The organism is Paenibacillus motobuensis (assembly GCF_039521865.1).
GTDB classification, from domain to species: domain Bacteria; phylum Bacillota; class Bacilli; order Paenibacillales; family Paenibacillaceae; genus Fontibacillus; species Fontibacillus motobuensis.
In genome coordinates this window covers 339,630-397,300 of sequence record NZ_BAAACX010000009.1, presented here as the reverse complement: position 1 = coordinate 397,300, position 57,671 = coordinate 339,630, and the positions used below count along the sequence as shown (strand labels likewise).

Below are 57,671 nucleotides of genomic sequence, written 5' to 3'. Positions count from 1 at the left end.
CCGTACTGCAGCTTGGAGCCATCGGCATGAGGGAGAGCGGGTATATCAGCGATCATGATCTTCTGATCGCGAAGAAGCTGGCGCATGTGCTCTCTGGTGGAGATGTGCCCGCGGGCACCCTGGTCAGTGAACGGTATATGCTTGATCTGGAGCGAGAAGCATTCTTGAGCCTGTGCGGTGAGGTAAAGACAAGGCAGCGCATGAAGCATATGCTGACGACGGGCAAGCCGCTGCGGAATTAGCTGGGAGGGAAGAGATAATGAGGGAAGCAGTCATTGTATCGTTGGCGCGGACAGCGGTTGGCAAGGCGAAAAAAGGCGGCCTCGTTCAAACCCGTGCCGACGAGTTAGGCAAGGCCGTGCTTGAAGCGGCTGTAGAGCGGGCCAAGGGCCTGCAGAAAGAAGATGTCGAAGATATTATCATCGGCTGTGCGATGCCGGAAGGGGAACAAGGACTGAATTTTGCCCGTATTATGGCGCTGTATGCGGGGTTCCCAGTGACAGTTCCGGCGCTTACAGTGAATCGTTTTTGTTCTTCGGGGCTGCAGTCGATCGCTTTTGCTGCGGAACGGATCATGCTGGGGCATGCGGACGTTATTATCGCTGGAGGGGTAGAAAGCATGAGCCATGTGCCAATGACCGGCTTTAAGGTGTCGCCGAACCCGCGGATCGTGGAGCAGTATCCAGAGGTATACATCGGAATGGGGCATACGGCGGAGCGAGTGGCGGAGAAGTTCGGGATCAGCCGCGAGGATCAGGATGCCTTTGCCCTGCGCTCGCATCAGCGGGCTGCGGCGGCGATTGCCGCTGGAAAGTATGCTGAGGAAATCGTTCCAATCCAGACGGAGTTCAGGGATGTCGAAGATTCAGGAAAGGTGAGATCGAGGGTCAAGATCTTTGATACGGATGAAGGCGTGCGCGAAGATACGACGCTTGGTGCGCTCTCCAAGCTGGCGCCTAGCTTCAAGGCCGGGGGTACGGTAACCGCTGGAAATGCATCGCAAATGAGTGACGGCGCTGCCGCGCTGGTCGTTATGAGCAGAGAAAAGGCTGAGCAACTGCAGCTCGAACCTCTGGCGACATTCCGTTCCTTCGCGGTATCCGGCGTTGAACCGGAGTTGATGGGCGTTGGACCGGTCAAAGCGATTCCCAAGGCGCTGGCAATGGCCGGAATTACGGCCGAGGATGTAGCCTTGTACGAAATCAATGAAGCCTTTGCTTCGCAATGCCTTCATATTATTCGCGAGCTCGAGCTGGATGAGGAGAAAGTGAATGTGAACGGGGGCGCGATTGCGCTCGGCCATCCGCTCGGCTGTACGGGAGCGAAGCTAAGTGCCTCGCTGATCTCCGAGCTGCGCAGGCGCGGCGGCGGCTATGGCGTCGTCTCGATGTGCATCGGCGGCGGCATGGGCGCGGCCGGAGTGTTTGAGGTGCATGGGTAGAGTTGCCGGGGCAGGACAGAGAGACATTGGAACGGTGCTGAGGGAAAGCTTGTTCGTTCCCTGGGGCTCTGAAACAACCCTTTGATGTAACTTAGGTAGCACACAAATCATGACGTAGGAGCCAACGGACCGGTGCAGCTATTCGAGCAAAGGTAGCTTCGGTACGCATTAGAAACCGCCTACTAACGGAATTAGTAGCTATCGGAACAAAGGTGGCCGCCAGAAATTCTAACGAAACGTGGTACCGCTATTTGGCCAAAAACAGGCCTCTAGAAATTCTAACGAAACAGGGTATCGTTATTTGGCCCTAATGGAAGCTTTAAGCCTGAATTTAGCTCAAATAACGATATGTAGTTTCGTTAGATCTGAAAATCAGCTGTTTTCGCGGTAATAGCGATCTGTAGTTTCGTTAGAGCAACGGGATTCAAATGGATCAATTCAAAGGAGAGGATCGGATGAATCAGCAAGCGATGAAGAAAGTGCGTGGTGGAAGCTTCGTGATCGAAGACGGGGATTTTCAGAATATGGTTACGCCCGAGGATTTCACGGAAGAGCAGCGGATGATCGCCAACATGACGAAGCAATTTGTGCAAGGGGAAATTGCCCCGCATGACGAGCAACTGGAGAATCTGGATTATGATCTGACGGTAAAATTGCTCCGAGAAGCCGGCGAATTAGGCTTGTTAGGAGCGGATGTACCGGAGGCATACGGCGGAATGGGACTGGATAAGGTTAGCACCACGCTGATCAATGAGAAGCTGACCAAGGCATCCTCCTTCGCTCTGTCGTTCGGAGCGCATGTTGGGATCGGGACGCTGCCGATCGTCTACTTCGGAACGGAGGAACAGAAGCAGAAGTACTTGCCGGGTCTGGCTAGCGGGGAGAAGATCGCCGCTTATTGCTTGACAGAGCCTTCGTCCGGCTCGGATGCGCTGGGCGCCAAGGCAACAGCCCAATTATCTGAGGATGGAAGCCATTATGTACTCAATGGCACCAAGCAGTTTATTACAAATGCTGGATTTGCAGACATATTCATCGTCTATGCCAAGGTAGATGGCACACAGTTCAGCACCTTTATCGTGGAACGTACAATGGAGGGCGTCAGCATCGGTCCAGAGGAGAAGAAGATGGGCATCAAGGCATCGTCCACCTGTCCGCTTATCCTTGAGGATGTCAAGGTTCCGGCAGAGAACCTGCTCTGGGAAGTTGGCAAAGGGCATCTGATCGCTTTTAATATTCTGAACATCGGCCGATTCAAATTGGCCGCAGGCTGTGTCGGAGCGGCCAAGGACGCGCTTGAGCTTGCGGCTCATTATGCGAACGAGCGGACCCAATTCGGCCAGAAAATCTCCTCCTTCCCGCTGATTGGCCAGAAGCTAGCCGACATGAACATCCGCACATATGTGCTGGAGAGTATGGTTTACCGGACGGCAGGACTATTTGATACCGGGTTAGCGGAAGTTGATCTTAGCGCAGCAGATGTCGGCTACCGTTCCGCCAAGGCGATCGCTGAGTATCAACTGGAATGCTCGATCAATAAGGTGTTTGGCTCAGAGACGCTGGATTTTGTGGCCGATGAAGGGGTACAGATTCATGGTGGTTACGGATATACAAAGGAGTACCGGATTGAACGGATTTACCGTGATTCGCGGATTAACCGTATTTTTGAGGGAACGAATGAGATTAACCGGCTGCTGATCCCCGGTACTCTGATGAAGCGGGCGCTTAAGGGAGAATTGCCGTTGCTGCAAAAAGCGATGGAGCTGCAGGCCGAGATGATGGAGCGGGTAAGTCCTCCGGAGGGAGATAGTGTTCTCGAGCAGGAAGCCCATTTGCTGAAGATGGCTAAGAAGATATTTCTGCTCGTAGGCGCAGGTGCGGTGCAGACCTATCAAGCCAAGCTTGAGCAGGAGCAGGAGGTACTCAGCTACCTTGCCGACATTATGATCTCGATATTTGCGATGGAGAGCGCATTGCTGCGGACGCAGAAACGGATCAACCAGACCTCTGCAGAGAAGGCGAAGCTGGCGATTTTACTGACAACGGCTTACATTCAGGACGAATTCGGGCGTATAGAGAACTGGGCCAAAGAAGTGCTGAGTGCGATCGCTTCTGGCGATATGCTGCGGACACAGCTCTCCGTCTTGAAGAAGTGGTCCAAACGAACTCCGCTCAATCTGGTGACATTAAAGCGGGAGATTGCGGCCCAGGTGATTCAGTCGGAAAGCTACGTCTCATAATGACCATTTGAAACGGAGGTGGAAGGGATGAATGCAAAACCTTGGCTGCAACATTATCCCGCAGAAGTACCACCGACCTATGATTATCCGCAGCAGCATTTGGCACAATTTCTACTGGATTCAGCGCAGCAATATCCCGAGCAGATTGCGCTTGATTTCATGGGGGCGACGACATCCTATCGGGCTTTGCTGGATAAAACCTATCGCTTCGCGAACGCACTTCGCAATCTTGGCGTGCAGCAGGGAGATCGTGTGGCGATTATGCTGCCGAACTGTCCACAGGCCGTTATCGCCTATTATGGCGTGCTATTAATCGGCGGAGTGGTCGTGATGACCAATCCGCTGTATATGCCGCGTGAGTTGGAGTATCAGCTTAACGACTCCGGAGCAAAGGTTATCGTTACGCTCGACATTCTTGTGGAGCGGGTGAGCAAGGCGATGGAGCAGCACCCGCTTGATTATATTCTCGTCGCCAGAGTGCAGGATGAGCTGTCTTTTCCCAAAAACATGCTGTATCCGTTAAAGGCCAGAAAAGATGGCACCGCGGTAAAGGTCAACTATAACGAGCAGATTGTATCATTTAAGGAGCTGCTTAAAAATTCGCAGCCTGTTCCGTATTTAGCTCCGATTGATACCGAGAATGAACTGGCGCTTATTCAGTACACCGGGGGAACGACAGGCTTCGCCAAAGGGGTTATGTTGACGCATCGCAATCTGGTCGCCAATACGATTCAGACGCAGCTGTGGTTCTATCGCTCTCGGGCCGGTAAAGAGACCTATTTGGCAGCGCTTCCTTTTTTCCACGTGTTTGGGATGACGGTGCTGCTGAACCAGGCTGTCTCCCTTGGATGTACATTAACTCTGATGCCGCGGTTTGAGATCGAGCAGGTGTTGAAGGCGATTGACCGCAAGCGGCCTACCGTATTCCCCGGTGCGCCAACCATGTATGTAGCGATCATCAATCATCCGGATGTCCGCAGGTACGATTTGTCCTCGATTCAGGTCTGTATTAGCGGCGCGGCCTCGCTGCCTCAGGAAGTGCAGACCCGATTTGAGCAGTTGTCCGGCGGGAAGCTGATTGAAGGATACGGCCTGACAGAGGCATCGCCGGTGACGCATGCGAACAACATTTGGGAGAAGCGGAAGACGGGCTCCATCGGTATCCCTTTTCCGGATACAGAGGCAATGATCGTGAAGCCAGATACGTTGGAGGAAGTCCCTCTTGGTGAGATTGGGGAACTAGCGGTCAAAGGGCCGCAAGTGATGAAAGGGTATTGGAACAAGCCGGAAGAGACTTACAAGTGTCTGCGTGATGGATGGTTGCTTACCGGTGATCTCGGCAAAATGGATGAGGATGGTTTCTTCTACATTTTGGACCGTCGCAAAGACATTATTATCGCAGGCGGGTACAACATATACCCCCGCGAGGTTGAGGAGATCTTGTTCGAATATCCTGGTGTAGAGGAAGCGATTGTGGCCGGAATTTATGATCCTTACCGCGGAGAAACTGTGAAGGCTTATATCGTGCCGAAGAGTGGTGCCCGGCTGGATGAAGCGGAGTTGAAGAAGTTCTGTAAAGAAAGGCTGGCTGCATATAAAGTCCCGAAGGTCTATGAATTCCGGGATAGTCTGCCAAAGACAATGGCGGGCAAGGTGTTGCGCCGCAGGCTGATCGAAGAGGAACAATCCAAATTGAACAACGATCAGAAATAATGTGCAGTTCTATATATGTTGAACTAATGACCTACGGATGAAGGCAGCCGGGTTCAACATCTATAAAGAAAGGAGGAGTAGAAGTGGAAGCGGAAGATCGTCATAAGGATGCCCATATGCAGGAATTGGCGCGCCTTGCGAAGGGAACTTTCTGGGATTATCTCGGCTCCCAGGTGGAGACGGTCAATGAGCGTCAGGTTGTCGTTACTCTGGAAATTCAGCCACATCATCATAATATGATCGGGATCGTACACGGCGGGGTTCATGCTACACTGCTAGATTCGGCGATGGGGCTCCTTGCGATGGTGAACAGGCCGAATTGTAATGTCGTGACCACGAATTTGAATATGAATTATGTGGCTAAATCAAGCACCGGCAAGATGATCGTTACCGCCGAGCTAATCCATTCCAGTCGTACAATGATCACAGCTCATGCCTTCGCCAGAATGGATAACGGCGATCTGTGCGCGTTCGGTACAGGAACGTTCCGGGTAAGCCAGTAGGGAAGGCGTCGGGTGATTTAATGTTGGATAGCAATTAGACTTACGAGCAAGTAAGGAGCAGTGCGAGAGATCGACTCCAGCGCTGCTCTTTCATTTTGCTTGTTAACAGCAAACATGTTGATTAAACTGGTAGTAATTGCTTTGATTGATAGACTTGTGGAATTGAATTATAAAGAAGAAGTATCATATCCAGAGCGGAGAGGGGAGAAGTAAAATGCAGGAACAGAGTCTACAGAATAAGAAGGCTTGGGAGCATCGGGCATATGAATTTTGGCACAAAAGGGACGGTACCCCGCAAGAGAAAGCAAGCCAAATTGTAGCAAACCCTATCGCATGTTTAAAAAAGCACAGTACCTACTTTGAAAATGTTGCGGGGAAAAGAGTTGCCAATCTTTGTGGATCTAATGGAAGAAAGGCTGTACCCATCGCTTTATTAGGGGCAGAAGTGACTGTGTTCGACATCTCCGAGGAGAATAGAAGGTACGCTTTGGAATTGGCCGAGAGTGCGAATACAACAATCGAATATATCGTTACGGATATCTATGAGATTGACCTGCAGAAATACGAAGGATATTTTGACATGCTTTATTTGGAAGGCGGGATACTGCACTATTTTAGTGATATCGATAGATTTATGTCTATTCTGTTTGGATTATTGAAGCATGAAGGAACTTTGATTCTTAGTGACTTCCATCCTTTAAGAAAATGCATTATTAGCCAAGGTGACGTTGACTATTTTGATAGGGAACTAAGAAGCGGGAGTGTAGCTTAAAAGGACTTTTTTGCTGAAGAGGAGCAGTCGGAGTTCCCTGATGTCTCCATCCGATTATATACGTTGAGTGAAATTATCAATTCCATGCTGTCCGCAGGTTTCCAATTGCAGAGATTCGAGGAGCACCGTCGCTGGCAGAAAGAAAACATCCATTGGGAGTTTACGATTGTGGCGGCATAATAAGGACTTGAGGTAGCAATCATCATTCTAACGAAACGTTGTATCGTTATTTGCGCTAAATTAGGCTGCTAAAAATTCTAACGAAACAGGGTATCGCTATTGACTCAAAATAGAGGCTTAGTGCTTTCTTTTTTCACAAATAACGTTTCCTGATGCAATCCATGCACGAAGGAAGAGGAGGGCTTAATTTGGATATTGCAAAAGCAGAAAGTTCAGATTTGCCTAGCATCCTGAAACTCCAGTATGAAGCCTATCAGAGTGAGGCTGAGATTTATGGGGAGATGATTCCTCCGCTTAAGCAGACTATAGGCGAGTTAGAAGAAGAGTTTAAAGAAGGGATTATTTTAAAGGCGGTTGTTCACGGGGAAATTATCGGTTCTGTACGGGCGAAAATCCAAGCTGAAGTTTGCTTGATAGGGAAGCTTATCGTTAAGCCTCAGTATCAGAATCAAGGAATCGGCCAAAGATTAATGAAAGCAATAGAGGAAGCGCATGGTCATGTAAAGAAAATAGAGCTATTCACCGGGCATAAAAGCACAAGAAACCTGGCCCTTTATCGCAAATTAGGGTATCGGATATATAAGGAAGAAGAGGTGAATGAGGACCTGACGATGGTATATATGTATAAGGAGGTCTAAGAGGAGAGCGATGAAGAAAATTGTTGTATTGGCCATGGTCTTCATGGTACTGGTCGGCTGTAATCAAGGCGCTTCTCAATTTGAGGGGGAAGGATATATTCTGGAAGTAGCTGATCAACGCATTTTAGTGGTCGAGAAGGATTTCCCCGGGAAGAGCTGGAAGGATATTATGAATGAATATAGCGGTGGCGCCGTTTGGCTCAGTACAAAGAAAAAAGGCTTGAGGCCAGGTCAGAAGGTTCAGTATCAAATTAGAGGTGGGATCGACGAGTCTTACCCTGCGCAGGCAGAAGCAAAAGATATCAGAATTATAAATGAGGGAAAAAAATGAACGACACAATTCGCATCACAAAACTATCGACTACAGAAGAAGCTCAAATATTAAATGCAGCATTTGCTGAACGCTATCCTTGGTACACTGAAGGAGAGTATTACTTCAATTGTCTTGAGGAGAACCGGGAGGGCCAACGGATCACATTAATAGCCTATTATAATGAGTATTTGGCTGGGTGCTGCCATTTGCTATATGAATCGAAGTATCCCTATTTTCGAGATCATCAAATTCCTGAGATCAACGATCTGAACGTCTTTCCAGAGTATAGGAGAATGGGTATCGCCAGTCGATTATTCGACGAATTCGAGCGAATCGCCAGCGATACCTCACGGTACATCGGGTTAGGCGTTGGATTATATAAGGACTACGGAAACGCGCAGAGAATGTATATGTCCCGTGGTTATATTGCGGACGGCAATGGTATAACATATGAGAATGTGCCTGTTGTACCAGGCAAGTCTATCGTCGTAGATGATGAACTATTAATCTACCTAGTTAAAGATCTGCAAAAGTGACATATAGGCATATAAGTGTGTTCTAAGTTATGGCACATTCCTTGCAAAATCAGGAGGTTATATATGAAGCCGAGGATTACTGTAATCACAATAGGTGTAGATGATCTGGAAAGAGCACTGCAATTTTATCGCGATGGACTTGGTTTGCCGACGGATGGCATTATAGGAACTGAATTCGAGCATGGTGCTGTTGCATTCTTTGATTTGCAAGCTGGATTAAGGCTCGCTATTTGGAAACGTACAGACATTGCATACGACACGAAGCTGAGTACAGCCAAGCCTAGTCCAACTGAATTCACACTCGGACATAATGTAGGTTCGCGAGAAGAAGTGGATTTGATCATGGAGCAAGCTCAGAAAGCGGGAGCTACGATAACGGTTTCGGCCCACGATACTTTCTGGGGTGGTTATTCAGGTTATTTTCAAGATCCAGACGGGCATCTATGGGAAGTTGTATGGAATCCGGAGTGGGAAGCGTAAGAAAAAGTCCTGGACAATCCATCCAGGACTTATGTCGCTTTATTGTCGGACAGCTTCAAACGTAAATGTCTGATTGCTATGCGTTGGGTCTTGGTTGTACATATAATCGGCCGAGCATACAATGTCTGTGAAGCCGATTTGTTCTAACACAAGTTTGAATTCTTCAATTCCGTACCAGTGCAGCGCCAAACGCTGCAGCTCGGATTGAATAAGCTTCCCTTCGCGCCACTTCTCATACTTTAGGTAGGAGACCGTGAAATTGTGGAGCAAATTAACTTCAACCAGCTTGTCCTCCAAGGTAATCGCATCACCGGACGGGAGGGCATAGGTGGAGGTACTAATCTTCCCTGCTTCAATCGTCTCAGGCAGGATCAAGTCGATGATAATTCGTCCCCCAGGAATAAGATGATCGTAGAAGCATTGCAGAGCATTTAGCGAGTCTTGGCGATCTTCAACCAGACAAAAGGACCCCGTGGGAATAATGATCGCTTCATACTTATGAGGCAGTGAGAAACTTTGCAGTTTTCCTTCATATAATAACGGATTCAAGCCTCTCCCTTCACAACGCTTACGGCAAGATGCCAGCATTTCAGGAGAATAATCGATTCCATCGACCAGCAGTCCAGCCTGTAAAAGCGGAATGAGCATACGACCGGAGCCTACGGCTGCTTCCAGAATTCGACCTTTACAGGATTTGAGTCTATCTAGATAGTACTCGATATCGCCACCGATGGATTGCCCGACAGGCTTGGTAAGATCATAAACTTCCGTACAAAGGTTACTGTAATAACTGAACATTTCTTTTTCTCCTCCGTTTTATGGATACGGAAGATAGGATTTGTAATATGGGGTTAACCGATATTAAGCCTTCCGTACCTCTAATTTAGTGGTGAGTTGGAAAGAGCTGACTGTCATTTAAATCGCCTACTTTCATTAAAGTTACCCCAAATGTTACCATAGAAGAGGTTGCCAGGCAATTTAAAATACAATTTTACCATTGATTTAAGAGGATCTATTTATACGGTAATATGTTTTATGATCTCTATGGTCTCATTAATTCTTGGGATCATATTGAAGGTCATAACTAGAGAAGTGTAATGAGGAAATGAAGCTGCTTGAGAAACGGTTAAATGGTACTAAACAGACTTTGAAATTGTCTTTGAAAGAAAATGTTCTGGAGGATGATGAAGATGAAATCAAAAAAGTACTTCTTACTCGTTGCCATGTTGCTTGCTCTAATGGTACTTCTATCAGGATGCGTACCTGGCGATGGAACGTATACCGCACAAAATCAGGCTGGCTTCTTCTGGGGAATTTGGCATGGCTGGGTCGCTCCGATCTCTCTAGTTATCGGCCTGTTTAACCATGACATCAGAATATATGAAATCAACAATTCGGGATGGTGGTATGACCTGGGGTACTACTTGGCTGTAATCAGCGGCTTTGGCGGGATCTCCTTATTCCGTAAGAAAAAGTAAGCATCAACAACGGATCTTGTTATTTGGCGCTATTTAAATCTTTATAATAAATGCATATTGTATTATCTAAAATCCCCTCAAATGCTGCAAATCGAGCAGCGTCTGAGGGGATTTGACGTTCAAGATCAGAAAGGCGATACATTGACCGGGTGCAGTACACCGCTTATTGCGAATGAAGCCTGTCCGGTCTCTTCGGATACGACGAGGACCAGGGCATCACAGCGTTCGGTCAGGCCGATCGCTGCGCGATGCCTTGTTCCCAGTTTCTTGTCTGTGACATGAATACTCGATAAGGGAAGAACGTTAGCCGCTGAAACAACGGTATCGGAGCGAATCAGTACAGCGCCGTCATGAAGAGGATTACCAGGATAGAAGATGGACTCAGCAAAGCATGGGTTAACGTTCCGCCAATGGGGATGTTAGACGAAATCAGCGGGTCCAGCGAGTCCTTCCGTTCCACGACAATGAGTGCGCCATGCTTCCGTTCGGATAAATTCCGCATACATATCGTTAATTCTCTATATTTCGCTGTATAGGGGGATAGGTAGCAGTTTAAGTAAAAGGACGCCGCAGTCGTCACAATATCCGTCATGACACTTCTCATATTTTCAAACTCCGTGATGAGACATACATTCTCATCCTCCAGTAGCTCTATATTTTGTTGGGCTAATGAAGATATCTCTTCAAGACGCTTCCCTAAATGCTCCTTAAGTGGGTAGGCATTGCAATTGTTGTCAGGCATATCAAAAACCTCGATTCTGGGAATCATACGCAATTCGTTGTTACTTTGCCCAAAAGCAGAACGTATATCCACCTCGCCCGGCAATTCCTTTCAAGCATTCGCATTATAGTTCATGTGACTCAAAGTATCCCCTATATGAAAAAGCTAACTAAATTTAATTTTTATTATATTATCCGTATGGATATCTTCATGTTAGCATATGGATACGGATGCGATTTGGGAAGAGGTGAATAGATGTCGACCAAGGCGGATCTTAAATAACAAGATTGCAGGTGATACTCATGAAGCTGCGAGGAGGAAAGTCCGCAATTCTGTATGGAATGAGCCTTGTCACCCTAATGCTTATGCTGACAGGTTGCGAGGCGAATATGAACTCCTTGTTATCTACTGGGGAGCAACAGGCAACTCAAGGGGAGAACCAAGAAATGAACAAGTTGAACCGTGATTTATTACAAGCTGTGACAGAAGGTGATCAGGAAGCGGTAAAAAAACAGCTTGCTGAGGGAGCCGATATTGATGCTGCAGATCGGGAAGGCCGGACGTCGGCTATGATTGCGGTGCACACCGATCAATTTGAAATGTTTGAACTTCTCGTTGAGCATGGAGCGAATATGAATATCCGGGATGATCGGCTGGACAATCCGTTGCTCTACTCGGGAGCGGAAGGGAAGATGGATTTCCTGAAAGCGGCCATCGCTGCAGGAGCTGATACGACGATTACGAATCGGTTTGGAGGGACGGCACTCATTCCGGCTGCTGATCGCGGGCATGTCGAGATCGTTCGTGAACTGCTTGCAAATTCGGATGTTGATGTGAATCACGTCAACAATCTTGGCTGGACCGCTCTTTTGGAGGCTATCATTCTTGGCGACGGCGGCAAAGATCATCAACAGATCGTGGATCTACTGATTGCGGGTGGAGCCGATGTGAATCTGGCCGATAACAAAGGAGTGACACCTCTGCAGCATGCCAAGAACCGTGGATACCGTGAGATGGTTACTGCTTTAACAAACGCTGGTGCTTCTTAATTTAAGAAGGCTTCAGAATGGACAAAATGCTCTCCGAGTTCCGTGGTGGATCGGAGAGCGTTTTTTTGTAATGGAAGAACATTTCTAATACTTGAAACTATACAGTAGTGTCGGTTATAATATATAAAACCGACATAATTGTATATTTTTTTTGGAGGTGTTTATTTATGGCTCCGAAAGTGAGTGAGGATTACAAGCAGGAACGGAAGCAAGAGCTGCTGAAGGCGGCTAAGAGGGTTTTTATCAGGAAAGGATTCGTCCATACTTCGATGCAGGATATTATGGATGAAGCAGGGGTTTCACGCGGTACCTTCTACGCCTATTTTGACAATATCGACCATGTATTTATGGAGGTTCTGAAATTTGATGATCAACAGATCATACAGTTCTTTGCCCCTCCGGTCGAAGGTTCAGTATGGATGCACATCAAGCACTGGGTAGAGGAGCAGCAAGCTTTTATTGAATCGCTTCATGATACACTTTTGCTGGCGAAGGCGGAATTTTTCCTCTCTTCTCAATATGTGAAGAATAAAGCTGCCTTTCCCTACATTACCGAGCGCTATAGCGAAACCGCTGCAGCTATTGAGCGAGTTATTCAAGCAGGGGTGTATTGTGGAGAATTTAGGCCGCAGCTACAGCCTGATGTGATAGCCAGATTTCTTGTTTCCTTCATGAACGGCTTAATGCTGGATACCTATCAATTAGGTCATGAGAGAACCAAGGTTAAGGAGCAACTTGCAGCTCTATTGTTCTCAATGGAACAAATGCTAAGTCCGAATCATGAATTAGGATCATAGTTTGATGAAAGAAGAGGATTGATAGACATGATACTATTCGAATCAGCACGTGTTAAGTTACGGAAAATGACCAAAGACGATACAGTTTTGTACCATACTTGGAGAAATGATCAGGAGATTATGCGATCGACGAATCCTAGTTTAGATGTATACTCCCCCCAGGATACCCAAGCTTTTGTTGAGCATGTCATTTTGGGTTCCGCGTCCTCTAAAAGCTATATTTTGCTTGAAAAGGAAAATGAGACTCCGATTGGAGTTCTGGGCCTAATTAATATCGATTACAAGAACCAGAATGCGGAGTGTATCATTGATATCGGGGAGAAGAAGTATTGGGGCCAGGGCTACGGTTCCGAGGGGATGAAGCTGCTGCTGGGGTATTGCTTCAATGAGATGAATATGCACCGCCTGTCACTTAGAGTGTTCTCGTTCAATGAGCGGGCAATCCGTCTGTATAAGAGCTTAGGCTTTCAACAGGAGGGCTTAAGCAAGGAGGCATTATTCAGAGAAGGGAAATGGCATGATATAGTCCATATGGGTCTACTTCAGCGTGATTATATCGAGATGCAGCAACGATTAGAATAGTGATCTACTAGGGCGATCTATCCGATTGATTCATCGGGGATCGTCTTTTTCGGCTGACTTGCAGGGGATAAATGAATATAATGGAAAGGTATTGATTGGAAGATTGTTTATGTGCCAGGCAGAAGGAGGATAAGTTAGGAGGTTCGCGGTTGAAGTATGTTAAAGCTCAAGGTATTGAGGAACAAGAATATTATTATTTTGAAGTCGATGCTGAAATGATAGCCTATCGGCAAGTTACCGTAATGAATGATTGTTATAGGATCTCTATCGCCCCGGATTTCTATTTAGCGGAAAAAGAGATTGAACTCTTTGAAGGTGATGAAGAGATTACTCAGGAGCAGTTCAATGAAATTTGGTACAAGGCGGTTGCCCCTTATAGGGTGGGCTGGGAGCAGGTCAAGCTGGACTATGCACGCGGTACCCTTGTTAACGGTTCTATCAGGATGTTCTATCCACAAGGAGTGATAATACAGCTAAGCGATACAGTCTATGCTATTGCTGATACTGAAGAGCTAAGAACCCATACGAAGCCGAAACTGATGTATCCAGGCTATCAGGTACAGGGAACCGTTACAGGATATGATGACAACAATTTCTGGCTCACGCTGGATCATTGCACTGTATCTGATGAGAGAGTGAAGGGGAGCTAGGCTGCGAACATGGACGTAGAATAGTTGCAATAAATGAATGATATAAGGAGATGAATGATATGAATGAAATGACTGATATGAATGAAATGCTGAATGAAGAGAACGATTTTGGCTTCGCACGTGTCTATGCTGTTGAACTGAAGTACAAGCAGGAGCCGAAGCTGGACCGGGATTTACTTTATAAGAAAATGGAGCTCTACACAGGCAGGACAAGCATGCCGGAAGAGGAAGAATCCGCGGCTGAGGAGCTTGCTGTGTGGGAGGCTAATGAAGAATATGAGGGAACAATGCTGCACTTCTTCCATCTTAACTATATGCTTCAATATACGGAAGGAGAGCTCCCGGCCCAGACCAGCTTGATGAATATTGAGCATCGCCCGACTGAGAATTACAACACAGCGCTGCAGCAGTCCTGGCATTGGCAGGAAGCCGCTGAAACCTTGGAACAATGCAATCATACTCTGCTATTGGTAGACATGATGGCTGCGGGACTTACGCCACAATCACGACTACAGCTGTTTAGCGGTGCGCTTCGTGCAGTTCTGGAGGCCTGTCCTTGTGACGCGATATACTTCCGTGAGAGCGATAAGTTGCTTGAGCCTAACGAATACCTGTCTGCTGTAGAGCAAGGGAACCTACTATACGGTGCGTTAAATATACGGTTCTATAATGTGGAAGGGACTGGCAGCGGAAGAGCAGAGGGACTCATGGATTCGGTGGGACTGGCCGCGCTGGGGATTCCCGACGTGCAATGTCATTATTTTGATCTGGAACCCAATGAGGTTGCTGAGCAACTGGGGAATATCGCTTACTATCTATATAATCAGGGCGATATCATTAAGGACGGAGAGACGATTGGGATTAGCGAAGATATGCGTTGGCGGTGCGAGCATCAATACTCCCTGGTAGAACCTCGCCGTGTCGTGATCGATCTTGATCCAGGAGAGCCTTATTATGCTGGAAGACAGGGCAGCCATGAGGGATAATTATTTGGCTTGAATGAAAGCGTTTTTTTATATAAACTGGATATGATTACTGTGTGGGAGCGCGTTCACGGACAAGCTCTCTGATATCGATAGATTAGGGGAGGAGTTACCGATGAAATACCGGCAATTGGGCAATACCGATTTGGAAGTCAGTGAAGTAAGCTTCGGAACCTGGGGAATTGGAGGAGACTGGGGAAGTTCCAATGATTCGGATGCTCTCCGCGGCTTGGAGACAGCGATGGAGCAAGGAGTCAATTTCTTCGATACCGCAGACGTATACGGCGGTGGACATGCTGAAGAACTGCTTGCCAAAGCGACGAAGGGCAAAGAAGATAAGATTCATATTGCGACGAAATTTTGCCGTGCTGGTGATATTCATGACCTGAACACTTATTCAGAGGCATCGATCCGTAGCTTCTGTGAGAATAGTCTGAAGCGGCTGCAGCGGGAGCGGATTGATCTGTATCAAATTCACTGCCCTCCATTTGCGATTCTTAAAGATGGACGAGTCTTCGAAGTGTTGGACAAGCTTAAAGCTGAAGGCAAAATCAGACACTACGGCGTCAGTGTAGAGACTGTTGGAGAGGGACTCTACTGTGTAGACGTTCCTGGCGTGTCCGCCTTGCAGGTCATCTTTAATCTTTTCCGTCAAAAACCTGCAGAAGAACTGTTCTCAGCAGCCCATAAAGCCGGAGTTGGACTGCTTGTTCGCCTTCCACTGGCAAGCGGATTGTTGACTGGAAAATTCAAGGCAGATACGACATTCAGCTCTAATGACCATCGCAATTTCAACGCGAATGGCGAGGCTTTTAACGTTGGCGAGACCTTCGCTGGCTTACCATTCGCAAAAGGGGTAGAGCTTGCGGATGGCCTATCCTGGATTGCTGAAGGACGGGGGGACATGGCCCGTGCTTCCATGCGCTGGATTCTTGATCACCAAGAAGTCAGCTGCGTGATTCCTGGCTTCAAGAATGTGAAGCAGGTTGAAGATAATTTGGGCACTTTGAATGTGCAATCATTCAGCCCGGAGGAACTGGAACGTCTGCGTAGGTATTACGAGAACGAAGTAGCAGAGCATATTCGCGGAGTGTATTAATAAATTGTTTGTTAAGGCCGTATCCTACTGATGAAGGATGCGGCCTTTTTTTGGAATTTGACACGAAACCTATTGGTTTCGTATAATGCCAATTAGAAACCAAACAGTTTCCTAATTTGAAAGGAGTTATAGATTTTATATGGACAACAATATGGATCAGAAATTGCCGGATATTCGCCATTCCGTTTTGGTAAATGCCCCGATCAACAAAGTATGGAGCGCCGTTTCTACAGCAGACGGGCTGTCTGCCTGGTTCATGCCTAATGATCTTGAAGCGGTCGTAGGGCATGAGTTCCAATTGAACGCAGGACCGTTCGGACTTTCACCTTGCAAAGTGACTTTAGTAGAGGAGCCGAATCGTCTATCCTTCAATTGGGGCAAGGATTGGACACTGACTTTTGAATTGGCGGACAGAGAAGAGCAGACGGAAGTAACGGTGATTCATAGTGGCTGGAGTGCGGACCAGGTAACAGAATTCGGACAGCCACATACCGTGATTCGCGGCAATATGGACGGTGGCTGGAGCGGTCTGGTTATCAAGCTGAAGACGCATCTTGAGGCGTAATGATGGAAGCGGCCAGGAATAAGCAGGATGTCTTTCAGGCCATCGCTGATCCGACTCGCCGCGAATTACTTAGCATCTTGGGGGATCAAGAGCTGCCCTTGAAAGAACTGACCGGGCACTTTGCGATGAGCCGTACAGCAGTCTCCAAACATCTTCATGTTTTGGCTGATGCGGGGCTGGTTCAGGAACGGAAGGTCGGCCGAGAGACTCGCTACCGCTTGAATACAGACCCGTTATTTGAGTTGAAGCGTTGGCTATCGTACTTCGACCGCTTCTGGGATAACAAGCTGTCCCAATTGAAATATTATGTAGAATCGGACTCGAGTGACGAACAATAATGAGACCGATATCGGGAGTTTAAGCCCCGTCGCTTTTTTGTAAAGCGACGGGGTTTTTGAATTATTTTCCTGAACATAACTTCCATTGACAAGGAATAGTTGTTTATCATATAGTTGTTATAACAATTAAATGATTGAATATGAGGTGACCGGGATGCCAACAAAGGCCGGGCAGGAGATTATTCCTACCTTAGGTTTCACGATGGGCGTGACTTATCGCAAATTGTCGATGTACTTGCAGCATCGCTTGAAGCCATTCGATATCACTCCAGAGCAGTGGTCGGTACTGCTCGAGGTTGATAGCGCTGAAGGGCTGATACAGAAGGAGATTGCCGAACGGACGAGCAAGGACCATCCTACGACGACACGTATTCTGGATCAACTGGAGAGCAAGGGGCTTGTTTACAAGCAAAAGGGCAAGCAAGATCGACGTTCCTATCTGGTGTTCAGCACAGACAAGGCTAAGCCAATCATTGAGGCTGGCAAAGGCTATGAACAAGAAATGAGAAGTGAACTTCTGGAATGTGTAACTGAACAGGAGTACGAGGTGATGATGGAGCTTCTTCATCGTATTGATCATCACTTCAGCGGAGTTAACAAGGATTTTTAAATAGAGAAAGTGGGAGAGATCATGCTACTGGAAGACCAGGAACGATTGTGGACGAAATCCTTTATTTCGTTAACGATTTGTTCTTTTTTAATGTTCTTGAATTTGCAGATGTTGTTGTCTACTTTTCCGGCATACGTGAAAAATGAATTTCATGCGGGTGATTTTCAAGTCAGTCTGGTGACAAGCGTATTCGCTGCATCAGCGATTATAGCGAGGTTTCTGACGGCTGGGCTCATCAAAAGTGTGCCACGCGATAAGCTGCTCTACGTTGGACTCATTATCGCAACGATAACGACCGGCATTTATTCGCTGGCTGAAAGCGTTGGCGGCTTGCTAACGATGCGCGTAGGCTTTGGTCTGGGCTTCGGGATATCTAGTACGATATTACCAACCCTAGCATCGCAGATCATCCCGGTCAGTCGTATGGGAGAGGGCATCGGGTATTTTGGTTTATCGAGCAGTTTAGCTATGTCATTCGGGCCGATGGTAGGATTGAACGTTATGAGTGCATACGGATTTAGTAAGTTAACGATCGTAGCTACACTTACCGTCGTCTTGATCCTGCCCATTTTACTGTTCTCCCGTGCAGTATCAAAACCGTCTGTGCACGGCCAGAATAAGGCCGCCAAGCAGCCCAGTGGCAAGCATGTCAAACCGAAGTTCAATCATAAAATGTGGTTTCCCGCTCTACTGAATGCAATTCTATGCATTACCTATAGCGGTCTGCTTGGATTCATCGCATTGTTCGGTCAGTTTATTCATCTGGAACAGGTCGGTTTGTTCTTCCTGTTCAACGTGATTACCATCGTCATTGTTCGCCCTATATCGGGTCGGCTCTTTGACCGTAGAGGGCATGCGGCAGTTCTCGTTCCAGCAGCGATCTTTGTCGTGGCTAGTATGATGGTACTGTCTTATACAAGGTCATTGCCGCTATTGATCGTATCCGCTCTGTTATACGGGCTCGGCTTCGGCGCGATTCAACCGACGCTTCAGGCTTGGATGATCCGCACCTCTACACCGGAGCAATATGGAACAGCCAATAGCATGTTCTATAATTCAACGGATTTTGGGGTCGCCATTGGCTCAATTATTCTGGGCCTTATCGCTTCATTTAGCAACTATTCCGTAATGTATCGCTATTCAGCCGGATTTATGATCTTGTTCTTATTGTTGTACTGCGTTATTCAGTTTGGGCTAAGATCGAAGAAGCGCGTGCGATCGGCGAACCTAGAAGGCTAAGGCTAACATTGAATGCTCCCTATAATCTTTGTTATATTTAAGTAGCCACGATGAAGCCCTATTCGTCGTATTACTTCAATTAGGGAGCGATTCAAAGACAGGATGACTATCGTAATTGTAGCCATTATTGTATTATTATTGATCCTATTTACCATTACCAGCTTCTATTTCTATCGTGTTGCAATTGCACGGACGACGAAGGAATTCATGAACGATAGTCCGGACTTGCAGCCGAGTGTTCTATCAGAAGCCGCCAACGAGTTCCTGAATGAGGATCGGGAATGGTGGAAGAATCAGAGGTTCGAGGTCTGGGAAATGGATTCGGTTGACGGGATTCACCTTCATGCTTATTATTTGGCGGCTCGCGAGCATTCAACCAAGACGGCGATCATCGCGCATGGCTATTCAGGGAGTGCTATGGAGATGAGCGGCTTCGCCAAGCTGTACTATGAGCGGCTGGGTTATAATATCCTGCTTCCAGATGGCAGAGCTCATGGGCAGAGCGGGGGCAATTATATTGGCTTTGGCTGGCCGGAGCGCAAGGATTATCTGAAGTGGATTCAGCGCGCTATCGACGTAAATGGAGCGGATACACAGATCGTCCTGCATGGTGTATCGATGGGTGGGGCTACAGTGATGATGACGAGCGGGGAGAAGCTGCCCGCTAATGTGAAGGCGGTTGTGGAGGATTGCGGTTATACGTCGGTGAAGGATGAGCTGTCTTTCCAATTGAAGCGGATGTATCATCTGCCCGCATTCCCGATACTGCACGCCACTAGCCTGTTAACAAAGCTGCGAGCCGGATACTTCTTCGGAGAGGCGTCTGCCTTGAAGCAAGTGAGGAAGTCGCAGACCCCAACACTGTTCATTCATGGCGATAATGACACGTTTGTTCCAACGGACATGGTACATACCGTTTATAAGAACAGTCCGGTGGAGAAAGAACTGTACATCGTTCCGGGAGCGGGACATGCTGAAGCATACCGCGTGAATCCGGAGCAATATGAGAAAGTAGTGGCCCGCTTTATCGGGCGTTTTGTGAACTGAAATAATAAATAAGCTCAGGTCTGCAAGTGGACTTGAGCTTTTTTTATAGAGATCAGGCTTCAATAAATGCATGAGTCAAGTTCGCGCCCAAATCAGATGAATCATACCACCCCAATGACGCTCTATTCGTTCGATTTGAAGCCCGGAATCCTTGACCATTTGTACGATGTCGCGATTCCAGTGGCAGCCGGAAATTTTGCGAGCAATTGGATTGACAACGTGCTGGGCCGATTGCAATAAGATATTGCTTCCAAGCCCATGTTCCATCAGGCGAATCTGTCCGTCAGGCCGGCACCATCGCTTAATATTGCGGAGGACTTTTAACGGATCATCATAGCCACATAAGGAGAGGGTAGATACAATGCCATCGAAGGATTGCTCAGGAAACTGCAATTTTTCTATATCGCTCTCAATGAAATTGACCTGCATTTGCAGTTCATCTGCGATTCCGGATGCACGCTTAAGCATCATTGGGCTGAAGTCCGCCGCGGTCAGACGAATGCTAGTCATATCATAATACGGAAAGTTAGCCCCTGTGCCGACGGCGATCTCCAGCACGTCTCCATAGACACCCTCAATAAGCTGCTGCCGCCACTCTTTAAGCATCCGTTTGCGCGTATTTTCCTCATATAATGCCGACTGTTTATCAAATTTTCGGATCAGCTTCTGCTTATTCATCGCGACTTACCTCCGATCAGTAACTTGCTTGGAATCTTTAACCACACCTGCAGCATATAGAGGACCAAGAGCGGACAGCTTGAATATAATTGACGCGATTTCCTGCGGCGACTCCTGGCGCCCTTGCATCAACCATTCCTGAATAATGCCGAAGTGAGCAGAGGCAATATAAGAGACCAGATAATTTATCGGAACCAACGCATTTTCTTTGCGAATGAATGGAACCACATTTTTCTCGAATAAATGCTCGGACATCATTTTTCTAAGTAGTGCATGGAAAGAAGGGTCTCCCTTGGGACCGAGAATCGTCTTCAGGAAGTCGGCATGCTCGCCTAAATATTCAAATACTCTCACAATTTGCGGCAGAACTTGCTCGATATCTATCACAGGCTGCATCGTACTTAGGATCCCGATCAGGCCCTGGATCAGTTCTTGCTCATTTTGCTCCAGAAGATCATATTTATCGCGGTAATGCAGATAGAAGGTCCCACGATTAATCTCCGCTCGGGTCGTAATATCCTTCACGGTCAGCGCATCAAAGCCTTTCTCTTCGATTAAATTGGTGAATGCGGTGCGAATAATGGCCTTTGTCCGGATAACCCGCCGGTCTCTTGATGATTCCATGATTCATTCCTCCAGTTCTAATTAACATTTATTCATAAATGCGGGATAATGATCACTTCCAGGAATTCTGTTTATTGTAGTTGAAATATGCATTGATTATAATTAAATCGCAGAAGATAATCAACGCAGTGTTCATTTGTTTAGGAGGCAGAAAAGATGGAGGCTACCGTCAAAGTGCAGCAGGTCAGCAAGAGCTTCGGCTCAAAGACCGTGCTGAACAAAGTGGATCTTCAGATGAAAAAGGGTCAAATATACGGGTTGATCGGCCCTTCCGGTGCTGGCAAGACGACGCTTGTTAAAATGATGGTCGGTATGGAACTACCGGATGAAGGAGAAGTTCGAGTACTGGAGACGAGCATGCCCAGTCTCTCAATGCTTCAGCAGATCGGTTATATGGCGCAATCGGATGCTTTATATGGTGAACTTACAGCGGAGGAGAATCTGAGGTTTTTCGCTTCCATGTTCAAAATGACTCGGGCTGAACAGAAGCAGCGAATCGCCTATGCAGCGGATCTGGTGGGTCTCACGGATGAATTAGGGAGAAAAGTGGCCGTCTATTCCGGAGGGATGAAACGTAGATTATCGCTGGCGATTGCATTACTGCATGATCCTTCCGTGCTGATCCTGGATGAACCAACGGTTGGTATTGATCCGGAGCTGAGGCAGTCGATCTGGAAGGAGCTTGTCCGCCTGAAGACTTCTGAACACAAGACAATCATTGTGACGACACATGTGATGGACGAAGCGGATAAGTGTGATCAGCTGGCGATGGTTCGCGAAGGAACCATACTGGCTAACGGTACGCCAGAGCAACTCAAGCAGCAGTATGATGTGGCAAACTTAGAGGAAGTATTCTTGCGGGCAGGGGGCGGTACAGCATGAGAATCAAGGCGCTGATCAGAAGAATCTGCGAACAGATGCTGCGGGATAAGAGGACGTTGGCCTTGCTGTTCTTGGCACCACTGCTAGTCCTGACGCTAATGCATTATTTATTCAATCACACGGGCAATGCGGCTGATGCAAACATTGGCGCCGTCGGTCTTCCTTCACAATGGACTGCGGTTCTCGAGCAGCAGGGACTTGAGATTACGACCTATGACACAGCAAATCGGGATACCGTAGTCCGAGATAAGCTGGATGCGATCCTTGAATTTCAAAATGGACAGATTCATCTTATTCTGGGAAATAGCGATCCATCCCAATCCAAAGCGCTGCAAATGAAGATCGGCCAAGCGATGGAAGCTTTTACCGCAGCGGTTCAGCAAGGCGGAGGAGCTCCAATGGCTAAGCCTGAACTCACGATAGAGTATGTATATGGCAGCGCGGATACGACCTTTTTTGATACACTAAGTCCCATTCTGATCGGCTTCTTTGTCTTCTTCTTCGTGTTCTTAATTTCCGGGATTGGCCTCCTGCGTGAACGAACGACAGGAACTTTGGAACGATTAATGTCTACTCCGGTGCGAAGGGGAGAAGTAATAACCGGGTATCTGGCAGGTTACGGGATCTTCGCTTTTGTCCAAACGGTAATTGTCGTTCTATACTCAACGATGGTTCTTGGCATGAATATGGCCGGATCGATCTGGTATGTACTGTTGACCAACCTGCTGCTGGCCTTTGTGGCATTGTCGCTGGGGATTCTGTTGTCCACCTTCGCTGCCTCGGAGTTCCAAATGGTACAGTTCATCCCGCTTGTCATCATTCCACAGATCTTCTTTGCTGGTATTTTTCCGTTGGAGCATATGGATGCCTGGGTACAGGCGCTCGCTAGAATTATGCCACTGTATTACGGGGCTGACGCCTTGAAGAGCGTGATGTACAAAGGTTTGGGGTTCGCAGACATTGCAGTGGATCTAGCGGTACTTGTGCTGTTCGCAGCTCTGTTTATTGTTTTAAATATTATAGCTTTGAAAAAATACCGCAAACTATAGCCAAGTGGAATCTATGGTGTCTATTTGTGGATATTTTACGGGACTTCGGCAACAATAATGGCGAAAATGCCGAATTAGACCAAGGAGGAAAATCTGATGCCATTAGTGCCATATGAACCGTTCCGTCATTTGGATAACATACGCCGCGAGATGGATCAATTCTTTACCCATGATTTCCCGTCTATGAAGGGGATGCCACAGCATTTTGGCCAGATGAATGTGGACGTTTACGAGAAAGGCGATGAAGTCATTGCTGCTTGCGACATTCCCGGATTGGAGAAGAAAGAAGATGTAACGATTGAAGTGGATCGGAACGTTCTGTCCATTAGCGGTTCTGTGAACAAGACGAATGAAGTCAAGGAGGAGCATATGCATCGGCGAGAACGTTATTCCGGGCGGTTCCACCGTCTGGTTACACTGCCGGCTAATGTAGCCCCTGAGAATGTCAAAGCCAGCTACAAGAACGGAGTATTGGAAGTGCGGATGCACAAGATTGATGGAGATCATCGGAAAAGGGTCGATGTAGAGTTCCATTAGGTGATGTTATCGAGAGGATTGTAAAGCATATAAAGACGGGTCCTTTCCGGATGAACCGGGAGTACCCGTCTTTTTAGTCTCTGTTTGTAGCTCTATTGTTTATGAAGATGCTTCTTCGGATTTATTTCGGCCGTACTTGCGGTAGAGTACGAGACCGAACAGCATTCCGATAAGCGACAGCGCGGAGATCGTCAGGTACATCGTATGACCGCCGAGAGCTTGGTATAGCGCCCCACCAGCGAAGGAGGCAATGATGCCGGATACACCGAAGAAGAGCAGTGCCAGTACGGTCTGGCCTGTCGCCCTCCACTCTACAGGCACGATGCTGTATAAATATTGAATCGCCGCGGTGTAGAATATAGGGAACGTGAATATCTGCAGAAGCTGGATATATGCGAGCCAATTGGGGTCCTTGATCCAGGCCGAGATGAAGAAGCGAATGAAATAGAACGCCCCGGCTAAAGCGATGAGGGCCAGTTCCTTATTCTTGCGCAGCCACCAGGAGCTTAACGAGAATACCAGAATTTCGCTTCCCGCCGCCAGGAACCATGCCAGCCCAAGCAAGTCGGGTTTTCCACCTAGATCTTTAATGTACAGCCCCAGATAGGTGTCATTCATCCGAGCTGGGATGGAACTTATAAACACGAGAATAAGGAAGAGAAGCGTCTCCTTGTTGCTCAGGAAATTTTTCAGGCTCTTGATCGTCAGCGGCTTGCCCGACACCGGAGCATCTGGCATCAAGAAGGCAACAACCAGGCTGATGAGTCCAAGCGCTGCGAATGTGATGCCCAGACTACGTGAACCGTATTCTGTCATCAGGAATCCTGCGGCGAGCGACATCACCGCATAGCCTAATGCACCATAAGTTCGTAATGAACCATAGCTGATTCCTTCGGATTCAGCCACGCGGAAATTCAAGCTTTCCGTCAGTGGATCAATCGGCATCAGAAAGAAATAAGTCAGCATGACAAATAACAGGATCAGAGGGTAGCTATCTGTACTGTATAGGGAATAGCCAGTTACCGTACAACAGATTACAAGAAGCAACAGGACTTTACGGATGGTGCGTAGTCGATCGCTGATCATGCCCCACAGCGGTTGGGCAATCAGGGTGATGAAGCCGCCGATGCCGATAATGGTGCCGATCTGCGTCTCGCTCAGCCCTCGGTCGCTGAAATAGAGAGGCAGGAACGGTATGAACATGGACAATAGAGCAAAAAAAAGAAAATTAAATGATTTCACGGTGTAAGCAGATTTCATAAGTTTTATCCTATCCTTTTGAGGTCTGTTTGATATCTATGCTCAGTTTTTGATAATCAAATCCTGGGCCGATGATATTAAGCTCAGTTTATTATACAGGCAGCATCTGTTCAATAGAAGTTTTCCTAAAACGGGAGCCAATGCACGATATGAATTGTAATAGGATAGATTAGGAAGAGAAGGTATAATGGTAATGATTGGATGTATTATATTAGGTTCATACATTTGATGGGTTAGGCTAATCGTACCCAAGAGGAGAGACGAACGGATGCAAATGACGAAGAGATCATTACCGAGGGCTACGCCGGAACAAGTGGGAATAGTGGCGAAGCAAGTCATTGCTTTTCTGGATGATGTGAGGAAGCATGAGAGCGAACTGCACAGCTTCATGCTGCTGCGACATGGTCAGGTAGCTGCAGAAGGCTGGTGGGCTCCCTATACGCCAGAGCTGCCTCATATGCTATTCTCATTGAGTAAAAGCTTCACCTCGACGGCAATTGGTATGGCCGTTCACGAAGGTATCATAACGTTGGATGACACGGTTGTTTCATTTTTCCCTGATGATCTGCCGGGGGACGTTTCTGAACATCTCGCCGCGATGCAAATCCGCCATCTGCTAATGATGGGAACAGGACATGATCAAGATACGATGGATGCTCTGATTGCAGCAGAGGATGGCAATTGGGTCAGAGCTTTTCTTGAACTGCCTGTACCGCATGAGCCGGGGACTCATTTTCTGTATAATACCGGGGCTACATATATGCTGTCTGCAATTCTGCAGAAGGTCTCGGGACGAACTCTGATTGATTACTTAACCCCTCGGTTGTTCGAACCGCTTTGTATTGAGAATCCGACATGGGATATTTGCCCACGAGGGATAAATACGGGTGGTTTTGGACTAAATGTTACGACGGAAGATATCGCTAAATTCGGCCAATTATATTTGCAGAAGGGGCTCTGGAACGGTGTGCGGATCATTGATGAGGAGTGGGTCAATGAGGCGACCAGCAAGCAAATCTCCAATGGCGACGGCGGTGACAGCGACTGGGCGCAAGGCTACGGATATCAATTCTGGCGCTGCCGCCATGAGATCTATCGCGGAGACGGCGCCTTTGGCCAGTTCTGTATCGTCATGCCGGAGCAGGATGCTGTTATTGCCATCACGGCAGGTACAGGTGACATGCAGGTCATATTGAACAGCGTCTGGGATCATCTATTGCCTGGCTTCCTGCCTGATCCAGTTGTGACAGATGAGAGCTCGGTCGCGCTGAGCGAATATCTTGCCAAGTTGCAACTTGAGGTTCCACAGCTCAGAAGCGAATCGATGCTGGAAGCCCAAGTCAGTGGGAAAAGATACGAAATCGAACAGGATCAGATGGAGCAAGCTCCGTTCCCGTTGAAGGACTTCTGTATCGAATTCGATACAGATTCTGCACGGCTGACGTTGAAGCTGGAATGTGAAGATAGCATCATATTGGGACGGGAGCATTGGCTATCCGAATCGACGATAACTATAGAAGGTAAAGATACTCGCATCGCTGGCAGCTTCACTTGGAAATCGGAAGCCGAGCTTGTATTGACGCTGCAGGCGATTGAGACTCCTTTCCGTGTCACACTAGAGGTTCACTTTATTGATGATGCCGTAACTATTCATTCGAGATATAATGTCGGCTGGGATAAGGTTAATACTGTGCATGGAAGAGCAGTAGATTAATTTTACACGCTGAGCCCGCTGGATGCTGATAAGGCTTCTTGTGGGCTTTCATTTATATGGGAGCGGAACTAAAAGACAGGATCATTCAGTTATTTGTCGCCCCAGAAAATTTAATACAAGTTTATAGAACGTGTGTTCTAGCGTCGATAAAAATGTTATGATCATATCAGAGAGTTTTGAGACGAGAACAAAATGGGATGAATGGTGATGGGAGTTCCATGGATTCATATAACAAATCATTAGACTTTGCGGAAATAGATATAAGTGAAGCTCAAGAGCAGAGCGGCTCATTGCAGCAAATGATCATACCTGAACGGAAGGATCAACCTGTTCAAGGGGCCTCTCTGTCTGTGCAAGAGCTTACGAGAGAACGTAGATTTGTGAAGCAAGCTAAGGAATGGGAACAGCGGGAAGGAGAGCCGTCTCTCTATATGCCGTTCATGAGCTATTGGCCTACCTTCGAGCAGATGGATGAAGCTCAGCAGAGCTGGTATTTTTACTGGCGCAGCGAGTTGAGGCAGGGACGGTATCCATTTACGGACCTATCCTATATTTTTGTCTATCTATATGAACTGATTCAGGGCGTTGGCTGGGAGGATCCGGAACAAGGCTATAATCAGCTCATGGAATTATGGAACGCTTACCAATCGATGTTCCCGAAGCTAAGCAACTATATAGCGGAATGGGTCTGTGATTTTGTGCTATTGCATAAGCTAGACCTGCCATTAATGGATATTGTTATGCGATCCTCTAGTGCGAAATCCGGGGAGCTGTACGATCTGGAATTAAAGAGAATTTTGGAGAATGAGCCTTCCAAGCTGCAGTTGGAGCACATATTAACGTTCTCGGATTATGACTTGCAGCGCAGTAAGTTTTACATAAGCGGGGGACGCGCACTTATGGAGGATTATGTGCCGAAGGTGGTGGCACTGGTCGATTCCTATTTGCGGAAGACAACCGGTAAAAATCTAATCGATACCTTCTATAAAGGAAATGGAAAGACGATCGAGCGTTATTTGTTCCGCAGTGCCGTTTATGATGCTGAGTTATATGGGAGAACACTGCCACTTCGTATTTTCCAATTGCGGAAATGTCCGCCGCTTCGTTATTACATCACCCAATTGATCCGATGTACCGAAAATAAACTGCGCGAGCTCCACCACTTCAAAGGGCGACTGCGTGGTATTTCACTGCTGAAGGAGACGCAGATGTTGATCGAGCGTTTCCTGGAGAAGGAATATATAGAAGCAATCAAGCCTACTCGTCCTGTGATCTCTATCGATCCCGAACGACTGGCTACACTGCAGAAGGATAGTGAAGAAGTGCGAAGCATGCTGACCGTCGAGGATGAACTGATGGTAGAGGATGTAGCACAGAATATGGAGTCCGAAGTGGAAGAAGCGCTAGAGCAGGAACAGGTGGATGTGCAAGATATTGCATCCTATACAGACTCCGATCGGGAGATCGTCTGGGACACTTCCGGCCTGGATGAAGATTGGCTGCTGTTCGTGGGGCAGCTTGGACAGGCCCATCTCGAAGCATTGTATGCGATACAAGAGAGAAGCGGACGGCTGAATGAAATTGCCGAAAAATATGGAACCATGCCAGCGCTGCTGCTCGATGAAATTAACGAGCTGGCGATGGAGACGATCGGAGATTTGGTGGTGGACGGTGAATCTATCGTTGAAGATTATATAGATTATTTTGCATTATTACGGCAAAATGGACGAGGTGGAGTGGAATGACAGATATCAAAATACCGAAGCGGCTGACAACCGCGCTGATTAATTCATTGACTGCGGGTGTAGTACCGAGAATCGGCTTAGAGCATATCGCGGTGGGGCGGAAGGCTGAGGTCGAAGCTATTTTGCGCGACATGGACAACATCGGCGCTGGCGGAGCGGCCATGAGATTGATCACCGGGCGCTATGGCAGCGGCAAGAGCTTCCTGCTGCAAACAATCCGCAATTATGCGCTCGACCGCGACTTCGTAACGGCCGACGCCGATTTATCGCCCGAACGCCGTCTGGTCGGTACGAAAGGGCAAGGCTTAGCCACCTACCGTGAGCTGATGACGCATCTTTCGACGCGTACGCGACCGGACGGGGGAGCGTTGGAATCCGTCCTGCAGAAGTGGATTACTACGATTCAGCAGGAGGCTATGAAAGACGAAGGCTTGCGCCCTGGCGATCCGGCATTAACCGAGGCCGTGGAGCAGCGGATTTTCACAGTTACGGCGCAAATGCAGAACCTGGTGCACGGCTTTGATTTCGCCCGCGTACTGGCGGCCTATTGGAACGGGCATAAGCTCGGGGAGGACGGGCAGAAGCAGGCAGCTCTGCGCTGGCTGCGCGGCGAGTTCCCGACGAAGACCGAAGCGCGAAAAGAGCTGGATGTGAGCGTCATTATCGATGATGACAACTGGTATGACTATATCAAGCTGTGGTCGGAATTTGTGGCGGCGATTGGATACCAGGGACTGCTGCTGTTTATCGACGAGGGCGTGAATTTATATAAGATTTCGAACAGCATTGCTCGTACGAGCAACTATGAAAAGCTGTTGACCATGTTTAACGACACGATGCAGGGCAAAGCGGAGCATCTCGGCATTTTTCTGGGCGGTACGCCCCAGTTTGTCGAGGACGAACGGCGCGGTCTATTCAGCTATGAGGCTTTGCGCTCCCGTCTGGTAGAAGGCCGATTTGCGGGGGGTGGCTACCGCAACTACACGGGCCCGATTCTCAAGCTGGAGATGCTCTCGCATGAAGAGATTTTGATTCTGCTGCAGAAGCTGCGGCAAATCCATGGTTTGCATTTTGGTTATACTCCGACCTTAACGGATGCGGATTTGATTCAATTTATGGAGATGGCTGTAGGCAGAATGGGAGCGGACGAGCTGTTAACACCGCGTGAAGTCGTGCGTGATTTCATGGATTTGCTGCATACCCTACATCAGAATCCAGAGGCTTCGTTCAGCCAGTTGCTTGGTGAGCGAAGTGCGGAACATACGCCGGGTGCAGGGGAACAGAAGGACGAACTGGATGATTTTCTGGCGGAGTTTGAATTATGAGCGGCGGGGAAAATCAGCTATTTTACCGCTTGGCGCCATTTATTCAGGAGTTTATTTACCGAAAAAGATGGCAGACGCTTCGTCCGGCTCAGGTAGAAGCGCTTAAAATTTGTATGGACACGTCGCACCATATGCTGATTGCAGCAGGAACGGCGTCGGGGAAGACGGAAGCGGCTTTTTTTCCGGCCTTAACCGAGCTGCATGAGCGTCCATCCGCATCTGTAGGTATTTTATATATTGGCCCTTTGAAGGCGCTAATCAATGACCAGTTTGAACGGATCAAAGAGTTGCTTCGGGATGGCAATATTCCCGCTTGGCATTGGCATGGCGATGTCTCGCAGACAGAGAAGAGCAAGCTGATGCGTAACCCATCGGGTGTATTGCAGATTACGCCGGAATCGCTGGAAGGGCTGCTGATGAATCGGCCGAATGCGATCCCCGCTTTGTTCCATGATCTCAGATATATCATCATCGACGAGGTTCATGCCTTTATGGGCGTGGATCGGGGCATCCAGGTGTTGAGCCAGATCACACGAATTGAGAGAATGGCGAGATGCTCACCAAGACGTGTCGGCTTGTCCGCAACGCTAAGTGACTATGAAGCAGCGAAGGCCTGGCTTGGTGCTGGAAGCAAGCAGCCGGTTGACGCTGTCTCCGTGCCTGGCGGACGCAAGCTGCGGCTGCGGGTCGAGCATTTCTCGTTCCCAGATGCGCGGGACGAGGAGCAGGCCGAGCATTTGCAGAATGCCCGCAAGGCCTATTACAACTTCATCTATGACAGTACACATTTGAAGAAGGCGTTAGTATTCACCAATAGCCGTTCCGATGCGGAATTGACGACGCTGGAGCTGCGCAGAGTTGCGGCGCATCGCCATCAGCCGGATGTGTTCTACGTGCATCATGGCAGCATCTCTGCAATGCTGCGCGAAGAAGCGGAGGCTGCGCTGAAGGATAAGCCTGGCCCAGCTGTTGCCGCTGCAACCGTGACGCTGGAGCTGGGCATTGACTTGGGGGAGCTGGAACGGGTCGTTCAACTAGGCGCACCTTATAGCGCCTCCAGCTTCGTACAGCGGCTAGGCCGATCTGGGAGGCGCGGAGATGCGGCCTCCGAGATGCTGTTCGTCTGTCCGGAGGAAGAGGACGAAGATGCGATGCTGCCGGCGCGCATGCCGTGGATGCTGCTGCGGGCGATTGCTGTCATCGAGCTGTACGTTCGCGATCGTTGGGTAGAGCCGCTGGATATTCGGCAAATGCCGATCGGTCTTCTATACCATCAGACGATGAGTATATTGAAGAGTAGAGGCGAAGCGACGCCTGCCGAACTGGCATCCGATGTGCTATCGCTGCCGTCTTTTCGCCTTATTTCCCCGGAAACGTACAAAGTCTTTCTGAATTACTTGCTGCAGACGGATCACATACAGTGGACCGAGCAGCAGACTCTCATTATCGGTCTTACGGGTGAGAAGATCGTAAACAACTTCCGTTTCTACGCCGTGTTCAAGGATGACGAGGAACATGCCGTATACAACGGAACGGAGGAAATTGGCTCGATTACGACCGTGCCGCCGCCCGGATACTGCTTCTCGTTGGCAGGCAAGCTGTGGAAGGTTACTGAGGTGGACACCAAGCATAAGGCGGTATACGTCAAAGAGGCTTTAGGCAAAGTCGATACGCTGTGGCTCGGGGCTGGCGGGGACATTCATACGTTAGTGCTGCGGAAAATGCGTGAGGTGTTGGCGGATAGCACGATCTATCCGTATCTATCCCCGCAGGCCGTCAATCGGTTTGAGCAGGCTCGTCGTCTGGCGAAGGAGAGCGGACTGCTGAGATCAGCGGTCATTCCAGCTGGCGGCGATTCGTTGTTCATTTTGCCGTGGGTTGGCAGCAAACAGTTCCGCACCCTAGAGCGGCTGCTCAAAAATAATCTCTCCCAGCGTCTGTCGCTCCGTTCCATCGTGCCGATGGAGCCGTATTATTTCGTGGTGGCTGGCCAAGCGGACAGTCAGGCGCTATTGGATCAGATCATGCTCGAATGTGGTTCTTGCACAGATCCGTCCATGTTGCTTGGACCTGATGAAGCACCATACTTGGGCAAATATGACGAGTTCGTCGCACCAGAGCTGGTGCGTCAAGCTTTTGCTGTCGATGGGCTGGATGTTGAAGGGCTAAGGGCTGGACTCGAGCTTCATCACAACAGGGAAGTCTAGAAGTGAGATTCGTAATAAGGAGATAGGATATGAAACTGGAAAGGCTCATTTCCATGGTTTATATGCTGCTTAATCATGAGATTGTATCTGCTTCGGCACTCGCAGAGAAGTATAATGTGTCCCAGCGGACCATTTATCGGGATATTGAGACGCTCTGTGCAGCGGGCATCCCGGTGATATCCTATCAAGGCGTTAACGGCGGTTACGGGGTTATGGAAGAATATAAGATGGACCGCAGTTTGCTTGGTACCCATGACGTAAATTCTATCGTGACGCTGCTGCGTAGCATGTCCGCTATTTTCGAGGATGATAAAGCTGAGGAGACGATTCACAAGCTGCAGTCGGTCTATCAGACTGTCAAGCCGAGCCTCTCGGTAGATATTGGCAGCTGGAGACCCTATAACGAGACTTTGCGTGAGATCAGGGAGGCCATTCACGAACAACGGGTCGTTCAATTTGAGTATGTGAGCGCCAAGGGTGAGCGGATCAAGCGGACGGTCGAGCCTTTGCATCTGGGGTATGTTTATGATTCGTGGTATCTATATGCATTTTGTAGAATAAGGAGCGGATATCGAGAATTCAAGCTGCCGCGGATTTTGTCACTGGTCGTTAGCGGAGAGCATTTCCAGGCTCGCAAGCATGCACCGAAACCGGCGAATCCTCGCGGGCTACGCAACCATCCGCCCTTTGCGTGTGTAGAACAAGATTCGCTTGATGTCAGGCTTCGATTCTCGCCAGCTTGTATGGCACGGGCGCTTGATTTCTTTATGGGAGCGGATAAACATTTCAATGAAGATGGTTCGCTGGAGATTTCGTTCGAGCAGAGGAACAGAGATCTGACGAAATGGCTATTGCCGATTTTGCTTAGCTTTGGCGATGGAGTCATTGTGTTGGAGCCGGTAGAAGTAAGAGACGCAGTCCAGACCACCTTACAAAAAATGATCGATAACTATCGAGAAGTATGACAATCCGTTGTCATACTTCTTTTTTTATGATAACAGCGTAGAACCACAGGGAACCAGGCCTGAGAATGAGAGAAATAAGAAATGGAGTGGTCAGTAAAATGAATCAGCATCAAGAAAGTCGGATGACGTTAGTGATCGCAGCATTGCTGCTAGGTATCCTGATGGCGTCGATGGACAATTCAATTGTAGCGACAGCGATGGGGAATATCGTTGGCGAGATCGGGGGGATGGACAAGTTTGTCTGGGTGACCTCTGCCTACATGGTCGCGGAAATGGCGGGTATGCCGATCTTTGGCAAGCTGTCGGATATGTACGGGAGAAAAAGATTTTTTATGTTCGGGATCATCCTGTTCATGATCGGTTCAGCGCTGTGCGGAACAGCTCAATCTATTACACAGTTGGCTATTTACCGGGCCATTCAAGGTATCGGCGGCGGAGCGTTGATTCCGATTGCGTTTACGATCATGTTCGATACAGTCCCGTTGGAGAAGCGCGGCAAGCTGGGCGGTCTCTTTGGAGCGGTATTCGGGATTTCCAGTATTTTTGGTCCGCTGCTCGGCGCCTACATTACCGACTATATTGCTTGGCAGTGGATTTTCTACATCAATTTGCCGTTAGGTCTGGCCGCGTTGCTCATGGTCATGATGTTCTACAAGGAGTCGCATGAGCATTCCAAGCAGCCGATTGACTGGACAGGAGCTATTACTCTGCTTGGGGCAGTTGTATGTCTAATGTTCGCACTTGAATTAGGTGGAAAACAGTTAGCCTGGGGTTCTATTGAGATATTAAGCCTGCTCGGTGTCTTTTTACTACTTACAACCGTATTTCTGTATTGCGAGACGAAGGCGAAAGAGCCGATTATTACGTTTGCTTTATTCAAAAATCGAATCTACTCATCTAGTGTAGTGTGCGGATTTTTTAGTGGGGCTGCCTTTATCACCGCATCGGTGTATATACCGATTTATGTCCAAGGCGTCATGGGAGGCACGGCGACGAATTCCGGCATGGTGCTCTTGCCGATGATGGTTGGTTCAGTATTGACGGCGACTGTGGGGGGGCAATTAATCATCCGCTTTTCATATCGGTCAATCATGTTAAGTACGCTTCTTCTATTGCTATGCGGCGTATTTTTACTCACAACGCTAAGTCCAGAGTCTACTCGCTTGGAGCTAACGCTGTACATGATCTTGGTGGGGCTTGGGATCGGCGCTTCGTTCTCGGTGCTCAGCAATGCTTGTATTCATGGACTAACTTATCGGCAGCGGGGAACAGCCAGTTCAACCTTCAATTTCTTGCGTTCGCTGGGTATGACCCTAGGCATTACGATGTTCGGGATGATTCAAAATCATAGCTTCTCGCAGCAGATGAATCCGATCTTCAGTGGAAATGACACACTTTCGAAATCCTTGGGGATGGATGATCTGCATATGCTCCTATCAGAACAGAACAGATCGCGGATACCAGCTGAGGCCGTTCACTCTATCTCTGAGGCTTTGTCCTCTTCTATTACTCATACCTTCGTGTGGGCAATGATCCCTGTTCTTCTAGCCTGTGCGGCATCCCTGCTTATGGGGAGGTCGAAGCTTGATGCTGAAGCCGTTGTCGAAGAATTCGCTCCTCATGCGGAACGGGGGTAGGCTGTAAACAGTTTAGATCTACTACTCAGACAGTTTCAAGCTGCACTTCAGAAATAACTGTAGGAAATACAACTATTCACGTAAAATGCTCTTTTAAGTAGGAAATAGCTGCGTATATACAATTATTTGTTTGCTTAAGTCGCTATCGAGGGGAAGTTCATCCGAATAGATGCATAGAAGCAGCTATTTCCTCTATACATGGCATGAAGAGCTAATATAGTTGCATATAAGCACTTATACTCTACAGATTGTAACGACAAAAAACCGGTGAGTTGGGTTATCGCACAATTTCACCTTTTATAACTCTTAAGCGAGGGAGCAATCCGAAATGAGTTTTTTATGAGTATAAATGCCCTATAAGAGGGGGGCTAATAATTCGGAGAAATAAGTGTATGGTTTACAATTGTTCCTATTATTCTGATTAGTTGCGAGTTGCTGCGGCATATGCCTAAAATAGAGAGAAGCTTTGAAGTTCGAAGTGACATAAGGAGAGCGTGATTTCATACTAGTAAGGTTAGAGTTGAATCGTGCTCACAAGCATGTTGGCCGTCGTATGGCGGCGGTCAACGAAATGCTACGAATTATGGGGAGGAGGAATTAGAACATGAACATATTGATCACGGCGTTTGAAGCCTTTGGCGATGACTCCATAAATCCGACGGAGAGGCTGCTTACGGACATTGGGAAGGAGCAGATTGCCGGGGCTGAGATCCACACCTTGCTGCTTCCGGTTGTCTTTGATGAATGTGCGGACAAGCTGCTTGAGGCAGTGCGGGTGCTGCGGCCAGATGCGGTCATCTGCTGTGGGCTGGCATCGGGGCGAACCTCGATTACGCCAGAACAGATCGCCATTAACTTGAAAGAAGTACCTAAGGAATCCAGCGTAACCGACAATAACGGGAGCCGCCCCTATGATGAGAGGATCAGCCTGGACGGCCCCGACGGTTTGTTCAGTCTGCTGCCCGTGCGCAAGATGGTGGATATCATGAGGGAGCAGGGCATTCCGGCTGCGATCTCCTATTCGGCAGGAACGTTTATTTGCAACAACACGATGTACGCTCTGCTTGATTACATTCGTGTTCATCAGTTGCCGATGGTTGGCGGATTTGTACATTTTCCGGCTTCGGAAGACATGGCCGTAGCCAGGCCAAGCTTGCCTTCCCTGTCACATGAGACGATGCTGAAGGGCTTGAAAGTGATGATACATACGCTGCTACTATGAGACTGTAACAGAGTTGAGCTACTTGCGAATTTGATAAAACCAGAAATCTAGCGTCTGCGGTTCGCCAAATGTGCTGATAGCGTGCGCTAACGGAACTGGGACACGTTATTTGAGCGTAATTGAGTCGTAAAAAAATCTAACGAAACTACAGATCGCTATTTGGTAGAAATATGGCCTGAACACTGCTTTTGGGACTGAATAACGATACGTAGTTTCGTTAGAATGCGAAGCAACACAAATATAGCTAAATAACGATACCCAGTTCCGTTAGAATGTGAAGCAGGGCAAGTATAGTCCAGTTTCGTTAGGGCCCGACGATGCGGCGGTTTTCCGACCGATTCTGCTTCGCTTTGCCATACGAGATCGATAGTTTGAAGCCTGATACCCCTTAGTATCAGGCTTTTCCTTTTTTACGGAATTGGTAGGGGGAGATATCCTTGTATTGTCTGAACTGCTGTATGAAGTAGCTCGAGCTTGAGAAGCCGACCTCCAGTGCGATCTCGGTCATGCTCTGATCCGTCGTCAGCAGGAGCTTCTCAGCCTCAGTAATGCGGATGTAGTTCAGATAGTTGGTGAAAGTCTTGCCCATGATGGCCTTGAACCTTCGGGAGAAATAGCTGTAGCTCATATTGCACAGACGGGCTGCAGTTTGCGCATTAATATCATTCTTATAGTTATAGTCGATATATTCGAACACCTTCTGTAGCATCTGGTAGTCGCTATCATTCAAGGAATGTGCCACTTCCCAATTCCAATGCTGCTGTTGACGAGGCTGCCGTAGAAACCACAGGAAGACGCGGCAAATCAGCGTCCGGACGGCAAGCTCAAAGCCAAAGCTCTTGGCGCTGAATTCATTGTAAATCTCCCAGATCATGTCCGGGATCGGCGTATCTCTAATCTCAGAAGCAGTGAAGACACGCTGACTGCTAGACTCAGCCAAGGTGAACGGAAGAATATATTTAGATTCTAAAAACGTTCGGGAAGTCGAGTATAGAATCTCTGGATCAAACTTGACGACGATATAGGAGAGATCTTGATCCAGAGAATATATCGAATGCGTCTCATGGGAATGAATCAGGATTAGATCGCCCTCACTTAGGACATATGCTTCACCCCCCGAATAGACCTTGGCTGTCCCGGACAGCAAATATAAGATTTCAATATACAGATGCCAATGAGACGGCACAATGCAGCGCGGCTCTCTGCCATAGTGGATCATACTCTCATAGGGATAGTGGATCGACCCGTCCTGGGTTCGGTTGGATTCAAAATAAGGCTCGTTCATCATCTCATCACCTCGACCTGAGTTGCTCTGTATTCAAAAACAGACCTTTGAATCATCAAGACAAATTTTTGATATTTTTAAGTAGCTTCATTGTATTACTTCTTCTATGATTTTGGTATCTTTACCTTACCTAATAATTTGGAAGGAGGCATTATATATGGAAAATATTGCGTTGCAACTCTATTCCATCAAAGAACTAACAAGCGAGGATTTTCTTGGCACCCTAAAAAAAGTAGCGGAGATTGGCTACGACGGCGTTGAGTTTGCCGGATATTTCGGCACTTCAGCGGAGCAGCTTAAGAAGTCGCTGAACGAATTCGGACTGCGGGCGGCTGGAAGTCATATCGGCATGCCTGATCTTACCGAGCGACTGGAAGAGATGATGGATTACTCGTTAACCATCGGTAGCCCTTATATCATCTGTCCTGGTCTTCCTGAGGAACTGCGTGAGAACGCGGATAGCTATAAGCGGGCCGCGGAGATGTTTGACCAGATTGGGGAGCGCTGCAAAGAGCAAGGGATTCGCTTCGGCTATCACAATCATGGTATTGAATTCCAGAGGCATGACGGGTTGACAGGCCTGGAGCTGCTGGCCCAACACACATCGCCTGAGCATATGTTCTTCGAACTGGATACATACTGGGCAGAATATGCCGGGTTCCGCGCTGCGAACTGGATAGAATCCTTCGCGGACCGCTGCCGAATTCTCCATATCAAGGACATGAAGAGCAAGCAGGATCAGCGCAATACGGAGATCGGCACGGGTATTCTCGACTTTAAGACAATAACGGCGGCCGGCAAGCATTTTGGAGTCGAATGGTACACCGTCGAACAGGAGGAATACGAGATTCCACAGCTGGAATCGATCGAAGCTAGTCTTCGCTATCTGCGACAAATATTATAAATAATCCTATATTGTATCATCGCTGATCAGACTGGACCCAACGGAATGACGTTGGGTTTGGTGGACGGCGAGAGGCTATACACTGCGGCTATTACTTAAAATTGTGAAATGTAATATTTTAAAAGTGGGAATGTAGGAGGAGGATGCTGCATGGGTAGAACGATCAAAATTGGAATCATCGGCAGTGGAGGAATTGCCGGAGTGCATGCACGTACCTACAAAGATATCGAGGATGTCGAAATTGTAGGTGTGGCTGATATTTTTCCGGGACGTGCTGATCATTTTATTGAAAATTGGGGCTTGCAGCAGGCTGTAGGATTCGACGACCATAATAAGCTGCTGGAGCTGGACTTAGATGGGGTAAGCATCTGCACGCCTAATGCCGCACATTACAAGACGACACTGGATGCGCTGCATGCTGGTAAGCATGTCATGGTCGAGAAGCCGATGTCGGTGACGCTGGAGGAAGCAGTGGGCATGGTTCAAGCTTCGAAAGAAGCTGACAAAATGCTCAATATCGGCTTTCAACCACGATACGATCCGAACATGGGTCTCATCAAGGAGCTTGTGCAGAGCGGACAGCTTGGCAAAGTATATTACGTAGAGACTGGTGGAGGACGTCGACGCGGCATGCCGGGAGGAACCTTCATTCGCCAGGAGATTTCGGGTGCGGGCGCGATGGCCGATATCGGCTGCTATTCGCTCGATTTCGCCTTGAACACATTAGGATATCCTAAGCCGTTGACCGTGTCGGCTTATACGTCGAATCACTTCGGCACCAGTCCGAAATATCATCCGGAGGCAGATCGATTTGATGTCGAGGATTTCGGGGTGGCGATGATCCGCTTTGAGAATGATCTCGTGCTTAACTTCAAGACCTCTTGGGCCATGCATATGGATTCGCTTGGAGCGACGATGTTCCTTGGCACGGACGCAGGTCTTAAGGTACTGCCTAAGAGCCAGGGGCCTTGGGGAGGCGTATGGGATGGCCATGTTGGCGCGGTATCACTGTTCCATGATATTCAGAGGCATCACACAGAGAGCGTTATTCCTTTGATTGAACATGATATTGACGTATTCGCTGAGAAAATCAGAGATTTTGTGCGTGCACTTCGCGAGGGTGGGCCGGCTCCGATTCCAGGAGAACAAATTGTTCGCAACCAGGCCATTCTGGACGGAATTATGCGCTCGTCACAGACAGGACGCGAAGTTGTGATCGACATACCGGATTTCTAATCGTTGTTGCAAATAAGGGACGAGGTGCTTCTCGAGGAGTTATCTTTTTCATCCAAATGGGACATCCTGTGGAAGGAAGCGAAAACATCTACAGGAGGAAGAATCCGCACAATGAAAAAACAAATCATCTGCCTGAGCATCCTTGGTTCTCTAATGCTCGGAGCTGCACCTATGAATCCAGCCTCGGCCAAATCAGAGGAACTGCAAATCAAGACGGTGATCATCGATTCCAAGGGAGCTGAGGTTGGCACAGCCGTGTTGATGCAAAAAGCAGACGCAGTCCATATCCATATCGAAGCTAAGAACCTCCCTCCGGGGGAACACGGCATTCATTTCCATGAGACGGGAAAATGCGATCCTCCAGACTTTAAGACGGCTGGGGCTCATTTCAACCCGCAAGGTAAGCAGCATGGATTCAAAAATCCGAAAGGATATCATGCGGGCGATCTGCTTAACATTACGGTCAAGGCTGACGGAACCGTTAACACTGATTTGGAGAGCAAGACGGTGACGCTCAAGAAGGGTTCCCCGAATTCTTTGCTGAGGCCTGGCGGTACATCGCTTATGATTCATGAAAAAGCCGATGACTACGTTACCGATCCGTCCGGTAATTCCGGAGCACGGATTGCCTGCTCCGTAATTCGTTAGTGTTTCGAGCATCTCTGGCATTCACTAGGCAGCTAAACCTTATGGTTTGGCTGCTTTTTTGATGCATGTAAGAAGATTCGATAGTCGTCACATATTCCAATAATAGGCAAAAATACTCATATATGTTCCATTCTGATTGTTTTATACTTAATGGACAACCCGTGTCTGATCGGCAGCAGTAGCCCATTATGAAGGGAGGATAGAGGTTCTTCAGCTGACAAGCGTGGACCCGCAAACATAAGAATCAACCGAAAATAAAAAGGAGTGATTCGTATGTCTAGCAGTATCCGCAATATGAAAATGTTGTTCTATAAGTTGGGATTATGCCTTCTGGTACTGCTTTTCGGCTTATCTTTTACAGAGACTATGGTAATGGCCTCGTCTGTGACACTAAGTCCAATAAGTGATTCTTATGTGCATCAAGGCAACTCCTCCTCCAATTATGGAACCTCCACATCTTTGTACGTCAAGAATGATACGGCGAGCTCTCGCCAAGCCTTCATAAAATTTAATCTCTCCGGAATTTCAAATGTTACGAGCGCGAAGCTCAGAATTTACGGAAGCTCATCATACAATACAGTTCTATCCGCCTATGAGACTACTGATAACTGGAATGAAGCGACGATTACCTGGAGCAATAAGCCGGTCCAGGGAAGCTTAGCTGGCAGTGTTCCGATGAATACGATAGCAGCCTATTATGAATTAGATGTGACTAACTATGTTGCGGCAGAAGCGTCAGGAGACGGCATTGTCTCCTTCATGCTTCAAGAAAGCGCTGGAAAATACACGACACTGAACAGCAGGGAAAAGGGCGTGAATGGACCGGAGCTTGTCATTAGCGGCGACAGTACTCATCCTGGTGGTAATGAGCAGCCTCCTGCAGCACCGACTAATGTCATTGGTGTTGCGACTTCAGGAACGCAGATCCAATTAAGCTGGAGTCCGGTCGAGGCTAACGGCGAAATCGCAGGGTATGAAGTATTTCGCAATGGGAGTCTTGCAGGGGATACAGCGGGTGTCTTTTTCCTGGATAACGGGTTGGGTCCAGATACGATGTACAGCTACTACATTATAGCTAGAGACAGTACAGGTAATCGTTCAGTGCCCAGCAGCACTGTGATGGTTAGAACGCTGGCTGATTCCGGCTCGACTCCGGTCTGTAGTAACGCATTGAACAGCAGCGTCGCTATTCAGGACGCAATGCGGACGGCAATGCCCGGCGATATTATTGCGATTGCTCCAGGTACTTATACGGGAGCAAGGGCGACAAGTGGAGACCCGGGAGGACAAGGATTGTTCTATTCCGGTCAAAATGGCACTGAAGACGCACCGATCCTGTTAACGAGCTGTGACCCGGACAAGCCGGCTGTGCTGAAAGGAGTAAGCGTGAATGACGGGTCGTACAGCATCCATTTAACCGGAGACTATTGGCAAATCCGCAACATTGAAATCGATACGGCACAAAAGGGGATCGTCATTGATCATGGCAACTATAATCTTCTTCATGGTCTTAAGATACATCAGATTGGTGACGAGGGTGTTCATTTCCGCGATGGCAGCTCGTATAACAGATTGGAGTATTCCACCATCTATGATACGGGCAAATATCAGCCGGGGTATGGGGAAGGCGCCTATGTCGGATCGGATTCCAGCTCGAATTATGAGCATCTGGTGTACGACAACGTGATCAGCCATACTTTGTTCGATGGCGGGATCACCGCGGAGCATATTGACATCAAAGAAGGGGCAATTGGAACGGTTATTGAGTATTGCACCTTCAATGGCACGGGCATCAGTGGAGAGAATAGTGCAGACAGCTTTATTGATATCAAAGGCGTTAATACAATCGTTCGTTACAATCAAGGGTACCGTAACGGTAATACTAATATCAAGGATGCGTTCCAGGTACGGACCCATGGAACGGCGTATCCGACCGGGACTAATAACTCTTTTGACCACAACACGGTCAATCTGGATGATTCCGTTGGTTATGTCGTGTATGCCACCGGTGCGGCTACAGGGACGACAGCCCATGATGATGTGCGGATTGGCGGCGGCAATCTGTATAACAACAACGTCAATAAATGATCAAGGAATTACGCCGGAAATAAGAAAATCCGCCGAGCCTATTTGCTGAGCGGATTTCATGTCAAGCTTGTGATTATTCCTTGTCCGTATCAGTAAATGCAGCCGGTTTCGCGACCCATTCGTCGGCTTGAGGCTCAATATCGACGCCTTGCTCCATTTTCTCTTTTTCCTGTAATGAGTCGCCGGAAGGGTCCAATTTATTCCGAAGCTTCGCTTCATCCTGGGAATGATCTTGATTGTGGCTTGTCATAGGCTGGTTCCTCCTGTACATGCATCATGCATTGATATTTGTGAATTCGAATCTAGTTTATTATTTTCAAAAAATGTAATATTATACAAGCATGAGACATCCTTGATTCAGACATGACACATCTTCCCATGTTGTAGTTCATACGGCACAAGCGGCACATGAATCACACACTTAAAAGGAGGAATTGCAATGGTTCCGACAAGGACGAGGGTTAACACCCGGGCAAAGCTCAATGCTTATGCACAATCTCCAGCAGCAACTGCTTCAACAACAGGGTCCAGTCCAAAACGGAGTAAAAGGTACAAGGTACTTGTCAGTCTGGTCATTGCCGTCTTATTGGCCGGTGCAGGATCGATCGCCCCATCGCAAAGCACCTATGCAGCAGGGGAGAAGAAGCCTTTTCCACAGCAGGTCAGCTACCCTGGAATTATCAAGCCGAGCCATGTCACCCAGAATGCGATGAATCAATCGGTCGCCCAGTACTATGATTATTGGAAAGGGAAGTACTTGAAGAATGACCTTAGCTCACTGCCTGGCGGTTATTATGTCAAAGGTGAAATTACCGGGAATCCGGGTGGCTTCCCAGCCTTAGGTTCTTCAGAGGGACAAGGATATGGAATGATCATTACCGTGCTTATGGCCGGACATGATCCGAATGCACAGACGATCTATAATGGATTGTTCAAGACAGCCCGGGCTTTTAAGAGCTCTATTAACCCTAACCTGATGGGCTGGGTCGTTGCCGACAACAAAAATGCCCAGGGACATTACAGCTCCGCGACGGATGGCGATCTCGATATCGCTTATTCCTTGATTCTCGCTCATGAGCAATGGGGATCGGACGGTTCAATCAATTACTTGCAAGAAGCGAAGCAAATGATTACGAATGGCATTAAGGCCAGTAATGTAACAACGAACAACCGACTAAACCTGGGCGACTGGGATGCGAAGAATGCGCTCAATACAAGGCCGTCCGACTGGATGCTCAGCCATTTAAGGGCCTTCTATGATGTGACTTTGGATCCGATATGGATCCAACTGATCGATAACCTCTATTCTGTATATAATGATTTCAGCAATGCTTACTCTCCTTCAACAGGTTTGATCTCAGATTTTGTCGTCAATAACCCGCCCAAACCTGCACCCGAATGGTATCTCGATGAATTCAAAGAGACAAATATTTATTATTATAACGCCAGCCGCGTTCCACTCAGAATCGTCATAGATTATGCGATGTATGGGGACCCACGCAGTAAATCGATCTCAGATAAGCTGACAGGCTGGATAAAAGGCAAGACAAACAATACCCCGTCGAAAATAAAAAATGGCTACAAGCTGAATGGAACAGAGGTTGGGGATTATGCAACTGCGGTATTTGTGTCTCCTTTCATCTCTGCAGCGACAGCCGATAGCAGTAACAAAGCCTGGGTCAACGCTGGCTGGGACTGGATGAAGAATAAGAAGGAGGATTACTTCAGCGACAGCTATAATCTCCTTAATATGCTGTACATCTCCGGCAACTGGTGGAAGCCCGGCTCAGCCGAGCAACCATCTCTGCCTAATCTGGCTCTGAACGCTGCAGCAGCAGCTAGCTCCATTGAGGGCATCAGCTTTGAAGCGGAGCGGGCCATTGACGGCAACTTGCAATCCAGATGGGCCAGCAGTGAAGGCAGCGACCCGCAGTGGATCTACGTTGATCTAGGTACGGTTAAGGCGCTCGGTAGTGTGAGGCTACATTGGGAAGAGGCGTACGCGGTCAAATTTAAAATTCAAGTCTCCAACGACGGTTCGAACTGGACGGACGTATATAGCGAGACGAATGGCAGCGGGGGAGTGCAGGACATACCTCTCAACAATGTGTCGGCTAGATATGTAAAAATGTATGGAACCGAGCGGGGAACCCCTTACGGTTACTCACTGTATGAGTTTGAAGTCTACCCGCCGAACTGAAGTAACGATTAACGAACTGTGAAATTTTGTATTAGACTGATAAGGGCTTTCGAAGTAATCAATACTGCTAAAATTGCGCATCAAGCATGTCCGCGACCACCTCAGCCAGATCGAGAGGGTAAGGCAGGCATATAGGGAGGATAGGGGATAACACTAATAAAAGCAAGCTTACAAAAAGTTAACGTAATGATAGTTATGTAAATCTATATATCCTCTGTATCAAAAAAAGAGCAAGCCTGGACATTTGCTTAACCAGGCTTGCTCTTCTCTAATCATCTTTAAATCATCAATATCTCGCGGATCTCTTGCTCAGACATACTGGATATGGATTGTTGTCCAGGCTGAATGATCTCGTCGATCAGATCCTTCTTCTTCTGTTGCAATTCATACATTTTCTCCTCAACGGTTCCTTCAGTCAAGAGACGAATAATTTGTACCACCTTGGTCTGCCCGATCCGATGTGCCCGGTCTGCAGCTTGCTGCTCAACAGCTGGATTCCACCATAGGTCGTACAGAATGACAGTATCCGCCCCCGTTAGGTTAAGTCCAGTACCACCAGCTTTCAGAGAGATCAAGAAGATGTCTTTCTCTCCTTCATTAAATCTGTCGCATAGATCAATCCGTTCGGAGGAAGGAGTTTGCCCATCCAGATAGAAATAAGGAATACCGCTATATCCAAGTTCACGTCCGATTAGACCGAGCATCTGCGTAAATTGAGAGAAGATCAGCATTCGCTTCCCGGAGCTAAGGCATTCGTCAATAATCTCGAAGAGCTGATCGAACTTGGCCGACCTGCCCTCATACTCCTCAATAAATAAGGAAGGATGACAGCATAATTGACGCAGCCGGGTGAGCCCGGCCAAAATGCGGATCTTATTCTGCTGGAAGCTGTCTTCGTTAAGATGCTTCAGCGTCTCTTGCTGAAGCTGAGCGAGATAAGCTGCATACAACTTCTTCTGATCAGGCAACAGCTCTGAAGCTTGCACCGATTCAATCTTCTCTGGAAGTTCGCTTAGAACGTCCGTCTTCAAGCGGCGCAGCAGGAATGGCTTGATCCGATTGGCGATGTTCTCCCGCGACAGATCATTAAAGGTCTGTCGATCCCGGAACAGGGCAGGGAAGACTGCGTCAAAGATCGACCAGAGCTCCTCCAGCGAATTTTCGATGGGCGTTCCGGTTAGTGCAAATTTATGCTTGGCTTGCAGCGCCTTGACGGCATGAGCCGTTTGTGTCGTATGATTCTTGAAGTTCTGCGCTTCATCCAGAATCAAGGTATGATAAGCCTGTTCGGTATACTGTTCAATATCTCTGCGCAACAGTGGATAAGAGGTAATAATAATATCGAATCCATCTTGCTCCTGCAGCTGACGAACCCGCTCGCTCTTACTGCCATCAATGATCATACTTCGTATCTCCGGAGCAAATTTTCGCAGTTCATTCCGCCAGTTGTAGACGAGAGAAGCAGGTGCCACAATAATCGCCGGCAGCTTATGCTCGCGGATTTCCGGCAGCACAGAGACGAGGAAGGCGATGCTCTGCAGCGTCTTGCCCAGCCCCATATCATCGGCGAGAATACCGCCGAAACGATACGTAGCGAGCGTCTTCAGCCACTGATACCCAAAGACCTGGTAATCACGCAGTATAGGAGCAAGGCTTGGCGGCAGCGCAAACTCCAGATTGTCGGGATTCTTCAGGTTCGACAGAAGACGGCGCAGCGACTTTTCCGGTTTTAATAGCTCCGTATATCGCTGCTCATCCAGGAGATGGAAGGAGCTGGCCAACGGCACTCGGAATCCATCATTATTTTCGTTGAACTGAAACTTGCCCGAATCCTGGACGAACTGAATCATATGCTTGAATTTCTCGTCAGACAACGGCATAAGGGAACCACTTGGCAGCTTGTAGTATTTACGCTTGACCTGGATCGCCTCGATTAGCTCGCGGATTTCATGATCGGAAATGCCATTCAATTCGAATTTGAATTCAAGCCAATCTGTACGCTCGTCCCAAATCGCGGAGATTCTCGGCGGAATAATTGGAGGCTCAATCCTTACCTTAACGGCCGTTGTGGCAAAGATATCAACGAACTGCTCCAACCTCGGCACAATATAGTAGAGAAAATCAAACTCCGCATTTTCATCATCCAGGAAGAAGCCACTCTCCGTTCGCACAAACGAACTCTCATCCATCAGCTCAAGGATTCGCCGCTCCTGGTCTTCGTCACGAATGAGGATGAGATCGGTTCCGCGCTGTAAATCCTGATCCTCAATCGGGTTAATGACTACATCTCCGTATTGGAATTCCAACCCCGCCAGCAGGCGGTTCTTCAAACGGTCCAGATACAATCTGGCTTGCAAAGGCTTCCGTACAATCCGATCTGTGATGGAATCATCGATCTTCACTTCACCTAGCTTCATCAGCCCCGGCAGGGCTTTCTCGATGAACAGAGACATCTGCTCCGCACTCACGCCGACCCTGGCTTTGCGATAGACACGCAACAACTTCTTAAGTTCATGGAGCTGTAGGCATTGCTGCGGATCAAGTGTAATCAGCTCGTTATAGATTAGCGCCATATTATAAGAGTCAAGAATCGTAATCTCATCCAGACCTTCGACCTCAAAAGAATAGGAATCATCTTCATCAGAATGCCTGATCCCATATTGGATAGGCAAAGCTCTGTCTGATTCGAAGAATCCTTTGTACAATATGCCACCCGCCTCCAGCTTGACGGAAGGGCAGGAGCGAAGCAGCGCCAGCAGTTCATTCCAGGCGTAGGGTGGTATGACCAGGCCGCGCTCCTCGGGATATCCGGAACGAAGATGATAATGATCAGCCACCTCATGTAATAAATGCTCGTTCCGTTGAATGTCTATCAGCTTCTGTATAATCGCGGACACCTCAGCGGGGAAGCTGTGGAGATGCGGATCATAGGTGAAATTGGGCGTAAATGTATACTTACCGCCAAGATCGATTTGCTCCAGGAGTTGCTTAATATTTTTTACAATATATAGACGCTTCGTCCCGAGCTTCATCTCAATCGAGAATATTTGCTTCTCATATCCGTACGAGTCCAACCTCAGTATAAATTCAGCCTCCAGACGCTCTCTGGCATCGAAATACGATCCAGTCCGTGTCAGGCGGGTCTTGCTCTTGCCGAACAGCCCCATAATATCGCGCATCAGCCGGGTATCCTGGGCCGTGCTGCGATGTGGTGCTTGTCGTATATCCCGTTTCAAAGGAGCAGCAAGATTAGCACCCATCTGTTTCGATCCCAGATCATGGCGACCAGACGATTGTTCGGTATGGTTCTGTATTTTATAGGCGCCGATCATCACAGCTGCGATATGCGGGCAGTAATTGCCGCTCGCGGCAAAAGCCGGGCAAGTACAATCAGCGGTTAATGCACCGTCCGGATAGATCGCCAAATTCACTTCATATTCATCCGTTCCCGATACAATGGCCTCATAAATTTGCTGGTCCGTGTTCTGGAGCGTGTAGGTAACCTTGCCAGCCTCATAATAAGTCTGTCCTGCCTCATAGGCTGCTTTACCACAGAACATATGAATCGCAGTCTGAGTTAATAAATGTCGCATCCTTTACATCATCCTCTTACACTATCTATCACATTAATGATAAACAAGTTCCCTTATAAAATAAAGCAAGGCCGGCACCACGGTTCGGGTGTCAGCCTTTTGGCGATCTAAATTCAACAATCGGTTTAATGACTTGCATGATTAATTTGATCTTCTCCGGTGGACAATCTTCCAGCATTTCTATAATTTCATTACGCAAATAGTCATTGGATAGCTTATTAGAACCGCTCAGAATATACTCTGGCGATTCCTCAAGCACTACGCATAATTGAGATAGCCTGTCCAGATTAATCGGGGTCTTACCACGCTCAATCTTGCTTATGTATGCGTTGGAGACGTCCAGCTTCTCAGCCAGCATTTCTTGTGTAATTCCTTGTTCTTCCCGGGCTTGCTTAATGCGTCTGCCGATCAGGGAATAATCGAAGCTCATGTTCATCACCTACATGAATTGTAGCAACCTTAGTTGATCTATAACATGCATATAAAGTTTAATTGAACTTATAAGTTAACAATAGTAATATATAGGTAATTAAACTGTATATATTTATATTCTCCCAAATTATTGTATTTATGTTGGCTAATCGAAGGAGATCATCCCATGGTGACTGAACACGGAGTCTCGCCAGGACAGGAACGGGCTGTGCCGCATAAAGAGCTATTCGAGAAGGCGGAGTCGTTGTTCGCCTGCGGCATATGGCAACCTGCAACCGAATTATATGAGAAAATAATAAGCATGAGTGACGATAGAGTAGTGACGGATGAGGTCATCATGAGCTATTTCCGGATATTTTACATGACTAGCGAGACTCAGCCCGGCAATACGGGGGAAATGCTGCGATTCATTCCTTTTCGTCATCGTCTGCGCGATGAGTATGTCTTGGAAGGGCTCTATTTGCTTGCACGAAACTATGCTGTCCTAGATCGCTGGGATGAAGTTCGGCAATATATCACTGAAATGCTAAAGCGAGCTGAGTCATTGTTCAAGAAGCAGAACGGGAACTGGTTCCGGCGCAAGCTGCCTTTTACAAGCTCCTTAGCGAGCTACTATGGACAAGGCCTGCTGATGATGTCCGAAGCGTACGAATCTGAAGAGGAATACGCCGAAGCAAGGGAATGTCTCGAACGCTGCCTCGCTTTGCCACATATTCATGATGCTCTGCCAGAAGACAAACTGGAGGCGGAGCGCTTCTCATTGTTGGCTAAGGGGAGACTATTGGGGCTAGAGCTTAAGATCGGTCAATTAGACCGGCTCCCCCAGCTTGTCGAGTTGATGAATGAATATCCGCTGCTGAGAGTAGACGGGTTAACGGCCTCGTTAATTGCGGCTAATAAATACGAATTCTCCTTCGATCCCAGCTTAAAGGACATGCTATATCGATTTGTGGATTCTTCCCCGGCATTTATGCTAAGCGGTGAGAATCAGATTAGAGATCGCGATCGGTATAGTAGAATGTATTATCAATGTGCTGTATATTGGCTGAACGGAGGCGAGTGTACACAGGGTGCGATGCAATTGCTTCGCAGTATTAGGCTAAGCTTATATCTCAAGAATCAGCACCAGCTACTGGCCTGCCTCACGCTGTATGAGAAGCATCTCCATCATATTCCGGATGCCATCAGCGCAGATATTATGAAGCAATGTGAGGAGCGGTCCAAGGAGGTTAAGGTTCGCTTTCCCTGGAAGCAAATGCTCTTATAGATCATTCACAACTTTTTTATTATAGGAATTACAAAATAGATGTTGACCTTCACGTTACGTAAAGGTATAGAGTGAACTTGTCAGGAGGGAAACAGATGGAATACACCATTCAGAAGCTGGGTCAGCTAGCTGGAATCAGTACGAGGACATTACGCTATTACGATGAGATTGACATTCTTAAGCCGGCAAGAATCAACTCATCGGGATATCGGATTTATGGGGCAGCCGAGGTTAACCAGTTGCAGCAAATATTATTTTTTCGCGAGCTCGGATTACCGTTGGATCATATCAAACAGGTAATTACGGACCCGTCCTTTGACCGGATTGCAGCGCTGAAGCAGCATCGCAGACAGCTCCTTGACCGCAAGCGGCAGCTAGACCTGCTGATTGCCAATGTTGATCATACGATATCCGAAGCGGAAGGGAGAATAACGATGACGGATCAAGAGAAATTTACCGGATTCAAAGAACAGTTAATCGCTGAGAATGAGCGGCAATACGGGGACGAGATACGAGAGAAGTACGGTGCTGATACGATCGATAGAGCCAACGGGAAGCTCCGAAATATGACAGCTGAACAATATGAACGAGTGACGGCACTTGCCGATGAAGTGATCGCGGCTTTGCTTGAGGCGTACAAGACAGGTGATCCGGCGGGGGAGAAGGCTCAGCACGCTGCCGAACTGCACAAAGAATGGCTAACCTTTTACTGGGACACCTACAATAAAGAGGCCCATGCCGGCATAGCGCAAATGTATGTCGATGACGAGCGATTCCGTGACTATTATGACAAGCATCAGAATGGGCTGGCCCAATTCCTGCGCGACTCCATTCATGTGTATATTAACGGAACTTTGTAGTAGGAATATTGTCCGCTTTAAGACAAGTAGGTTATGATGGGGAGAGTGAACATAACCCTTGATCGAGGTGGAATAGATTGAAGAAAGTTGCGGTAATTGGTGGAGGAATTACGGGATTATCCACGGCTTATTATTTGCACAAAATCATTCAGGAACGGAAGCTTGCTGCGGACATTGTACTGATTGAAGCGGATGAACGATTGGGCGGGAAGATCCATACGGTGAAGCGGGATGGCTTCATTATGGAAGTTGGGGCCGACTCGCTTGTCGCCCGCAAACGAAATGTAGATCCGCTGATCGATGAGCTGGGACTACGGGAAGAAGTCGTCTATAACGCTACGGGTAAATCCTATCTGCATACGGACGGTAAGCTGAAGTTAATACCCGAGGAAGCGGTATTCGGCATCCCGCTCAGTCTCCAGGCTCTGGCTGAGAGCGAGCTGGTCTCAGCGGAAGGCAAGGTGGAGGCGCTCAAAGACTTCTACACGACGAATGAGACGTTCACGAAGAACGATTCGATCGGCCTGTTTCTGGAAGCTTTTCTTGGCAAAGAGTTAGTCGAGAAGCAGATCGCTCCGGTATTATCAGGTGTGTACTCCGGTAAGCTGAATGAATTAACGATTGCTTCCACGCTGCCTTATCTATTGGATTACAAAAATCAATACGGCAGTATTATGAAGGGACTCGCTGAAAATCGCCAGACCTTCAAATCGCAAGGGGAGAAGAAGTTTCTTTCCTTTGCAGGTGGTACTTCAGTGATCATTGAGCGGATGGAGCAGGCGCTGTCAGATATCGAGTGGATGAAAGGCTGCAAAGTAAGCCATGTAATACGAGACGGTGAGCAGTACACGCTGAATTTGGAGGATGGCCGCAGCTTGGTGGCGGACAGTGTTGTTCTGAGTGTGCCGCATCAAGCGGCTCAGTCGATGCTTGCCAACGAGAGTCTGAACGAAGACTTCGCAGAATTGATCGGCAGTTCCCTCATCAGTGTATATATGGGCTTTGACGTAAGCGATGAATTGCTTCCGGAGAATGGAACGGGCTTCATCGTTGCCGACAGCAGCGGCTTGAAATGCCAGGCGTCTACATGGACCAGTCGCAAATGGACCCACACATCGACAAATCATCAATTGCTCGTTCGCTTATTCTATAAAAGCTCTGGCCCGCACTATGAGCGTCTACAAGGCTTATCTGAGGAGGAGATGCTGCAGGAAGCGATGTCCGATCTGCAGCAGAGCATCGGTCAGCTGCCACAGCCGACAACCTATGCAATTACGCGGTGGACGGATTCTATGCCCAACTATCATTTGCGCCATCATGAGGTCGTTCAATCGCTGGAGCGCAAAGTTGCGCAGCAGTACCCCGACCTGTTCCTGGCGGGATGCTCTTATTACGGCGTAGGTATCCCGGATTGCATCGCCAACGGTGAAGCAACCGCAGCTCGGGTGGCTGAACTGTTATAGTATTGACTATCCCACCAGGGCATGATAAAGTTTCAAAAAAGCAATGACCAAGACAAGTGTTCCAAAGTTCGCGGTGCAGAGAGAGAATCCCACAGGCTGAGAGGATTCTTCCGACGAAGGAGTACTTCCCGACTTGCGAGCTGTAACGGGATAACCGTTACCGGGGTTCGGCCGTTATCCGAGAAAGAGGACAATGATAAGTAAGCGGACTTTTTGAACTACTGCTTAGCGTCATTGTCGAAATAGGGTGGTAACACGACACATTCGTCCCTAACGAATGTGTCTTTTTGTTTTTTTTATAACAAGGAGGTTGTTACAATGCGACAGAGCACTTTACTATTGAACACGTTACGAGAATCGCCTGCGGAAGCGGAGGTGGCGAGTCATGAATTGCTGCTGAGAGGCGGATTTATCCGGCAACTGGCGGCTGGAATCTATACATATCTGCCGCTAGGTCGTCGAGTATTACGCAAGATTGAGCAGATTATTCGCGAGGAGATGGAACTGACCGGAGCCCAGGAAATACTCATGCCAGCACTCCAGCCTGCTGATCTCTGGAAGGAGTCAGGACGGCATAATGTGTATGGTCCTGAGTTGATGCGTCTATCTGATCGCAATGAACGGGAGTTCGTTCTGGGACCTACGCATGAGGAAGTTATTACGGCTTTGGTGCGGGATGAGATTAATTCATATCGGAAGCTGCCGGTGACACTTTACCAGATTCAAACGAAATTCAGAGATGAACGTCGTCCGAGATTTGGATTGCTGCGCGGACGGGAATTTGTGATGAAGGATGCTTATTCCTTTGATACAGATTGGGAAGGATTAGATCGGTCATATCGGAAAATGTATGGGGCTTATGAGCGTATTTTTGAGCGTATGGGACTGAATTACAGAGCCGTGGAGGCAGATGCTGGAGCGATTGGCGGCGAAGGGGAGACCCATGAATTTATGGCCTTGGCCGATATAGGCGAGGATACGATTGTATCCTGTACTTGCTGTGATTATGCAGCAAATATAGAGGCCGCCGTTGGTAGGGATGGAGCTGAATCCGTTGTGCCTTCGTCCGAAGTGCTGCCGCGCGAGAAAATCCAAACTCCAGGACTCCGCACCATCGACGAACTCGTTGCCGGCTTGCAAGTAGAAGCGCAGCAAATCATCAAGACGCTTATTTATAAGGCGGATCAACAAATGGTCGCTGTATTAGTCAGAGGCGATCACCAGGTCAATGAACTTAAAGTGATGAAATATTTGAACACCGAGAATCTCGAGATTGTCGATTCGGGTGCCTTACAAGAACTTGGGCTGGCGCCTGCCGGTTCTATCGGTCCTTGCGGTCTCCATATCCCTGTGCTTGTAGATCAAGAGGTTGCCAGTATGAGTGAAGGTATAACAGGGGGCAATGAAGCCGATGTTCACGAAATTCATGTGCGTCCTGGACGGGATTTCAAGCTAGATCAAGTTGGCGACTTCCGAAACGTTGTAGAGGGAGATCATTGCCTGAATTGCCAGCAGGGGCGGTTGAAGTTTTCACGCGGGATAGAGATGGGACATATTTTTAAGCTCGGCACTAAATACAGTGAGAAGCTACAGGCTCATTATTTGAACAGTTCCGGCAAAAAGGAACCCATGATCATGGGCTGCTACGGCATTGGAATATCGCGACTTCTCTCTGCTATCGCTGAACAATGTCATGATGATCGAGGAATGATCTGGCCCATGTCGGTGGCTCCATTTCAAGTCCATCTGATTCTGATATCCAGCAAGAATGAACAGCAGACTCAAGCTGCAGACAGACTATATGCGGAGCTGGCTCAACAAGGGATTGAGGTATTGTATGATGACAGGAATGAGAGTGCAGGCGTTAAATTCAAGGATTCAGAGCTAATTGGCATTCCGCTGCGGATTACATTAGGCAAGAACGCTGAGCAGGGGGAAGTCGAGTTAACCGTTCGTAAGAATGGGCACCGTGAGTTTGTCTCCATTGATGAGGTTGTTAATCTGGTTAAGGAAAAGGTTAAGGGTTAGATCGTGATTACCAAGGGAATTATCTAACCGCGTACTGCTCCTGCAAGGACATAAATTAAGCGGTGAATAACTTTGTGAGTTCTTATTGTGCTAACGGGCACGTTAGTTGAATGTTAACAGCGGCAGTCTAAGACTTTATTAATCAAGTCTTGGTCCGCCGCTGCTTCATTTTATGGATCAGTCTAAACTTATTCTTCAAAAGATGACGATTCTTTAATCCATAAACCGCGTTAAATCAACGCCCTCAGTCTAATGTAGTGTAATGTTTCTAAGCTACACATTAGACTCAGAGGTTAACTGGTACACACGTATATTAGCATGTGCTCATAAGTGGTCAAAGTGAATTAATTGAGCTATCGCTTTCCTTTATAATTCAGACACTCAGTTTAGCTTTCTAATTTGATCCATAATATCTTGTACAATTGCAGCGTCATTCAAGTTGGGCAAATTTCCTTTTACCTGGCCGTATAGAGCTGCAGATAAATCGTTGTATAGCATCCATTGGGAGTGGACGTAACCTCTTATATTTGATGGAAAAGATGATGAATCAATTGACCTTTCTAAGTCAACTAATGAGTAATCTTTGTTTCTGTGAGTTGCTATCCTTAATTCCCTACCTTCTAAAATAAGAGTTCCCTTAGAACCGAAGATCTCAATTCTAGGCTTTCTAGCTATCGATGCCGTAATAAACTGCAAATTAAAAGTCCCTCCATGCTTAAACTCCCCACTTATAAAAAATGAATCATCCCCATCCGTGGGTTTATACCCTAACTCGTGTTTCCTCATATTTACATGATTTTTAGTGAATCCATGGATATTTTCAGAAAAAGGACCGACCCAATGATATAGAGCATCAATCATATGCGAACCTACTGCTCCAAGCATGCCACCGCCCTTATCCAGCTCCCATTGCCAGCTAAACGGTTCATCCTTTATATTTGGCCATAGTGGCCATGCTTCTGACCAATCTACATGAAATAGTTCTCCAATTTCATTGTTTTCAAGCAATTTTTTGATCGCTTGACGCTCTGGTAAGTAGCGCCACTCAAAATTCATTGCTACAATTCTGTTTTGTTTCGACGCCACGTTTTGCATCTCAGATACTTGGTGGTAGTTCAACGCAGGAGGTTTCTCACACAATACGTTCACTCCGGAATTAATTGCGTACAATGTAATTTCCATATGAAGAGTCGGATTGGTAGCGATTATTACTAAATCCAAGTTTGCTTCATTTATCATTCGTTTCCAATCATCAAAAGCATACATAATATTTAACTTATCTGAAATTATTTGTGCTCTTCCTGTACGAATACTACTTAAGGCAACTAATTCATAACAAGGATGTGCCAAAAGTATTGGTGCATGAACATCTGCTCCAAAGCCTGTCCCTATAATCCCTGCACGGTGTACCATTGAATCTCCCCTTAATGCGTTTTTTAAACACATCTATATTTTTCAACTATATACTGGATTTTTCCTGCCAGTAAATTTAATAAGGAAACGTTTACTCAACCTAATGGACTACGTCCTCACAAAGGTTCCATTCAATAAATAAAGAACATACGCGATTGACCAGATATGCGCGAACGGGGCTCAAATCGACTTTGGCAAAAGCGATGTGGGAGTCAGGCAAACAGAACACACTGTCGCGAAAGATTCATTATCATAGGAAATACTAATCGTTATCATCCTGTAATTAGAATTGATCCTATGAAAGGAAGCGACTAAGATTTAATTATCAAAGATAATCAATTTATCTTCTACTATACTTTGATATTCATGCTGTTTGGAACAACGTTAGTTGTTGCAGCTGCTTCGATGTTAAATAACTTTTTGGATCGTGCACGAGACTTAAAAATGGAACGGACTCGTGTTCGTCCGTTACCGAGCGGGCGGTTGAAGCCTCGGAACGTATTGATCGTTGGGATTGTAGCAGGGTTCGTTGGACTGACCGCCTTGTATATCCTTGTCAATCCACTAAGCGCAGTTTTGGGTTTCATTGGCCTATTTGTTTACGTAGTGATCTACACGGCTTGGCTAAAACCAACATCAACCTGGAGTACTTCAATCGGAGGTATTTCTGGATCTATGCCGCCAATGATCGGCTACTGCAGTTTTTCAAATAAGTTGGAACTCGGCGCATGGCTTTTATTTTTGTTTCTTTTTTTATGGCAACCACCACACTTTTGGTCACTTGGGATTTTAAAAAAAGAAGATTATCAGGCGGCAGGTTATCCATTACTTCCCGTTATAAAAGGTATATATCGCACAAAAATACAGATGCTACCTTATGTTGTAAGCTTGTTTTTCGTTAATTATTTGTTATTTGATCATCATTACGTTGGTGTAGGATATCTGATCGTTTCTGGTGCACTGTTAATGATATGGTTGATCGCATGCTTACATGGGTTGATTACAAAAAATGAAGCGAGATGGGCTTCAAACAACTTTCGACTTTCTCTTTATTTCCTGACGTTTTCTTTGTTGATGATGATTGAGATTGCTCTACTTTAAAAAGATACTTGCTTCACATGAGAACGTCGTAATCGAAGGGAAGTTTACAGAGTGGTCTTCGCATTGATTGGATTTATCATCATAGAATTGGCATAAGTGTTGCTTTATACAGACATAGTATGTAGATAAACTTGATCTCTATCGTGTTAAACTCAATCTGTAGTTGCAGGAGAGCATTTATTTACGATCCTGGGACGTTACTCTATTTGCTAATAAAAGTGAACAACCTAGAATAATGAAAAACAGTTCTCACCATAATTTTGTGGCGAGAACTGTTTTATTTAAGAACGAATTCTATATGAAAGCGACAGATGTTTACGCCCAGTTCCCTTTGCGGAATACCGGCTCAATCGTGCCGTCAGGAAGCTCGCCATCAATGTCCAGCTCTGCGCAGCCAACCATGAAGTCAACATGAGTCAAGCTTACGTTAGCCCCCCGTTCCAGCAACTGTTCCTTGCTCAGCGTGGTTCCTCCCTCAATATTGACCGGGTAGGCGCTGCCAAGCGCGAAGTGGCAGGACGCATTCTCATCGACTCCGGTGTTATAGAAAACCCGGTTCATCCGCGAGATCGGGGAATCATGCGGAACGAGCGCGACCTCGCCAAGATGCGTGGCGCCTTCGTCGGTCTCCAGCAGTTTGGCCAGATGCTCACGTCCGGATTTGGCATCGAAGCGGGTCACCTTTCCGTTCTCAAATGTAAGCTCGATTCCTTCGATCAGCTGTCCGTTCAAGTTGAGCGGAAGCGTACTGCGAACCTTACCATTTACACCCGCACGATGTGGCATGGTATAGATCTCCTCCGTCGGCATATTAGCGACAAAATAAGTACCGGACGCATTTACGTCCCCACCGCCAAGCCACTTATAGCCTTCCGGCAGCTTTACGCGCAGATCGGTGCCGGGTGCTCGGTAATGCAGGCTGCGGTAGCGTTTGTTGTTCATGAACTCCTGACGCTCTTTGAGCTGCTTGATATGCTCTTGCCAAGCCAGCACGGGATCACCGTCACCGACTCGATTAATGGCAAAGACCGCTTCCCACATCGCATCGATCCGTTGATCTTCCGGAAGATCGGCGAATACTTTGTTGGCCCAGGCCCGTGTTGGCGCTTTGATCAGCGACCAACTGATGATATTGTTACGTGTATATTGGCTGAATTTCTCACGGGCAATGGCTGCTGCTTTAACCGCAGTAGATACCCGTAAACTATCAACTCCATGAAGCAGCTCAGGATCAGGCACTTTGATATGCAGCAGAGCACCACCCGCTTCCGCAAACTGCTCCATTTTGTCGGCTTCCCACTTCGGATAGAAGCTGAAGGAGCCATCTGGGGCTT

The 57,671-nt window shown here is 47.7% G+C and carries 52 protein-coding genes and 2 pseudogenes (2 of these 54 cut by a window edge); 43 read left to right on the top strand and 11 right to left on the bottom strand.

The genetic code is table 11. The annotated features are described in order from the left end of the window. The 10 genes from ABD014_RS12495 to ABD014_RS12450 form a co-directional block, all read left to right on the top strand. Positions 1 to 242 carry the 3' end of a 3-hydroxyacyl-CoA dehydrogenase/enoyl-CoA hydratase family protein gene (locus ABD014_RS12495; protein ID WP_343861455.1) on the top strand. It extends 2,158 nt beyond the left edge of the window, so the window shows 242 of its 2,400 coding nt (coding positions 2,159-2,400); its start codon lies beyond the left edge, outside the window; its stop codon occupies positions 240 to 242. A gap of 17 nt (positions 243 to 259) precedes the next feature. Continuing rightward, a complete protein-coding gene (locus tag ABD014_RS12490; protein ID WP_343861453.1) occupies positions 260 to 1,441 on the top strand; it encodes an acetyl-CoA C-acyltransferase in 1,182 nt (393 codons plus the stop codon). Between the two features lie 455 nt (positions 1,442 to 1,896). Then, positions 1,897 to 3,681, top strand: a complete 1,785-nt coding sequence (locus tag ABD014_RS12485; protein WP_343861450.1) for an acyl-CoA dehydrogenase family protein — start codon at positions 1,897 to 1,899, stop codon at positions 3,679 to 3,681. A gap of 27 nt (positions 3,682 to 3,708) precedes the next feature. Continuing rightward, positions 3,709 to 5,394 (top strand): long-chain-fatty-acid--CoA ligase, encoded by a 1,686-nt coding sequence (locus tag ABD014_RS12480; protein ID WP_343861448.1) that lies wholly within the window; start codon positions 3,709 to 3,711, stop codon positions 5,392 to 5,394. 83 nt (positions 5,395 to 5,477) lie between these two features. After that, complete coding sequence (locus ABD014_RS12475) at positions 5,478 to 5,897, top strand: PaaI family thioesterase (RefSeq protein ID WP_343861446.1); 420 nt, start codon at positions 5,478 to 5,480, stop codon at positions 5,895 to 5,897. Between the two features lie 214 nt (positions 5,898 to 6,111). Then, on the top strand, positions 6,112 to 6,669 hold the full coding sequence (locus tag ABD014_RS12470; RefSeq protein WP_343861443.1) for a class I SAM-dependent methyltransferase: 558 nt from the start codon (positions 6,112 to 6,114) through the stop codon (positions 6,667 to 6,669). Positions 6,670 to 7,037: 368 nt separating this feature from the next. Continuing rightward, positions 7,038 to 7,487, top strand: coding sequence for a GNAT family N-acetyltransferase (locus tag ABD014_RS12465; protein ID WP_343861441.1), 450 nt, complete (start codon positions 7,038 to 7,040; stop codon positions 7,485 to 7,487). 10 nt (positions 7,488 to 7,497) lie between these two features. Next, the gene (locus ABD014_RS12460) at positions 7,498 to 7,818 is read left to right on the top strand and encodes a YobA family protein (RefSeq protein WP_343861439.1); all 321 of its coding nucleotides are present in this window, start codon (positions 7,498 to 7,500) and stop codon (positions 7,816 to 7,818) included. Beyond that, entirely contained in the window at positions 7,815 to 8,336 is a 522-nt protein-coding gene (locus ABD014_RS12455; RefSeq protein ID WP_343861437.1) for a GNAT family N-acetyltransferase, read from the top strand. Before ABD014_RS12460 ends, ABD014_RS12455 begins: the two co-directional genes overlap by 4 nt. A gap of 63 nt (positions 8,337 to 8,399) precedes the next feature. Beyond that, complete coding sequence (locus ABD014_RS12450; protein WP_343861435.1) at positions 8,400 to 8,816, top strand: VOC family protein; 417 nt, start codon at positions 8,400 to 8,402, stop codon at positions 8,814 to 8,816. Positions 8,817 to 8,855: 39 nt separating this feature from the next. Here the strand turns inward: ABD014_RS12450 and ABD014_RS12445 are convergent, their stop codons facing one another. Then, a complete protein-coding gene (locus ABD014_RS12445; RefSeq protein WP_343861433.1) occupies positions 8,856 to 9,614 on the bottom strand; it encodes a class I SAM-dependent methyltransferase in 759 nt (252 codons plus the stop codon). 392 nt (positions 9,615 to 10,006) lie between these two features. Here ABD014_RS12445 and ABD014_RS12440 point away from each other — a divergent pair, with 392 nt between their 5' ends. After that, positions 10,007 to 10,294, top strand: coding sequence for a hypothetical protein (locus ABD014_RS12440; protein ID WP_343861431.1), 288 nt, complete (start codon positions 10,007 to 10,009; stop codon positions 10,292 to 10,294). Positions 10,295 to 10,419: 125 nt separating this feature from the next. Here ABD014_RS12440 and cdaS read toward each other — a convergent pair. Next, positions 10,420 to 11,036 (bottom strand): annotated as a pseudogene (gene cdaS, locus ABD014_RS12430) (sporulation-specific diadenylate cyclase CdaS). A 320-nt stretch (positions 11,037 to 11,356) separates the two neighbouring features. On the opposite strand from cdaS, the gene ABD014_RS12425 reads away from it, so the two are divergent. The 11 genes from ABD014_RS12425 to ABD014_RS12375 all read left to right on the top strand — a co-directional run bounded on the left by ABD014_RS12425 (position 11,357) and on the right by ABD014_RS12375 (position 19,974). Beyond that, complete coding sequence (locus ABD014_RS12425; protein ID WP_379340559.1) at positions 11,357 to 12,064, top strand: ankyrin repeat domain-containing protein; 708 nt, start codon at positions 11,357 to 11,359, stop codon at positions 12,062 to 12,064. A 167-nt stretch (positions 12,065 to 12,231) separates the two neighbouring features. Beyond that, complete coding sequence (locus ABD014_RS12420; protein WP_343861427.1) at positions 12,232 to 12,861, top strand: TetR/AcrR family transcriptional regulator; 630 nt, start codon at positions 12,232 to 12,234, stop codon at positions 12,859 to 12,861. Positions 12,862 to 12,891: 30 nt separating this feature from the next. Continuing rightward, on the top strand, positions 12,892 to 13,443 hold the full coding sequence (locus ABD014_RS12415) for a GNAT family N-acetyltransferase (protein WP_343862099.1): 552 nt from the start codon (positions 12,892 to 12,894) through the stop codon (positions 13,441 to 13,443). A 149-nt stretch (positions 13,444 to 13,592) separates the two neighbouring features. Beyond that, positions 13,593 to 14,093 carry a hypothetical protein gene (locus ABD014_RS12410; RefSeq protein ID WP_343861425.1) on the top strand — a complete coding sequence of 167 codons (501 nt, stop codon included), beginning with the start codon at positions 13,593 to 13,595 and terminating at the stop codon, positions 14,091 to 14,093. 59 nt (positions 14,094 to 14,152) lie between these two features. Further along, complete coding sequence (locus tag ABD014_RS12405) at positions 14,153 to 15,079, top strand: DUF4261 domain-containing protein (RefSeq protein WP_343861422.1); 927 nt, start codon at positions 14,153 to 14,155, stop codon at positions 15,077 to 15,079. A 112-nt stretch (positions 15,080 to 15,191) separates the two neighbouring features. After that, entirely contained in the window at positions 15,192 to 16,175 is a 984-nt protein-coding gene (locus ABD014_RS12400; RefSeq protein ID WP_343861420.1) for an aldo/keto reductase, read from the top strand. Positions 16,176 to 16,314: 139 nt separating this feature from the next. After that, positions 16,315 to 16,740, top strand: a complete 426-nt coding sequence (locus ABD014_RS12395) for an SRPBCC family protein (protein WP_343861419.1) — start codon at positions 16,315 to 16,317, stop codon at positions 16,738 to 16,740. A 2-nt stretch (positions 16,741 to 16,742) separates the two neighbouring features. Further along, positions 16,743 to 17,078 (top strand): ArsR/SmtB family transcription factor, encoded by a 336-nt coding sequence (locus ABD014_RS12390; protein ID WP_379340562.1) that lies wholly within the window; start codon positions 16,743 to 16,745, stop codon positions 17,076 to 17,078. A 154-nt stretch (positions 17,079 to 17,232) separates the two neighbouring features. Continuing rightward, complete coding sequence (locus ABD014_RS12385) at positions 17,233 to 17,688, top strand: MarR family winged helix-turn-helix transcriptional regulator (protein ID WP_343861415.1); 456 nt, start codon at positions 17,233 to 17,235, stop codon at positions 17,686 to 17,688. Positions 17,689 to 17,709: 21 nt separating this feature from the next. Then, positions 17,710 to 18,927, top strand: coding sequence for an MFS transporter (locus ABD014_RS12380; protein ID WP_343861413.1), 1,218 nt, complete (start codon positions 17,710 to 17,712; stop codon positions 18,925 to 18,927). Between the two features lie 102 nt (positions 18,928 to 19,029). Then, a complete protein-coding gene (locus ABD014_RS12375; protein ID WP_343861411.1) occupies positions 19,030 to 19,974 on the top strand; it encodes an alpha/beta hydrolase in 945 nt (314 codons plus the stop codon). 75 nt (positions 19,975 to 20,049) lie between these two features. Here ABD014_RS12375 and ABD014_RS12370 read toward each other — a convergent pair whose 3' ends face one another. Both ABD014_RS12370 and ABD014_RS12365 read right to left on the bottom strand, forming a co-directional pair. Continuing rightward, on the bottom strand, positions 20,050 to 20,652 hold the full coding sequence (locus tag ABD014_RS12370; RefSeq protein ID WP_343861409.1) for a class I SAM-dependent methyltransferase: 603 nt from the start codon (positions 20,650 to 20,652) through the stop codon (positions 20,050 to 20,052). A gap of 6 nt (positions 20,653 to 20,658) precedes the next feature. After that, positions 20,659 to 21,279, bottom strand: coding sequence for a TetR/AcrR family transcriptional regulator (locus ABD014_RS12365; RefSeq protein WP_343862097.1), 621 nt, complete (start codon positions 21,277 to 21,279; stop codon positions 20,659 to 20,661). A 153-nt stretch (positions 21,280 to 21,432) separates the two neighbouring features. Here ABD014_RS12365 and ABD014_RS12360 point away from each other — a divergent pair, with 153 nt between their 5' ends. From ABD014_RS12360 to ABD014_RS12350, 3 genes are all read left to right on the top strand, one after another. Continuing rightward, entirely contained in the window at positions 21,433 to 22,158 is a 726-nt protein-coding gene (locus ABD014_RS12360; protein WP_343861407.1) for an ABC transporter ATP-binding protein, read from the top strand. Continuing rightward, positions 22,155 to 23,207, top strand: coding sequence for an ABC transporter permease (locus ABD014_RS12355; RefSeq protein WP_343861405.1), 1,053 nt, complete (start codon positions 22,155 to 22,157; stop codon positions 23,205 to 23,207). Before ABD014_RS12360 ends, ABD014_RS12355 begins: the two co-directional genes overlap by 4 nt. Positions 23,208 to 23,303: 96 nt before the next feature. Next, the gene (locus tag ABD014_RS12350; RefSeq protein ID WP_343861403.1) at positions 23,304 to 23,744 is read left to right on the top strand and encodes an Hsp20/alpha crystallin family protein; all 441 of its coding nucleotides are present in this window, start codon (positions 23,304 to 23,306) and stop codon (positions 23,742 to 23,744) included. Between the two features lie 99 nt (positions 23,745 to 23,843). Here the strand turns inward: ABD014_RS12350 and ABD014_RS12345 are convergent, their stop codons facing one another. Continuing rightward, positions 23,844 to 25,004 carry an MFS transporter gene (locus tag ABD014_RS12345; RefSeq protein ID WP_343861401.1) on the bottom strand — a complete coding sequence of 387 codons (1,161 nt, stop codon included), beginning with the start codon at positions 25,002 to 25,004 and terminating at the stop codon, positions 23,844 to 23,846. Positions 25,005 to 25,272: 268 nt separating this feature from the next. Between ABD014_RS12345 and ABD014_RS12340 the strand changes: the two genes are divergently transcribed. The 7 genes from ABD014_RS12340 (at position 25,273) to ABD014_RS12310 (ending at position 35,819) form a co-directional block, all read left to right on the top strand. After that, positions 25,273 to 26,718 carry a serine hydrolase domain-containing protein gene (locus ABD014_RS12340; RefSeq protein WP_343861399.1) on the top strand — a complete coding sequence of 482 codons (1,446 nt, stop codon included), beginning with the start codon at positions 25,273 to 25,275 and terminating at the stop codon, positions 26,716 to 26,718. Between the two features lie 218 nt (positions 26,719 to 26,936). Beyond that, complete coding sequence (locus ABD014_RS12335) at positions 26,937 to 28,463, top strand: TerB N-terminal domain-containing protein (protein WP_343861397.1); 1,527 nt, start codon at positions 26,937 to 26,939, stop codon at positions 28,461 to 28,463. Then, positions 28,460 to 29,788, top strand: coding sequence for an ATP-binding protein (locus ABD014_RS12330; RefSeq protein WP_343861395.1), 1,329 nt, complete (start codon positions 28,460 to 28,462; stop codon positions 29,786 to 29,788). Before ABD014_RS12335 ends, ABD014_RS12330 begins: the two co-directional genes overlap by 4 nt. Continuing rightward, on the top strand, positions 29,785 to 31,995 hold the full coding sequence (locus tag ABD014_RS12325; RefSeq protein WP_343861393.1) for a DEAD/DEAH box helicase: 2,211 nt from the start codon (positions 29,785 to 29,787) through the stop codon (positions 31,993 to 31,995). Before ABD014_RS12330 ends, ABD014_RS12325 begins: the two co-directional genes overlap by 4 nt. Positions 31,996 to 32,024: 29 nt before the next feature. Further along, positions 32,025 to 32,960: a helix-turn-helix transcriptional regulator gene (locus ABD014_RS12320; protein ID WP_343861391.1), complete on the top strand. Its 936-nt coding sequence runs from the start codon at positions 32,025 to 32,027 to the stop codon at positions 32,958 to 32,960. A gap of 98 nt (positions 32,961 to 33,058) precedes the next feature. After that, positions 33,059 to 34,597 (top strand): MDR family MFS transporter, encoded by a 1,539-nt coding sequence (locus ABD014_RS12315; RefSeq protein WP_343861389.1) that lies wholly within the window; start codon positions 33,059 to 33,061, stop codon positions 34,595 to 34,597. A 604-nt stretch (positions 34,598 to 35,201) separates the two neighbouring features. Beyond that, complete coding sequence (locus ABD014_RS12310) at positions 35,202 to 35,819, top strand: pyroglutamyl-peptidase I (RefSeq protein ID WP_343861387.1); 618 nt, start codon at positions 35,202 to 35,204, stop codon at positions 35,817 to 35,819. A 394-nt stretch (positions 35,820 to 36,213) separates the two neighbouring features. Here the strand turns inward: ABD014_RS12310 and ABD014_RS12305 are convergent, their stop codons facing one another. Beyond that, on the bottom strand, positions 36,214 to 37,107 hold the full coding sequence (locus ABD014_RS12305; protein ID WP_343861385.1) for a helix-turn-helix transcriptional regulator: 894 nt from the start codon (positions 37,105 to 37,107) through the stop codon (positions 36,214 to 36,216). Positions 37,108 to 37,261: 154 nt separating this feature from the next. On the opposite strand from ABD014_RS12305, the gene ABD014_RS12300 reads away from it, so the two are divergent. The 4 genes from ABD014_RS12300 (at position 37,262) to ABD014_RS12285 (ending at position 41,980) form a co-directional block, all read left to right on the top strand. After that, positions 37,262 to 38,008: a sugar phosphate isomerase/epimerase family protein gene (locus ABD014_RS12300; RefSeq protein WP_343861383.1), complete on the top strand. Its 747-nt coding sequence runs from the start codon at positions 37,262 to 37,264 to the stop codon at positions 38,006 to 38,008. A 150-nt stretch (positions 38,009 to 38,158) separates the two neighbouring features. Then, the gene (locus ABD014_RS12295) at positions 38,159 to 39,244 is read left to right on the top strand and encodes a Gfo/Idh/MocA family protein (RefSeq protein ID WP_343861381.1); all 1,086 of its coding nucleotides are present in this window, start codon (positions 38,159 to 38,161) and stop codon (positions 39,242 to 39,244) included. A gap of 111 nt (positions 39,245 to 39,355) precedes the next feature. Then, entirely contained in the window at positions 39,356 to 39,892 is a 537-nt protein-coding gene (locus ABD014_RS12290) for a superoxide dismutase family protein (RefSeq protein WP_343861379.1), read from the top strand. Positions 39,893 to 40,165: 273 nt separating this feature from the next. Next, positions 40,166 to 41,980, top strand: a complete 1,815-nt coding sequence (locus ABD014_RS12285) for a CBM96 family carbohydrate-binding protein (protein ID WP_343861377.1) — start codon at positions 40,166 to 40,168, stop codon at positions 41,978 to 41,980. Between the two features lie 73 nt (positions 41,981 to 42,053). Here ABD014_RS12285 and ABD014_RS12280 read toward each other — a convergent pair whose 3' ends face one another. Continuing rightward, positions 42,054 to 42,230 carry a hypothetical protein gene (locus ABD014_RS12280; protein WP_343861375.1) on the bottom strand — a complete coding sequence of 59 codons (177 nt, stop codon included), beginning with the start codon at positions 42,228 to 42,230 and terminating at the stop codon, positions 42,054 to 42,056. A gap of 381 nt (positions 42,231 to 42,611) precedes the next feature. Between ABD014_RS12280 and ABD014_RS12275 the strand changes: the two are divergent. Beyond that, positions 42,612 to 43,763, top strand: a pseudogene (locus ABD014_RS12275) (family 8 glycosyl hydrolase); the annotation flags it as partial. Further along, positions 43,740 to 44,180: a discoidin domain-containing protein gene (locus ABD014_RS12270; protein ID WP_343862095.1), complete on the top strand. Its 441-nt coding sequence runs from the start codon at positions 43,740 to 43,742 to the stop codon at positions 44,178 to 44,180. The pseudogene ABD014_RS12275 and the gene ABD014_RS12270, both read left to right, overlap by 24 nt. Before the next feature lie 278 nt (positions 44,181 to 44,458). Here the strand turns inward: ABD014_RS12270 and ABD014_RS12265 are convergent, their stop codons facing one another. Together ABD014_RS12265 and ABD014_RS12260 are read right to left on the bottom strand one after the other, a co-directional pair. Beyond that, the gene (locus tag ABD014_RS12265; protein ID WP_343861373.1) at positions 44,459 to 47,773 is read right to left on the bottom strand and encodes a DEAD/DEAH box helicase; all 3,315 of its coding nucleotides are present in this window, start codon (positions 47,771 to 47,773) and stop codon (positions 44,459 to 44,461) included. Positions 47,774 to 47,864: 91 nt separating this feature from the next. Beyond that, the gene (locus ABD014_RS12260; RefSeq protein ID WP_343861371.1) at positions 47,865 to 48,203 is read right to left on the bottom strand and encodes a helix-turn-helix domain-containing protein; all 339 of its coding nucleotides are present in this window, start codon (positions 48,201 to 48,203) and stop codon (positions 47,865 to 47,867) included. Between the two features lie 168 nt (positions 48,204 to 48,371). On the opposite strand from ABD014_RS12260, the gene ABD014_RS12255 reads away from it, so the two are divergent. The 4 genes from ABD014_RS12255 (at position 48,372) to ABD014_RS12240 (ending at position 53,823) form a co-directional block, all read left to right on the top strand. Then, a complete protein-coding gene (locus ABD014_RS12255; protein WP_343861369.1) occupies positions 48,372 to 49,472 on the top strand; it encodes a hypothetical protein in 1,101 nt (366 codons plus the stop codon). A gap of 95 nt (positions 49,473 to 49,567) precedes the next feature. Continuing rightward, complete coding sequence (locus ABD014_RS12250; protein ID WP_343861367.1) at positions 49,568 to 50,332, top strand: MerR family transcriptional regulator; 765 nt, start codon at positions 49,568 to 49,570, stop codon at positions 50,330 to 50,332. Positions 50,333 to 50,409: 77 nt separating this feature from the next. Then, entirely contained in the window at positions 50,410 to 51,795 is a 1,386-nt protein-coding gene (gene hemG, locus ABD014_RS12245) for a protoporphyrinogen oxidase (RefSeq protein ID WP_343861364.1), read from the top strand. Between the two features lie 318 nt (positions 51,796 to 52,113). After that, a complete protein-coding gene (locus ABD014_RS12240; protein WP_343861362.1) occupies positions 52,114 to 53,823 on the top strand; it encodes a proline--tRNA ligase in 1,710 nt (569 codons plus the stop codon). A gap of 381 nt (positions 53,824 to 54,204) precedes the next feature. Here the strand turns inward: ABD014_RS12240 and ABD014_RS12235 are convergent, their stop codons facing one another. Next, complete coding sequence (locus tag ABD014_RS12235; protein ID WP_343861360.1) at positions 54,205 to 55,236, bottom strand: Gfo/Idh/MocA family protein; 1,032 nt, start codon at positions 55,234 to 55,236, stop codon at positions 54,205 to 54,207. A 321-nt stretch (positions 55,237 to 55,557) separates the two neighbouring features. Here ABD014_RS12235 and cyoE point away from each other — a divergent pair, with 321 nt between their 5' ends. Then, positions 55,558 to 56,337, top strand: a complete 780-nt coding sequence (gene cyoE, locus ABD014_RS12230) for a heme o synthase (RefSeq protein ID WP_343862093.1) — start codon at positions 55,558 to 55,560, stop codon at positions 56,335 to 56,337. 315 nt (positions 56,338 to 56,652) lie between these two features. On the opposite strand, the gene ABD014_RS12225 is transcribed toward cyoE, so the two are convergent. Beyond that, positions 56,653 to 57,671: the 3' portion of an aminopeptidase gene (locus ABD014_RS12225; protein ID WP_343861358.1), read on the bottom strand. It continues 211 nt past the right edge of the window; only the last 1,019 of its 1,230 coding nucleotides appear in the window; the start codon falls outside the window, past its right edge — the gene reads right to left on this strand; its stop codon occupies positions 56,653 to 56,655.

Bases quoted from the DNA above. Each gene is read 5' to 3' on its own strand.
- ABD014_RS12310 (WP_343861387.1), top strand. From the start codon at position 35,202: ATGAACATATTGATCACGGCGTTTGAAGCCTTTGGCGATGACTCCATA.
- ABD014_RS12335 (WP_343861397.1), top strand. From the start codon at position 26,937: ATGGATTCATATAACAAATCATTAGACTTTGCGGAAATAGATATAAGT.
- ABD014_RS12325 (WP_343861393.1), top strand. From the start codon at position 29,785: ATGAGCGGCGGGGAAAATCAGCTATTTTACCGCTTGGCGCCATTTATT.
- ABD014_RS12440 (WP_343861431.1), top strand. From the start codon at position 10,007: ATGAAATCAAAAAAGTACTTCTTACTCGTTGCCATGTTGCTTGCTCTA.
- ABD014_RS12370 (WP_343861409.1), bottom strand. From the start codon at position 20,652: ATGAATAAGCAGAAGCTGATCCGAAAATTTGATAAACAGTCGGCATTA.
- ABD014_RS12295 (WP_343861381.1), top strand. From the start codon at position 38,159: ATGGGTAGAACGATCAAAATTGGAATCATCGGCAGTGGAGGAATTGCC.
- ABD014_RS12470 (WP_343861443.1), top strand. From the start codon at position 6,112: ATGCAGGAACAGAGTCTACAGAATAAGAAGGCTTGGGAGCATCGGGCA.
- ABD014_RS12320 (WP_343861391.1), top strand. From the start codon at position 32,025: ATGAAACTGGAAAGGCTCATTTCCATGGTTTATATGCTGCTTAATCAT.
- ABD014_RS12485 (WP_343861450.1), top strand. From the start codon at position 1,897: ATGAATCAGCAAGCGATGAAGAAAGTGCGTGGTGGAAGCTTCGTGATC.
- ABD014_RS12355 (WP_343861405.1), top strand. From the start codon at position 22,155: ATGAGAATCAAGGCGCTGATCAGAAGAATCTGCGAACAGATGCTGCGG.
- ABD014_RS12420 (WP_343861427.1), top strand. From the start codon at position 12,232: ATGGCTCCGAAAGTGAGTGAGGATTACAAGCAGGAACGGAAGCAAGAG.
- ABD014_RS12460 (WP_343861439.1), top strand. From the start codon at position 7,498: ATGAAGAAAATTGTTGTATTGGCCATGGTCTTCATGGTACTGGTCGGC.
- ABD014_RS12300 (WP_343861383.1), top strand. From the start codon at position 37,262: ATGGAAAATATTGCGTTGCAACTCTATTCCATCAAAGAACTAACAAGC.
- ABD014_RS12395 (WP_343861419.1), top strand. From the start codon at position 16,315: ATGGACAACAATATGGATCAGAAATTGCCGGATATTCGCCATTCCGTT.
- ABD014_RS12305 (WP_343861385.1), bottom strand. From the start codon at position 37,107: ATGATGAACGAGCCTTATTTTGAATCCAACCGAACCCAGGACGGGTCG.
- ABD014_RS12250 (WP_343861367.1), top strand. From the start codon at position 49,568: ATGGAATACACCATTCAGAAGCTGGGTCAGCTAGCTGGAATCAGTACG.
- ABD014_RS12405 (WP_343861422.1), top strand. From the start codon at position 14,153: ATGAATGAAATGACTGATATGAATGAAATGCTGAATGAAGAGAACGAT.
- ABD014_RS12400 (WP_343861420.1), top strand. From the start codon at position 15,192: ATGAAATACCGGCAATTGGGCAATACCGATTTGGAAGTCAGTGAAGTA.
- ABD014_RS12350 (WP_343861403.1), top strand. From the start codon at position 23,304: ATGCCATTAGTGCCATATGAACCGTTCCGTCATTTGGATAACATACGC.
- ABD014_RS12450 (WP_343861435.1), top strand. From the start codon at position 8,400: ATGAAGCCGAGGATTACTGTAATCACAATAGGTGTAGATGATCTGGAA.
- ABD014_RS12285 (WP_343861377.1), top strand. From the start codon at position 40,166: ATGTCTAGCAGTATCCGCAATATGAAAATGTTGTTCTATAAGTTGGGA.
- ABD014_RS12345 (WP_343861401.1), bottom strand. From the start codon at position 25,004: ATGAAATCTGCTTACACCGTGAAATCATTTAATTTTCTTTTTTTTGCT.
- ABD014_RS12385 (WP_343861415.1), top strand. From the start codon at position 17,233: ATGCCAACAAAGGCCGGGCAGGAGATTATTCCTACCTTAGGTTTCACG.
- ABD014_RS12425 (WP_379340559.1), top strand. From the start codon at position 11,357: ATGAGCCTTGTCACCCTAATGCTTATGCTGACAGGTTGCGAGGCGAAT.
- ABD014_RS12480 (WP_343861448.1), top strand. From the start codon at position 3,709: ATGAATGCAAAACCTTGGCTGCAACATTATCCCGCAGAAGTACCACCG.
- ABD014_RS12255 (WP_343861369.1), top strand. From the start codon at position 48,372: ATGGTGACTGAACACGGAGTCTCGCCAGGACAGGAACGGGCTGTGCCG.
- ABD014_RS12235 (WP_343861360.1), bottom strand. From the start codon at position 55,236: ATGGTACACCGTGCAGGGATTATAGGGACAGGCTTTGGAGCAGATGTT.
- ABD014_RS12490 (WP_343861453.1), top strand. From the start codon at position 260: ATGAGGGAAGCAGTCATTGTATCGTTGGCGCGGACAGCGGTTGGCAAG.
- ABD014_RS12375 (WP_343861411.1), top strand. From the start codon at position 19,030: ATGACTATCGTAATTGTAGCCATTATTGTATTATTATTGATCCTATTT.
- ABD014_RS12360 (WP_343861407.1), top strand. From the start codon at position 21,433: ATGGAGGCTACCGTCAAAGTGCAGCAGGTCAGCAAGAGCTTCGGCTCA.
- ABD014_RS12380 (WP_343861413.1), top strand. From the start codon at position 17,710: ATGCTACTGGAAGACCAGGAACGATTGTGGACGAAATCCTTTATTTCG.
- ABD014_RS12265 (WP_343861373.1), bottom strand. From the start codon at position 47,773: ATGCGACATTTATTAACTCAGACTGCGATTCATATGTTCTGTGGTAAA.
- ABD014_RS12445 (WP_343861433.1), bottom strand. From the start codon at position 9,614: ATGTTCAGTTATTACAGTAACCTTTGTACGGAAGTTTATGATCTTACC.
- ABD014_RS12340 (WP_343861399.1), top strand. From the start codon at position 25,273: ATGCAAATGACGAAGAGATCATTACCGAGGGCTACGCCGGAACAAGTG.
- ABD014_RS12390 (WP_379340562.1), top strand. From the start codon at position 16,743: ATGGAAGCGGCCAGGAATAAGCAGGATGTCTTTCAGGCCATCGCTGAT.
- ABD014_RS12260 (WP_343861371.1), bottom strand. From the start codon at position 48,203: ATGAGCTTCGATTATTCCCTGATCGGCAGACGCATTAAGCAAGCCCGG.
- ABD014_RS12315 (WP_343861389.1), top strand. From the start codon at position 33,059: ATGAATCAGCATCAAGAAAGTCGGATGACGTTAGTGATCGCAGCATTG.
- ABD014_RS12455 (WP_343861437.1), top strand. From the start codon at position 7,815: ATGAACGACACAATTCGCATCACAAAACTATCGACTACAGAAGAAGCT.
- ABD014_RS12290 (WP_343861379.1), top strand. From the start codon at position 39,356: ATGAAAAAACAAATCATCTGCCTGAGCATCCTTGGTTCTCTAATGCTC.
- ABD014_RS12330 (WP_343861395.1), top strand. From the start codon at position 28,460: ATGACAGATATCAAAATACCGAAGCGGCTGACAACCGCGCTGATTAAT.
- ABD014_RS12280 (WP_343861375.1), bottom strand. From the start codon at position 42,230: ATGACAAGCCACAATCAAGATCATTCCCAGGATGAAGCGAAGCTTCGG.
- ABD014_RS12240 (WP_343861362.1), top strand. From the start codon at position 52,114: ATGCGACAGAGCACTTTACTATTGAACACGTTACGAGAATCGCCTGCG.